Below are 46,884 nucleotides of genomic sequence, written 5' to 3'. Positions count from 1 at the left end.
CTTCGTGCTGTTCTTCGCCTGCTACGGGCAGTTCGAGTCGGGGCTGAGTGCCTACGGGGTGGAGGCCGCCGGGATTTCGACGTCCGCGCTGGGGACGGCGCTGGCCGCCAACACCGCGATGATCGTCGTGGCCCAGTTCGCCGTACTGCGCTTCGTGGAGCGGCGTCGGCGTTCCCGGGTGATCGCGGCGGTCGGGCTGATCTGGGCCGTGGCGTGGCTCGCGGCCGGGTACGCGGGGCTGGGGCACGGCAGCCAGGAGATGGCCACGGCCGCGTTCGTCTCGACATACGCGCTGTTCGGGCTGGGTGAGGCGATGCTGTCGCCGACCGTGGCCCCGCTGGTCGCCGATCTGGCGCCGGAGGGCCTGGCCGGTCAGTACAACTCGGCGTTCGCCCTGGTGAAGCAGCTGGCGCTGGCCGTGGGGCCGGCGGTGGGCGGGCCCATGGGCGCCTCGCTGCACGCGCCGTACATCGTGACCTTCCTGCTGTTCTCGCTGGGCATCAGCGTGCTGGCGATACGGCTGGGGCGGCGGCTCACCGAGATCCAGGACCAGCCGTGGGTGGCGCGCAACCGGGTGGTCGCGCGCGGCGGCTCGGCGGCGGAGCCGGTGGCCGCGGAGGCCTGAGCCGGCGCGGCCGCCTCAGCTCTTCGGCAGTGCGAACTCGCACCAGACCGCCTTGCCGCCGCCCGGTGTCCGGCGGCAGCCCCAGTTCGAGGCGATGGTCGCGACGATGGCGATGCCCCGCCCGGATTCGTCGCCGGGTTCCGCGCGGCGGCGTCGGGGGAGGTGGTCGTCGCCGTCGGTGACCTCGATGATCAGGCGGCGGTCGGTGCGGCGCAGGCGTAGCCGCATGGGCGGGGTGCCGTGCTGGAGGGAGTTCGCGACGAGTTCGCTCGCGGCCAGGACGCCCAGGTCGTGCAGGTCCGCCGGGAAGCGCCAGCTCGTCAGGACGCCGGAGGCGAAGGCGCGGGCGCGGGGGGCCGCTTCCACGCCGCCGAGGAGTTCCAGGGCGGCGTTGCGGAAGAGGTCGGCGTCGGGGCCGGTGCGGGCCGGGTGCTGGAGGACGAGGACGGCGACGTCGTCGTCGTGGTCGGCGGTGACGCCGGCGGAGCGGACCAGGCGGTCGCAGACGACCTGCGGGGTGCCGGTGGCGCCGGCGAGGGCGCGTTCCAGGGCGGCGATGCCCTCGTCGAGGTCCTCGTCGCGGCGTTCGACGAGGCCGTCCGTGTAGAGGACGGCGGTGGAGCCGGGGCCGAGCGGGACGGAGCCGGAGGCGTGCATCCAGCCGCCGGTGCCGAGGGGCGGGCCGGTGGGCTCGTCGGCGCGCTGGACGGTGCCGTTCTCGTCGCGGACCAGGATCGGCAGATGGCCGGCGGAGGCGTACACCAGCCGACCCTCGTTGGGGTCGTGGATGGCGTAGACGCAGGTGGCGATCTGGTTGGCGTCGATCTCGGTGGCGAGGCCGTCGAGGAGCTGGAGGACCTCGTGCGGGGGCAGGTCGAGGCGGGCGTAGGCGCGGACCGCGGTGCGGAGCTGGCCCATGACGGCCGCCGCGCGGACGCCGCGGCCCATGACGTCGCCGATGACGAGGGCGGTGCGGCCGCCGCCGAGGGTGATCACGTCGTACCAGTCGCCGCCGACGGCCGCTTCCGTGCCGCCGGGCTGGTAGGTGGCGGCGATCCGCAGGTCGTCCGGCTGTTCGAGTTCCTGGGGGAGCAGGGAGCGCTGGAGGGTGACGGCGGTCTCGCGCTGGCGGCGTTCGCTGGCGCGCAGGCGTTCGGCGGCCTCGGCGTGGTCGGTGACGTCGGTGGCGAAGACGAGGACTCCGCGGCCGCCGCTTCCGCCGCCTTCGCGGACCGGCGTGCAGGAGAACGTGTAGGAGCGGCCGTCGAGGGCCTTGCGGGACTTCAGGGTGCGCGGCTTGCCGCTGCGCTGGACCTGGTCGAGGAGCGGGAGCAGGCCCAACTCCTGGAGCTCGGGCAGGGCGTCGCGGGCCGGCTCGCCGGGCGGGCGGGCGCCGAAGGCGGCGGCGTAGGCCTCGTTGACGTACGCCAGTCGGTGGTCGGGGCCGTGGACGAGGGCGACCAGCGCGGGGACGCGGTCCAGGACCTCGCGCACCGGCAGTTCGTCGACGGCGGGGAGGGCGGGGAGCTGGTCGGTGAGGTGTTCGGCGCGGGCCGCGGGGACGGAGCCCTCGCCCCGGCCCTCCGCCCGGCGGTCGGAGTTGACCGTGGGTTCGGTCCGCGCTGCGGCGCGGCGCTGCGTTCCGGGGAGCCGGGCGCTCCAGCGCGTGAAGTTCACGAATCCTTGCCTCGTGTAGTTGTCGTCGGCCGGCTCCGGACCCGGCCCGGTCCCCCGGGGGCGGCACGGTGGTGACCGTGGGGTGGCACCGCCCCTGGGATGTGCAGCACTTGGGAAAGCCTCGTGGGTTCGGCGGGCAGGGCGGGCGGCGGCCCGCCCGTTTCGGCGTGGACCAGTCTGGCAGTGTGGCCGACCGGGCCGACATCCGTCAGACGCCCGGGTGGCTCCGGGAGTTCCTTGCTTCGGTCAGGACGACCCCTTCGGGTCGTCGGCAGGTTTTCCCCCGGCCGCGAGTTCGAACTCCGCACGGGGGTGTTCGAGTGAACCGAGGGAGACGATCTCCCGTTTGAAGAGGCCGGCGAGGGCCCATTCGGCGAGGATGCGGGCCTTGCGGTTGAAGGTGGGCACGCGGCTGAGGTGGTAGGCGCGGTGCATGAACCACGCGGGGTAGCCCTTCAGCTTGCGTCCGTACACATGGGCGACGCCCTTGTGCAGGCCGAGGGAGGCGACGGAGCCGACGTACTTGTGGGTGTACGTCAGAAGTGCCTCGTCGCGCAGGGAGCGCACGATGTTGTCGGCGAGGACGCCGGCCTGGCGCACGGCGTGCTGGGCGTTGGGGGCGCATTCGGTGCCGGGGTCGGCGGCGGTGACGTCGGGGACGGCGGCGGCGTCGCCCGCGGACCACGCGTGGGGGTGCCCCTCGACGGCCAGCTCGGCGGTGCACCGCAGACGGCCCCGCGCGGTGCGGGGCAGGTCGGTGGCCGCGAGGACCGGGTGCGGTTTGACGCCGGCCGTCCAGACGACCGTACGGGTGGGGAATCGTTGTCCGTCGCTGAGGACGGCGACCCGGTCCACGCAGGACTCCAGGCGGGTGCCGAGGAGGACCTCGATGTTGCGGCGGCGCAGCTCGGTGACCGTGTAGCGGCCCATCTCCTCGCCGACCTCGGGCAGGATGCGGTCCGAGGCCTCGACGAGGACCCACTTCATGTCCTCGGGCTTGATGTTGTGGTAGTACCGCGCGGTGTAGCGGGCCATGTCCTCCAGCTCGCCGAGGGCCTCCACGCCCGCGAAGCCGCCGCCGACGAAGACGAAGGTGAGGGCCGCGTCGCGGATCGCGGGGTCGCGGGTGGAGGAGGCGATGTCCATCTGCTCGATGACGTGGTTGCGCAGGCCGATGGCCTCCTCGACGGTCTTGAAGCCGATGCCGTGGTCGGCGAGACCGGGGACGGGCAGGGTGCGCGAGACCGAACCGGGGGCGAGGACGAGCTCGTCGTACGCCAGCTCCTCGGGCGGCGCGCCCCGCTCCCGGGTGGCCAGCGTGGCGAGGGTCGCGGTGCGGTCGGCGTGCCGGACGGCCTCCGCCTCCCCGATCACGACGCGGCAGTGGGGCAGGACGCGGCGCAGCGGTACGACCACGTGGCGCGGGGAGATGGCACCGGCGGCCGCCTCCGGGAGGAACGGCTGGTACGTCATGTACGGGTCCGGGGTGACGACCGTGATCTCCGCCTCGCCCGTCTTCAGTTCGTGTTTCAGCTTCTGCTGGAGGCGCAGGGCCGTGTACATCCCGACGTAGCCGCCGCCGACAACGAGAATGCGCGCACGTTCCTTCACCATCCCATGACGCACCCAGTGCTTGCGTTTGTCCACAGCCCCGGCAATTTGTGTGACCGCACGGCGCGCGTGCCCGGTGTTGGCCGAATCACCCATGTGCGGGAAAGCTGCGCAGGTCAGGGGGTGTGAGACAGGTGACATAGGGGGGTGCAATCGGGGCGTATACGGCCCGTACTCCGATCGGGGGGCGCTCCGTGCGGAACCTGCCCCTTCTGAATTGACTGTCTCTCAACTATGTTCGTCTCACGACGGGGTGTAGGGGGTGCCTCTCGGGTCCGCGACGGGTGGGCTCGACCGGCGGGCTCGGGGTTTGAGCCGGTTCCGTGCGCTCCGGCATCCAATGACGGGGAGAGTCTCCGGGGGGAGACGTCATTACCGGGGGATTTCTTATGCACATTCAGGACTCTCGTTGGTCTTCCGCGTCGGCCATCGCAACCGGCGGCGCGGTCGGCGCGGCGGTGAGCACCGGACGCGGGGACACCTCGCGGACGACGCCGCTGCGTGTGGACGCACAGCGCAACCTCGAGCACGTACTGCGCGCGGCGCGCGAGGTCTTCGGCGAGCTGGGTTACGGCGCGCCGATGGAGGACGTGGCGCGGCGCGCCCGGGTCGGCGTCGGCACGGTGTACCGGCGTTTCCCGAGCAAGGACGTTCTGGTCCGGCGGATAGCCGAGGAGGAGATCTCCCGGCTGACCGATCAGGCGCGGGCCGCGCTCGGGCAGGAGGACGAGCCGTGGTCGGCGCTGTCCCGCTTTCTGCGGACCTCGGTGGCGTCGGGCGCGGGCCGGCTGCTGCCGCCGCAGGTGCTGCGGGTCGGCGTCGCCGAGGAGGGCGACGCCGAGCCGGAGGAGACGCGGGTGCCGCAGCAGCGGACCCAGCCGGGCGGCGGGGAGCTGCGGCTGGTGCCGGAGCAGCCGGCGGCCGAGGACGACGCGGGGGCGGCGGCGCTGCTCGACGTGGTGGGCCAGCTCGTGGAGCGGGCCCGCGCGGCGGGCGAGCTGCGTGCCGACGTGTCGGTGTCGGACGTCCTGCTGGTGATCGCGACGGCGGCGCCCTCGCTGCCGGACCCGGCGCAGCAGGCGGCGGCCTCGGCACGGCTGCTGGACATCCTGCTGGAGGGGCTGCGGTCGCGTCCGGCGTGAGGTGTCGGCCGATCGGCGTAACCCGATGAGGTGACAGGGGCGTGGGTGCCGAGGTGCCCGCGTCCCTCGCCTCCTCGCCGCCGGCGACCCCGGGCACATCCGGGAACGGCGCTCAACTGCACATCCACGCAGGTCCGTTGCTGCTTCCCCGAACGGGTGACGATCAGTACCGTGCGGCGACAAGTCCCCTCGGAGGAGTGGACGGCCGTTCACTGCCGGGGTCCGGCCGAAAGGCCTTGTGGCACTCTGACCCGGTGGTCGGGACTGGTTGGGCAGGCGGCGAGGGCTTTCCGCGATGAGCGTTGACGGGCGGGACGAGTCACTGGACGACGGCGACCCGGAGGCCGGTGGCCTCGTTCCACCACATGTGCCGAGCCAGGGCAAACGCGCCGGCCTCCCGGCGGGCTTCTCACCCGAGCGGGCCGTACCGGCGCAGCGTGACCGCCGCGACGACCACGGCATCCTGCCGCCGCCGCGCGAGGTGCCGCCCTCCGACGCCGAGCTGATCGGCCGGATGCGGTCCGGGGACGACACGGCGTACGAGGAGCTGTACCGGCGCCACGCGGACGCCGTCCGCCGGTACGCGCGCACCTGCTGCCGTGACGCCCACACCGCCGACGACCTCACCGCGGAGGTCTTCGCCCGCATGCTCCAGGCGGTGCGCGGCGGCTCCGGCCCCGAGCACGCCGTGCGCGCCTATCTGCTGACCAGCGTCCGCCGGGTCGCCGCGAACTGGACGAGCTCGGCGAAGCGGGAGCATCTGGTCGACGACTTCGCGGTGTTCGCCGCTCAGGCCGCGCGGGCCTCCGACGTCCCCGACGCCGGCACGCTCGATCTCGGGGCCGACGCGCGGGCGATGCACGAGGCCGAGCAGTCGATGGCCATGCGGGCCTTCCGCTCGCTGCCCGAGCGCTGGCAGGCGGTGCTGTGGCACACCGAGGTCGAGGACGAGTCGCCGAGCGAGGTCGCGGTGCTCTTCGGGCTCGACGCCAACGGCACGCGTGTGCTCGCCAGCCGGGCCCGCGAGGGCCTCAAGCAGGCGTACCTCCAGGCGCATGTCAGCACCAGCCTCGCCACCGACCAGGAGTGCGCGCGCTACGCCGACCAGCTCGGGACCTATGCCCGCCGCAAACTCCGCACCCGCGCGGAGCGGGGTCTGCGCAAGCACCTGGAGGAGTGCGCGAAGTGCCGGCTGGCGGCCGGCCAGATCGAGGAGGTCGCCGCCGGCATCCCGGCCGTCGTGCCGGTGGCCGTCATCGGCTGGTTCGGCGCCGCCGGGTACGCCAAGGCGGCCGGGCTCCTCGCGGGCGGGGCCGGAGCCGGTGCGGCGGGCGCCGCGGGCGCGGCCGCCGCGGCGGGCGGTTCGTCCGGCGGGGCGGGCACGGGCGCCGGAGCGGCCGCGGGCGCCGGGGCAGGCACGTCCGGCAGCGGGGTGGCCGCGGGAAGCGGGGCGGGCGCCGGAAGCGGGGCGGGCGCCGGAAGCACGGCAGGTGCCGGAAGTGGGGCGAGCGCCGGTGGTGTGGCCGCCGAAGGGGTGGGCGCGCCGGTGAAGGCCGGAGTCGCGGCCGGGGTGGTCGCGGTGGCCGCCGCTGCCGTCGCGCTGGCGCTGGTCGGCGACGACAGCCCGCCCGGGAAGCCGGTGGCCAAGCCGCCCGTGTCGGCACCGGCCGTCCAGCCGGAACCGCCGTCGCCGACCCCGTCGCCGACCCCGTCGACGACCCCATCGGTGGTCCCGTCGCCGAAGAAGCCCGCGCCCGCACCCCCGCCGGCGCCCCGGGTGATCGCTCGGAAACCGACACCCACGCCTACCCCCACGCCCACCCCGAAGCCTCCCCGGACACCGACTCCCGCACCGACCCCGACCGCCGCCCCGAAGCCGACCCCCACGGCCCCCCCGACACCGGCGCCCGCTCCCCCGCCCGCGCCGGTCGTCTACCAGTGGAGCGACCTGGCGTACGACATCAGCGGCGACGGCAGCGAGCCCGAGATGCGGATCGGCGAGAGCGGCTGGGTGTGGCAGCGGCAGGGCCTGTCGATCGGCGGGACGTCCTACGCGCGCGGGGTCACCGTGCACGCCGAGTCCTCCGTGACCATCGACCTCAACCGCGAGTGCAGCTCCTACCAGGCGCTGGTCGGCGTCGACGACATGACGCTGAAGCTCGGCAGGGTCTACTTCTCGGTCTATGCCGACGGTGTCCGGCTGTGGAAGTCCCGCATGGTCAAGGGCGGCGACGCGGCCGTCCCCGTGCAGGTGGACCTGGCCGGGCGGGAGACCGTGCGGCTGGTGGTGGAGCCGCACAACCACGTCGACGACGTGGCCGTCGCGGACTGGGCGGACGCCAGGTTCACCTGCTCATAGGGTTCACGGCGGCACCCGCGCCCAGCGCGCCGCGCTGCGGGACGATGCCCGCCGGGACGGCCCGCGCGCGTCCAGGGGTGCCGGTCCAGCAGGTGCCGCGGCGGGCGAGCAGGCGGCGCAGCCACAGTTCCAGGGAGACGAGGTCGGCGAGCCCGTCCAGGGGCAGCGGCTCGCCCTCGGCGGCGCGGCGCAGCGCCTTGCGGACCACGCGGGCCTCGACCAGACCGGCCTGCGCCAGCAGGGGGGTGTCGAAGAGGGCCATCAGGGAGTGCGCGGCGACGCGCAGGCCGGTGCGGGCGGCGGCGGCCTGCGGGGCCTGGGAGGTGGCGCCCCAGCCGGGCGGCAGGTCGGTGACACCGGCGCCGGTGAGCACGCTGCGCAGGATCTCGGCGCGCGCCCCGGGCTGCACGCGCAGCGCCTCGGGCAGTTCGCGGCAGGCGCGGACGACCTGGTTGTCCAGGAACGGCGTGTGCAGGCGCTGGAAGCGGATCTCGGCGGCCTGTTCCAGGACGCGGACGTCGGCGGCGGTGCGCGCGAGGGCCGCGCGGGCGCGGAAGTCGCCGGGGCGGCGGTCGGGGCCGACGGCGGACCGTTGGAGGGCCGTCTGGAGACGAACCGATACTTCAGCGAGCGCCTCGCCGGTCAGCCAGCGTGCCGCCGGGCCGGGTCTGGCCCAGGTGAGCCCGGCGAGAGACGCCCCCGTGGCACCGCCGGGTTCGTCGAAGCCCCGCTCCAGGAGCTGGGCGGCGAGGCTTTCCACGCCGGCCCGGTACGGGGTGCGGGCGAGGCGGCGGGCGGCGGCGTAGACGCGCGCGGGGACCAGCACCGAGCCGTCCGCCTTCGCGAGGGCGGCCACCGGGCGCACCAAATGCCGGCGCCGGCGGTCCATGAGGAGGTCGGCGAGGCGCGCGGGGTGGGCGTCGAGGACCTGGCGGGCGCCGTAGCCGGTGAGGTGGTCCGCGCTGCCGGCGGCGAGCCGGGCGCGGTGCCGGACGGCCGACACCAGCATGGGGCTCGGCTCGTCGGTTAGCGGTCCGTCCAGGTCGGCGTACGGCAGGGTCTCCTCGTCGCCGGTCACCACCACGTGGTGCAGCCGGGGCCCGGCGGCGAGCGCCCCGGCGCGTTCCAGCTCGGCCTCCCGGCCGCCGACGGCGAGGTCGTTGAAGGTGACGGCGAGCAGCCGCTCACCGGCGCCGGTGCCGTGTCCGAGGACGGTGCCGGGCATGCCGGGCAGTCCGGCGGCGAGCAGGGCGAGGGTCGCCGAGGCGGGGCCGCCGGACAGGTCGGCGCCGATGCCCGGGACCGGCATCCCGCGCGCGGCACGCCGTTCGGCGGGACCCATGCCGGGCACGGGTCCGGGGTCGATGTCGGCGCCGGGGACGTGGCGGGGGGCGGACAGCCGGGTCCGCACGGCCTCCACGAGGGCGTCGCGTACGGCGTCGACCGCGCGGTCGGGGTCGGCGGGGGGCGCGGCCACGGCGAGGGAGGCGACGGGCTCGTACCCGGCGATCTCCCGCGCCCCGGCGCGCAGGATCAGCGCGTGCCCCGGCGGAATGCGCCGTACGCCGTCGTACGGGGTGGACTCCTGGACGGCGGCCGGGACGTCGGGGGCGGCCAGCAGGGCGGCGAGGTGGCCGAAGTCGAGGTTGGCCTCGACGAGGTCGGCGAGCGGCAGCGCGGCGGTGGCGTAGGCGGTGCCGCCGGCCCATGGGGTGTGGAAGACGGGGCGGGCGCCCGCGAGGTCGCCGCAGACGGTGATCCGGCGGCCGACCTGGACGACCGCCGTGTAGCTGCCGGGCCAGGCGGTCAGATGCCGCAGTGCGCCGCCGCGCGCGGCGAACAGCCCGACCCGCAGCTGTTCGTCGGTGGCGCCGCAGGTGCCGAGGACGGCGATGCGGGTCTGCGCGTCGGCGGACACCACCCGGACCTCGTCGGGGCGCCAGTCGCCGACCGCCCACAGCGGGTCGGGATCGCCCCACAGGAGCTGGGAGCCCACCGGCTGCAGGGTCTCGCCGTCGTACCCGGTGGCGCCGGCGGTGCCGATCCGGGCGGTGCCCGCGGCGGTGCTGCTCCAACCCACCAACCACCGCATCGACGCCTCCACAGACTGTGGACAACCAGTGCACCGCGAGAACCGGTTCACCATGCTGCCACGAAGGAGGCGCCGCGGAGGGTCGGCGGAGCCGCTTGCGATCCCTTGAATGCGCCCCGCGCGCCCTGGCATGCGCCCTTGGCATGCGCCTGGCATGCGCCTGGCATGCGCTTTGGAGGCAGGCCACCGCCCGGCCCAACTGCCGTTCAGCGCAGGGAAGTGCGGAGTGGACCGCGGGGAGGACCCCGGGGAGAAGCGCAGGCGGACCGCCCGCGCCGACGACGTGAATGCGCCCCCGGTACGCCCCCTGAAAACCCCCAACGCGCCCTCAAACCGTGTGGTGGACGCAGGTATTGGCCAACACCCTACGGGGTCGAATTTCGGCCATTCCAAGACCACCAAGGCCGTGCGCCACCGCCGCCGTGCACGCTCCGTACATGCTCTGCGCATCACCGAACGGGCGCACGGCCCGGGAAACGGAGCACGCCCCCCGGGCCGGACCGCCGCCCGCGGGGATGTGAGGCGGCGGTGTCCCCCAGCCCACTGGTCAGTACAGCGGGCCGACCCACGCAGAAGCCATGGAATCGCTCCCGAGTTGGCCGGAGAAGAGCGCACGGACGGGCGCACGGCCACACACCGGGAGCACGCCGCAACGGTGCGTACAGGGCCCGTACTGCCGTACGGACCACAATCCCGCCAACCGGAACAATGCCCCTTAACGCTTGGGATGCGGCGAACTACGCTGGGTTTACGAATGCCGCACGGTTATGCCAGCGCGGCAGCCGTCTGTGTCGAGGGGTGGCGCATGTCCAGGGAGCAACGCGGGCCGAACGAAAAGCTCGGCGCCGTTCTCGCCCTCGCGGGAATCAGCAACGCGGGACTCGCACGACGCGTCAACGACCTCGGTGCCCAACGCGGGTTGACGCTTCGCTACGACAAGACCTCGGTGGCCCGCTGGGTGTCGAAGGGCATGGTCCCGCAGGGTGCCGCGCCCCATCTCATCGCGGCCGCGATCGGCCAGAAGCTCGGCCGTCCGGTGCCGCTGCACGAGATCGGCCTGGCGGACGCCGACCCCGCGCCCGAGGTGGGTCTCGCCTTCCCCCGGGACGTCGGCCAGGCGGTGAAGTCGGCGACCGAGCTGTACCGCCTCGACCTCGCCGGGCGGCGCGCCGGCTCCGGCGGCATCTGGCAGTCGCTGGCCGGTTCGTTCGCCGTGAGCGCCTATGCGACCCCCGCGTCACGGTGGCTGATAACCCCGGCCGACAGCTCGGTGGCGCGCGAGGCGAACCCCGCCGAGGGCTCGGGCGCACCGATCAAAGTCGGCCACAGCGATGTGCAGAAACTGCGGGAGGCCGCCGAGGACGCGCGCCGCTGGGACTCCAAGTACGGCGGCGGGGACTGGCGTTCGTCCATGGTCCCCGAATGCCTGCGCGTGGAGGCCGCCCCGCTGCTCCTGGGCTCCTACTCCGACGAGGTCGGCCGCGCCCTGTTCGGCGCCAGCGCCGAACTCACCCGTCTCGCCGGCTGGATGGCCTTCGACACCGGCCAGCAGGAAGCCGCCCAGCGCTACTACATCCAGGCCCTGCGCCTGGCCCGCGCGGCGGCCGACGTGCCCCTGGGGGGCTACGTCCTGGCGTCGATGTCGCTGCAGGCCACCTACCGGGGCTTCGGCGACGAGGGCGTGGACCTCGCCCAGGCCGCCCTGGAACGCAACCGGGGCCTGGCCACCGCCCGCACCATGAGCTTCTTCCGTCTCGTCGAGGCACGCGCGCACGCCCGCGCGGGAGACGCCCAGGCGGCCGGCGCGGCTCTGAAGGCGGCCGAGAGCTGGCTGGAGCGGGCCCGCCCCGGCGACCACGACCCGAGCTGGCTCGCCTTCTACTCCTATGACCGCTTCGCCGCCGACGCGGCCGAGTGCTACCGCGACCTGAAGGCTCCCCGCCAGGTCCGCCGCTTCACCGAGCAGGCCCTCTCGCAGCCGACCGAGGAGTTCGTCCGCTCCCACGGACTGCGCCTGATCGTCGGGGCGGTCGCCGAACTGGAGTCCGGCAACCTGGACGCGGCCTGCGCGGCGGGGGTCCGCGCGGTGGAGGTCGCCGGGCGCATATCGTCCGCGCGGACCACGGAGTACGTCAGGGACCTGCTGCACCGCCTGGAGCCGTACGGCGACGAGCCGCGCGTCGTGGAGCTGCGCGAACGCGCCCGCCCCCTGCTGATGGCCCCGGCGTGACACCGGACACGTCCCGGGTTTGAGGGCATTGTCAGTGGCGCAGTGCACTATCGAAACCGGGAGGTGGTGCAGGTGCGGAAGATCGCCTACGACTGTGACGTGCTGGTGATCGGCGGCGGGATCGTCGGCCTGTCGACGGCGTACGCGATCACACGCCGGGCGCCCGGCACGCAGGTCATGGTGCTGGAGAAGGAACCGGGCCCGGCCCGGCACCAGACGGGGCGCAACAGCGGCGTCATCCACAGCGGCATCTACTACCGCCCCGGCTCCCTCAAGGCGCGGTACGCGGTCCGGGGCGCCGCCGAGCTGGTCAAGTTCTGCGCCGAGTACGACATCGCGCACGCCGTCACCGGCAAGCTGATCGTCGCCACCGACCGCGCGGAGCTGCCCCGCCTGCACGCCCTCGTGCAGCGCGGCCGGGAGAACGGCATTCCGGTGCGGGAGCTGGGCGCGGCCCAGATCGCGGAGTACGAGCCGGAGGTGCGCGGCCTCGCCGCCATACACGTCGGCACGACCGGCATCTGCGACTTCGTCGGCGTCGCCCACCGGCTCGCCGCCGCGTCCGGCGCGGAGCTGCGCTACGGCGCGGAGGTCGTCCGCGTGGACCGGCGGCCGGAACTGGGCGTGGCCGTGGAGACGGCCGACGGGGCGGTCGTGCGGGCACGGGTGCTGGTGAACTGTGCCGGACTGCGGTGCGACGAGGTCGCGCGGCTGACCGGGGACGACCCCGAGATGCGGATCATCCCCTTCCGGGGTGAGTACTACGACCTGCGGCGACCGGAGCTGGTGAACGGGCTGGTGTATCCCGTCCCCGACCCCGCGTTCCCGTTCCTGGGCGTCCACCTCACCCGGGGCATCGACGGCACCGTCCACATCGGCCCCAACGCGGTGCCCGCGCTGGCCCGCGAGGGGTACGGCTGGGGCGTCGTCCGGCCCCGGGAGCTGGGCGGCACGCTGGCGTGGCCCGGGGCGTGGCAGCTGGCGCGGCGGCACTGGCGGTACGGGGCGGGGGAGCTGCGGCGGTCGGTGTCCAAGGGGGCGTTCACCGAGGCGGTGCGAAGACTGCTGCCTTCGGTGACCGAGGCGGATCTCGCGCCGAGCGCCGCCGGGGTGCGGGCGCAGGCCGTGCTGCGGGACGGGACGCTGGTGGACGACTTCCTGATCCGAGAGGGGGCGCGCGCGGTGCACGTGCTGAACGCGCCGTCTCCCGCGGCGACCGCGTCCCTGCCGATCGGCAGGGAGGTGGCCCGGAGGGTGCTGCGGGTGCTGGGGGAGGCGCGCTGAACGGCGTCGCGGCCGAGGCGTCGCGGCGGCTCGCCGCGGCTGCCCGCGGCCGAGGCAATGCCCGTAAAATCGACCTCACTGTGTCTGACTCCCTGAGCTCCCCCGCGCCCCGCCACCCCAGCCGCCCCAAGGGCCAGCCCCGGTTTCCCGAGGGGCCGCAGGCCGATCCCGCCGGTTCGCACTTCGAGCGGCGGATCCGGAGTTTCCAGCCGCGGCGGAGCCGGGTGACCGCGGGGCAGGCGGACGCGTTGCAGCGGCTGTGGCCGAAGTGGGGGCTGGACATCGACGGCGGGCGGGTGATCGACCTCGCGGAGCTGTTCGGGAACACCGGCCCCGTCGTCCTGGAGATCGGCTTCGGCATGGGCGAGGCGACCGCCCAGATGGCCGCCGCCGACCCCGGCACCAACATCCTCGCGGTCGACGTGCACACCCCCGGCCAGGGCAACCTGCTGAACCTCGCCGACCGCAACGGCCTGACCAACGTCCGGGTCGCCAACGGCGACGCCATCATCCTGCTCCGCGAGATGCTGGCCCCGGACGCGCTGGACGGCCTCCGGGTCTACTTCCCGGACCCCTGGCCCAAGAAGCGCCACCACAAGCGGCGGCTCATCCAGCCCGAGTTCCTGAGCCTCGCCGCGACCCGGCTGAAGCCCGGCGCGATCCTGCACTGCGCCACCGACTGGGAGCCGTACGCGGAGCAGATGCTCGAGGTGCTCACCGCGCACCCCGACTTCGAGAACACCCGGGCCGACGGCGGCTTCGCGCCCCGCCCCGAGTTCCGTCCGCTGACCCGTTTCGAGGGACAGGGACTGGACAAGGGTCATGTCGTGAACGATCTGCTCTTCCGCCGCGTACCCCACGTACCGTCAGCTCAGCCTCCCGCCGACGTCTGATCCCCCGCGGGCGGCTCCGTCCCTCGTTAGGGTCAATGCCGTGGCCAGCAGTCCCCCGTACCCCCCGCCTCCCGGTTTTCCCCCTCCCGGGGCGCCCCGGCACGCGCACTGGTGGCAGCGCTCCTGGGTGCGCTACGGCGCGCTCGTCACGCTCCTCGCCCTGTCCGGTCTGGTGATCCTCGCGCTGGTGCGGGAGGAGACCGGCACCGAGGGCTTCCTCGTCGGGCTGGGCCTGGCGATCCTGCCCGTGCCGCTGCTGATAGCCGCGTTCCGCTGGCTGGACCGGGTCGAACCCGGCCCCTGGCGGAACCTGCTGTTCGCCTTCGCCTGGGGGGCCTGCGCGGCGGCACTGATAGCCATCGTGGCCAACAGCTTCGCGACCCGCTGGATAGCGACGGCCACCGCCGACCCGTCCAGCGCGGACACCCTGGGCGCGACCGTCATAGCGCCGGTCGTGGAGGAGACCGCGAAGGCCGCCGCGATCCTGCTGATCTTCCTCTTCCGCAGACGTGACTTCACGGGGATCGTCGACGGCGTGGTGATAGCCGGGGTGACCGCGACCGGCTTCGCGTTCACCGAGAACATCCTCTACCTCGGCACCGCCTTCGGCACCGACCAGCTGCACGGCGACCGCGGCATCGCCTCCGTCACCGCTGCGACGTTCTTCGTGCGCATCGTGATGTCCCCGTTCGCGCACCCCCTGTTCACCGTCCTCACCGGCATCGGCTTCGGCTTCGCCGCGCTGTCGGGGGAACGCCGGCTGCTGCGCCGGGTGCTGCTGCCCCTGGGCGGGCTGCTGCTCGCGATGGGCATGCACGCGTTCTGGAACGGCTCGGCGACCTTCGGCGAGTACGGGTTCTTCGCGGTGTACGGCGCATTCATGGTGCCCGCGTTCGGGCTGCTGACGTGGCTGGTGATCTGGACACGGCAGCGGGAGCTGCGAACCGTCCGCGAGGAGCTGCCCGCGTATGTGATGGCGGGCTGGCTGGGGCCGGCGGAGCCCTTCGTGCTCGGCTCGATGCGGGCGCGCCGGCTGGCCCGCGAGTTCGCCGGCCACCACCTGGGCAAACCGGCGTCCCGCGCGGTGGCCGAGTACGAGGCGTACGCGACGTCGCTGGCGTTCCTCAGACACCGGGGGCGGCGGGGCCGGGCCGGCGCGGACTTCGTCGTACGGGAGCGGCAGCTGCTGCACGAGCTGTGGCGCCGCCGCGAGGTGGCCCGCCCGGCGCTGGAGTACGCCGCGCGGGTCACGGCCCCGCCGGTGCCGGTCCTGATGCCGTGGTCGGCGTACGGCCCACCGGCGCACGGCCCGGCGGTGTACGGCGCGGCGGTGTACGGCGCGACGGCCCCGTATCCGGCGTACAACCCCTACCGGACCTAGCCGCAGGTTCCAGGACTTACGCGGAGGCCTCTCCCAGCCTCTTCAGCTCCTCCTCCGTGAGCCGCAGCTCCGCCACGCCCAGCAGGGCCGGGAGCTGCTCCACGGTCCGCGCGGAGGCGATCGGCGCGGCGACCGTCGGCTGGGCGGCGAGCCAGGCGAGGGCGACCGTGGCGACCGGCGCCTCGTGGGCGGCGGCGATGTCGTCGAGCGCGGTGAGGACCCGGCGCCCGCGCTCGCTGTGGAGGTGCTTGGTGGCGCCGGACGCCCGCGCGCTGTCGACGGTGGTGCCGGGCCGGTACTTTCCGGTGAGGAAGCCGGAGGCCAGCGCGTAGTAGGGGACGGCGGCGAGGCCGGCCCGCGCGGCGACGTCCTGGAGCTCGCCCTCGTAGGTCTCCCGGGACACCAGGTTGTAGTGCGGCTGGAGCGCGACGTACCGGGCCAGGCCCTCCCGGTCGGAGAACTCCAGGGACTCCCGCAGCCGCTCCGCCGAGATGTTCGACGCGGCGATGTGCCGGACCTTGCCCGACTTCACCAGTTCGTCGAGCGCTCCGATGATCTCCTCGACCGGCACCTCGGGCCGGTCGAAGTGGGTGTAGTAGAGGTCGATGTGGTCGGTGCCGAGGCGGCGCAGGGACGCGTCGGCGGCGGCCTTGATGTTCGCGGCGGACAGACCCTGGTACTCGGGGTGCTGGCTGACCTTGGTCGCGACGACCACGTCGGCGCGGTTGCCGCGGGCCTTCAGCCACTCGCCGATGATCGTCTCGGACTCGCCGCCGGAGTTGCCCTCGATCCAGGCCGAGTAGACGTCGGCGGTGTCGACGAAGTTGCCGCCCGCGGCGGCGTAGGCGTCGAGGACGGCGAATGACTGATCACGGTCGGCGGTCCAGCCGAAGACGTTGCCGCCGAGGGAGAGCGGGAAGACCTCGAGGTCGGAGGAGCCGAGCTTGCGCAGAGAAGTCATGCTCGAAGTCAACGACCCCGGGGGAAGCGGCTATTCCGTGAACCGGCAGCCCTGACGTCGGGGGGTTGCCGTCAGGACCGCCGGGGTTCGAAGCCGGCCGGGATCAGGGGGTGAGGCCCTTGCCCCGAAGCCAGGCCAGCGGGTCGAGGGCGCCGCCGTCGGAGGTGTGCACCTCCATGTGCAGGTGCGGCCCGGTCACGTTGCCGGTCGCGCCGACCCGTCCGATGACGTCCCCGGTGCTGACCTTCTGCCCGACGCTCACGCTGATCGACGACTGGTGGGCGTAGAGGATCTCGGTGCCGTCCTCCAGGGTGAGGACGGTCTTGTAGCCGTAGGCGCCGTCCCAGCCGGCCTGGGTGATCGTGCCGGTGTGCACGGCCTTGAGGAGGGTACCCGTGGGTGCGGCGAAGTCGAGGCCGGTGTGGTAGCCGGAGGACCACATGGCGCCGGCCTGACCGTAGGTGGAGGTGAGCGTGTACGAGGAGGTCGGCAGCGTGAACTGCTTGGCCAGCTCGGCCAGGCGCTCGGCTTCGGCCTTCTTGCGGGCCTCCTCCTCCGCCTTCTTCTTCGCGGCGGCGGCCTCGGCCTCGGCTTCCTTCTCCGCCTGCGCGGCGGCCTCCGCGGCCTTCTTCTCGGCGGCTTCGAGCGCCTCGGCGGCGGCCTTGGACTCGACCTGGTCCTGCTGCTGCTCGGCCTGCGCCATGATGCGGGCACGCAGCGCCTCACCGGCGTCGGCGGTGCCCTGCGCGGTGTCGACGGCGGTGACGCCGACGCTGCTGAGCGGGGTGGCGGTGGTCTCGGCCTCGGGCTCGGGCTCGGCGTCGTCGGAGATGAGCGAGCCGACGTTCGGCAGGTCCGGCATCGAGATGGACACCGGCGGCTTGCCGGTCTGCGCGGTGGCCATGCCGCCCGCGCCGACGGCGGCTATGACACCGACGCCCAGGACGGTGGAGCTGCGGGCGAGTCCGCCGCCGCGCTGCTTGGAGACGCGGTGCCGGCCGCGTACGGGGCGAATGGACTCCGCGGTGGGATTCCACTCCTCGAACGGCCCCTCATCGGTGCGCTGACCGCCGTAGAGCAAGGTGTCGGCGGGATCGCCGGTGCGCTGGCCGGGCACGAAGGGGGCCCCGGGGGCAGGCCGGTTGGACGCCACGTGGGCGTACTCCTTTCCTTCCTTCTCGCCTACCGGGTTAGCTGACGGGTTCGGAGCAGGAAGGTCTCCTACGCGCGTAAATCAGCCGTGTGGACACGACCGCTTACGCCCGATTCACCCCAAGGTGGTGGTTCCCCGGTTCCCTTACGGGATTCGGCGCGTGCGCACGGAGCCGCCTCTTGTGACGGCTGGGACGACCGCGCTGCGTTATCGGACGTTAATAGAACCGGGGGGTGATTTCCAAGCCGTTCCACTTGATCATTAAGGATGGCTGCCGGGACGTACGCCCCAGCATCGGCGAAAACCGGGCGAGTTGACCCGCCTTCGCGACAACTTCAGCAGCATTCCCTTTTTTGATGGTGTCTCAGATGTTATGCGGAGGGGGTTCGATCACTCACTCCCGGTGACAGCTCACGACCACCGCGTGTTTCACGGCCACCCGTATGTTTTCGGCCGCACGCCCGGCGCACGGCGGGTGAAGGAAACGCGAAAACACTCAGGGCCGGAACCCATTTCCATGGATTCCGGCCCTGAGCCTTCAGTAGCGGGGACAGGATTTGAACCTGCGACCTCTGGGTTATGAGCCCAGCGAGCTACCGAGCTGCTCCACCCCGCGTCGTTGAAACCAGTGTACGCCATGCGGGGAGCCGTCCGCGCCAGGGTTTTCCCACGGCCTCCCGCACCGCCGGCGCACCGCACCTGACCTGCGGTGATTACCCCACATTCAGTCCGGTCAGGTCGGCCAGCGGCAGGGTGTGCCGGGTCTGGAGGACCTTGGCACGCAGGTAGTGGACGTTGTGGGCGGTGGTGAAGACGCCGGTCGGGACGCGGTCGCGGACGTCGACGCCGAGGGCGCGCAGCTGCTCCGCCTTGTCCGGGTTGTTGGAGAGCAGGTCCAGCTCGGTGATGCCGAGGGCGGCGAGCATCTGGGCGGCGGCCGTGTAGTCGCGGGCGTCCTCGGGCAGGCCGAGGGCCAGGTTGGCCTCGTAGGTGTCGAGTCCCTGGTCCTGGAGGGCGTAGGCGTCGAGCTTGTTGTAGAGGCCGATGCCGCGGCCCTCCTGGCGGAGATAGAGCAGGACACCGCCGCGCTCGGCGATGCGTTCGACCGCCTCGCGCAGCTGCGGGCCGCAGTCGCAGCGGGCGGAGCCGAAGACGTCGCCGGTCAGGCACTCGGAGTGGAGCCGGACCAGCGGGGTGCTGCCGGGGGCGGGGTCGCCGAGGACGGCGGCGAGGTGCTCCCGGCCGTCGGCCAGGCCGTGGAAGGTGACGAGTTCGGCGTCGACGCGGTAGCCGTCGTGGAACTGCAGGGGCACCCGGACGCGGGCGCGCTGGGTGGCGGCGGGGGTGTCGGACATGCGGTTCTCCGGGTCGGCGGCTGGAACTCCTCATGCTTCAGTTTTGAAGCAGCCTGTCGATCAGGACCCTACCCATGCTTGAAACTTAAAGCAACAGCCGGTGAGGCAGCTCACGAACAGGACGGCGGCGCCGACCGCCGCAGCCAGGGGACCTCCCCGCCGCCCCGGCCGTCCTGGAGAGCCCCGGCGACCCTGGTGAAGATCTCCTCGACCTGCCCCACCTGCTCGGGCGTGAGGTGGTCGAAGAGCGCGGCCCGCACCGTCCCGACGTGCCCCGGAGCCGCCCGCTCGACGGCCGCCATCCCCTCGCCTGTCAGGACGGCGGTACTGCCCCGCCGGTCACTGGCGCAGCCCTCCCGCCGCACCAGCCCGTCCTTCTCCAGCCGCCCCACGGCGTACGTCAGCCGGCTGCGGGTGATCTTCAGCTGCCCGGCGAGGTCGGTCATGCGCAGCCGTCGCTCGGGCGCCTCGGACAGGACGGCCAGGACGGAGTAGTAAAGGTGTGGCATGCCGGCCTCCCGCTGGAGCTGCCGGTCGAGCGCGTCCTCCAGGAGATGGGCGGCGGCGATGTACGCGCGCCAGGCGCGCTGCTCCTCGGGCGTGAGCCAGCGGGTCGTCATGCCGCCCAGTGTAGGTTTGCTTAAAACTTGAACCAAGATCCGCCGTCTCCCAGATGGGTGCGCCGATGCCTTACCCGTACGTCCTGCTCTCCGCCGCCGTCTCGCTCGACGGCTACCTGGACGACACCGGTCCCGAACGCCTCCTGCTGTCAGGGCCCGCCGACTTCGACCGGGTCGACGACGTACGGGCATCCGTCGACGCGATCCTCGTCGGCGCCGGCACCATCCGCGCCGACAACCCCCGCCTCCTCGTCAACTCCCCCGAGCGCCGGGCGGCCCGGACGGCGGCCGGACGGCCGGAGTACCCCCTGAAGGTGACGGTCAGCGCGACCGGCGACCTGAACCCCGGCGCGCAGTTCTGGCACACGGGCGGACAGAAGGTCGTCTACACGACGCCGGAGGGCGCGGACCGCCTGCGGGCGGCGGGCATCGCGGCGGACGCGGACGTGGTGGCGCTGGGCGCCTCTCTCGACTGGCGGGCCGTCCTGGAGGACCTGCACGACGTACGCGGCGTACGGCGGCTGATGGTGGAGGGCGGCGGCACCGTCCACACCCAGCTCCTCCAGCAGGGCCTGGCCGACGAGGTCCAGCTGGCCCTCGCCCCGCTGTTCGTCGGCGATCCGGACGCCCCGCGCCTGTTCGGCCCCGGCGCCTACCAGTCGGGCCGCCTGCGCCTGGTGGAGACCCGCCAGGTCGGTGACGTCGTCCTGATGCGCTACGAGCCGACCGCCCCCGGCACCGGCGCCGTCGCGTCGGCCGCGGACCGGCACTGGCTCTCGCTGGCCTGCGACCTGGCACGGCAGTGCCCCCCGTCGTCGTCCGCCTTCAGCGTCGGCGCGGTGGTGGTCGCCGCCGACGGCGCCGAGCTGGCCCGCGGCCACTCCCGGGAGAGCGACGACCCGGTCGTCCACGCGGAGGAGGCGGCGCTGGCGAAGATCGACCCGGCGGACCCCAGGCTGCCCGGCGCGACCGTCTACAGCAGCCTGGAACCCTGCACCCACCGCGCCTCCCGGCCCCGCCCGTGCGCCCGGCTGATCCTGGACGCGGGCGTGCGCAGGGTGGTCACGGCGTGGCGGGAGCCGGACACGTTCGTGACGGGTGCGGACGGGGTCGGCGCGCTGTCCGCGAAGGGCGTGGACGTGGTGGTCCTGCCGGAGTACGAGGAGGCGGCGACGGCCCCGAACCGCCACCTGCTGACCTGACCGGGCGGGCCGGGGCCGGGCCGACCGACCGACGGGACGCGGCCGGTCAGCCGTGCGTGGCGAACATCTGGTGCAGCGGCACCACCCGCAGCGCCTCCGGCGGCACCTGCGCGACGAGCCAGGTGTTGCCGCCCGCGTGCCGGCACTCCAGCCCGTCGGGCTCGGGCACGCACAGGAGCACGCTGGGGCCGTGCCGCCGCCCGGCGCTCAGCGCGGTCGCCGGGTCGGTCGTCAGGTGCACCCACTGCCGGGTCATGGGCCGCAGCCCCTCACCCCGCTCGAAGATGCTGCCCAGCGCGGCGGTCGGCGTGCAGTGGTAGAGCGGGCCGTCCGGTTTGCGGACCTCGTACTCGACGGCCGCCGGACGCGAGTGCCCATAGCGGGCCCGGATGAGGCCGTCGCGCACCTGGAAGCGCGTCTCGGTCACCGCGCGCGCCACGCTGATCAGTTCGTCGGCGGAGACCTTGAGCCTCGGCCCGAGCGCCGCGACCAGCGTGTCGACCGGCACCCACCCCTGACCGTCCCGGTTGATCCCGTGGTCATGGCGCAGGTGATAGGCGAGGGTGCGGCTGATCCGGCGCCTGCGGCCCTCGCTGAGTTCGCGCAGCGGGGCGTCACCGGGGGTGCCGCGCCGCTCCGCCCAGGCGTCCCGCAGCCTGATCGCCAGGTCGTGCGGGGAAACCCGGCCGGGGCCGTGCGGGTCGCCGTCGGCCGGGGCGTCCAGGCACAGCTCGTCCAGCATCGCCTCGCCGTGCTCGCGGACGCCCGGTCCACCCGTGCGGTCGGTCAGGCTGCGCACCGAGCGGACCAGCAGGGAGGCCCGGTAGGCGGCCCACAGCTTCTCCATGTCGACGGCCGGGGCGTCCGTGCAGCGCGCCAGCGCGTCCACGTAGGCCGTGACCACCTCCCGGCGCAGGTCCCAGCGGTCCACCGGGAGCGCCGGCACGTCGTCCGTGAGCTGGGCGAGCTCGTACCCCATGGGGCGCCAGTGCGACGCCTCCAGGTCGACCGCGATGATCCGGTCGGTGTCCGTCACCAGCCAGTTGAAGGCGTGGGCGTCGCGGCGCGGCTGCGGCGGCAGGTCGCTCTCGCCGAGCAGCGCCCACCACTCCTCGAACAGCGCGCTGTCCTCGCCGGGCGGCTCCTCGGGCAGGATCGCCCGCAGCCACATCTTCACCTCCTTGCGCACCTCCTTGCGCACGCCGGGGACCCGGGCCGGGGGCGGCTCGCCGGACCCGTGCACGTACGCGAGGAACCTGGCCGCGCGCTTGAGCAGTTCGCAGGACGAGTCCGGCGCGGCGGGCGACAGCCGTTCGGCGAGCACGGTGCCGTGCTCGAAGCGGCGCACCGAGATGATCTCGGTGCCGAGCGCGAACTGCGCGTCGCCGTGCGGCAGGTCGGCGACCGGGATGGTGGTGATCAGGTCGATGATGCCGAACTCGCCCTCGGCACCCATCCGGTTCAGCGTCGCCTGCACCGCGGCCGACTTCTCGGTGTCGCGCTGGAAGCAGAGCCGCGTGGTCGGCTTGAACACCAGGGTGGAGTTGGTGAAGCCGAGGTAGTCGTCGACGGTCACCACGTTGCTGCGGCCGCCGAGGTTGCGGCGCACCAGGTCGGGGCTGCTGATGGCGCGGTCGGCGGCGTGCTCGTAGAAGAATCCCGGGTCGCCGTCCGCGACCGCCTGGATCCACCGGTCGGCCTGCGAGAGGCCGCTCAGCCGGCCCCGCATGAGCCCGCGTTCGGCCTGGTTGACGGTCACGCCGCCGCGTTCCAGCTCGCGGCCGAGCCGGACGAGCGGCACGCAGGAGGTGGTGTTCGTCTCCGTCTCCCGGATCAGCCGGGTGACGCCCTCGATCCAGAACGACCGGTTGTCGCGCAGCGCGGCCACGGCCAGCATGTCGTCGGCGTAGCGGATGCGGCTCAGCTCGTCGGTCAGCGGCCCGGTCTTGACGAGCGACCCGTCCTGCAGCCCGAGCGCGTTGTGCAGCAGCAGGTAGCGGTCCATCTCGCCGACGTCCTCCAGCTGGACGTACGCCCGGAGGCAGTCCGACAGCAGGCGGCGGTGCAGCGGTTCGGTGGAGCTCATGAAGCGGGTCTGCAGGGCGTGCACGAGAGCGGCCGGCAGCTCCACCGCCGGATGGCCGGCCTCCGCGAACCGGCGCAGGTGTTCACCGAGGCCGAAGGGGTTGTTGAGCCGCCGCAGACCGAGCCGTATCTGCGGGAGCAGCGCCGGGGCCCGGCGGGCGGCGGCGGTCACGCACGACAGCAGCACCTGCTGCACGGCCTCGCCGCCGCTCGGCTCCCCCGCGAGCCTGAGCGCCTCCTCGGCCCGGCGCAGGTAGACGGCGAAGTTGTCGTCCTTGGGCATCCCGTCGGCCAGCCGGAGCCAGATCTCGGCCATGAGCAGGTGCCAGGTGGTGCCGCGGGCCACGTCGGGATGGGCCCGGTCCGTGCGGACCGCCCGGCCCAGGTACTCGCGGTTGCCCGTGTGGTCGTGCAGCCGCAGATAGCACTCCAGGAGGTAGGGCACCGCGTCCTGGGCGGGGTTCCCCTCGACGATCGAGACCTGGAACTGCTCCGCCGACGCCTCCAGGTCCGCGACACCGACCTGCTCGAACCGCGCCAGCAGCACCGCCGCCTGCCCCAGCCGCCCGGAGAACTGGAGTTTGCTCCCGGCGTCGGTCAGTTCGCTGTCCCCCACCACGTGGACCAGGTAGGTCCGTGCCAGCCGCAGGGCCCGGCAGAACACCACGGGCCGGCGCCAGTTGATGGACAGCGCGTGGTCCCACAGGGAGAGCGCGGTGCGCTGCCGGACCACGTGGAGCGTCTTGTCGTAGTGCATCCGGCCCGGCATGCTCGTCGCCGCCCGGGCCGCGTACCGGCACAGGTTGCTCTCGAAGACGAACGACTCGAGGACCAGGATGGACCTGGAGCGCGCGTCGAGGACGTCCTTCCACGCGGTGGCGATCCGCCCAGGGTCGCTGCCCGCGTCGAGCACCCCGCCGACCCAGGCCGCGCCGCGGTGCTGGACCCACTCCCCCATCAGGTCGTCGAAGGACTCGCAGCCGATCCAGCGCAGTAAGTGGACGACTTCCGGGTAGCGCTGCTCCAGCAGCGCGGTGAGCTCCGGCACGGACGGCCCCGGCTCGGGAGCCGGCGCGGCGCTCGCGACGGTCTTCTGCCGCGGCCACGCCGCCCGCCGGGCCAGATCCAGTGGGGTGACTCTGTCACTCACGAACGCCCCCGTCGTCCGAGTACCGGGACGTGCGAGTCTAGCGTTCAGCCCTCACGTACGACCCGGAAACAGCGGCTACCGGCACTTCGCCAATCGGGACGCCCTGCTCGACGCCGTCGCCGACCTCGCCATCGCCGAGGTGCGGGACCCGGGCCCCGGCCTGCCATGGGACGAGCGCGTCACGGCCACCGCCGACGCCCTCCGCGAGGCGGCGCTGAGCCATCCGGGGGCCACGGCGCACCTGGTCGCGCGTCCGCCCATGGGAGAGCACGGCCGGCGGATCGGCGGGAGCGTGCTGGCGGCGCTCCAGGAAGGCGGGCTGCCGCCGGCCACGGCGGTGCGGTGCTTCCGGACGCTCGTCGCCTGCCTGGCGTCGTCGCTGGCCATGGCGGTCCGGGCGGGAGAGCGGGACCGGCGCTGGGAGCGGGTGCGGGACATGGTGAACGAGCCGCCCGCGGCCGCCGCCGTCGGCGAGGAGCTGTTCGCCGTCGGGTCGGCCGAGCAATTCCGTTTCGGGCTGAGGCTGTTGATGGCCGGCATCCGGGAAGAGGCCGTAGCTCACCCGCACGGCCGCCCGAGCGGAACGACCGGGACGTGAGGACCGCGTCACTCGCGCGGCTCGGGTTCGCCCGAATCTTCCTCCTCCTCCATGAACCGGATGCCCTCGTGGGTCAGTGCGGCGGTGGCGGGAGTGTTGTGCGACGTCCAGTCGACGGCTATCAGGCCCTCGTCGGCCAGATAGACGCAGGCGGCGGACAGGTCGTCGTCGGGCATCCCGAGCTGCTCGCGGAGCGCCGCCCCGCTGATCTCGGGACGGTTGCGCTCCACTGCCCCGTACAGACACCGGAGAATGGCCTTGCGGTAGATCCTTCGTTCGCGGAGTGTCGTCATGGCTGGCGCCCTCGGACTCGCGGCCGACCCAGCGGCCTCGCTCATCTGGTCCGGGTGCCCCGCTGCGCGGCCCCCATGCGGTTTTTCACGGCCGTGTACAGGTGTCAGCGCGATCCCCTCGCCGCCGGTCGGACCGGATGCGCGATCAGCCCCGCCACTCCACCAGGAGCAGCGTGGCGTCGTCCGTGGTGTGTCCTCCCCGTGCCCTCTTGAGGGTGTGCGACAAGGAGCGCGCCACGGCCCGGACACCGCGGCAGGTGCGCTCCAGCCCGTCGACCCAGTCGATCAGCTGCTCCTCCCCGAACTGCTCCTCGCCCACCGCGTGTTCCTCGACCAGCCCGTCCGTGAAGCAGAGGACGCGGTCCCCGCGCTCCAGACCCAGCTCGCCGACCTCCGGCTCCGCACCGCCCAGGCCGACCGGGAGGGTCGTGGGGGCGTCAAGCCGGCGCGTGACACGGTGATCGCGAATGAGCATGGGCGACGGGTGTCCCGCGTTGACCCACCGCATCCCCCCGGTGGTCGTGTCCAGCCGCATCATCTGCGCGGTGACGAAATGGTCGGGACCGAACTGGTGTGCCACGGCCTCGTCCATGGCGGCGTAGATCTCCGGCAGGTCGGTGCCGAGGCGGCGGGCGTGGCGGTAGGCGCCGATGGCCACGGTCGCCATGACGGCCGCACCGAGGCCGTGTCCCATCGCGTCGATCATGGCCACGTGCAGGACGTCGCCGTTGAGCGCGTAGTCGAAGCTGTCACCCGCCACGTCGTACGCGGGCTCCAGGGTCCCTGCCACGGCTACCCGCGGCATGATCATGGCCAGTGGCGGCAGCAGGGACCACTGGATCTCGGCTGCGACGCTCATCGGTTCACCGCGGCGGGTGGAGAAGAACAGGTCGGAGTAGCCGTGCTTGGTCACCAGCAGGTCGGCCACCAGCGCGGCGAGCCTGTCCAGCAGCCGTCGGTCGTCGTCGTCGATCCGGTCCAGCGTCACGGCCATGACACCCACCTGGTCCCCGCCGTCCAGCAGCGGCAGGTGGATCCGTACGCCGTCGTCCTCGGGCAGCTCGACGGGCTGCGCGTCGAGGAAGCAGCGGCCCGCGGCGGTGTCGTCGATGTCCTGCGGGTCCCCGCCCGCGAGGCCCTCACCGGGCAGGGGTGCGAGCAGCACCTGGCCGTAGTCCTGGAGGAGCAGCTGCGGTCGGCGGCCCCCCAGTCGCTCCACCACCTCGGCGACCAGCGGGCCGATGAGGTGGGGCGAAAGTTCGTGCGCGCGATCGAGCACCGTCCCCAGAAGCGCTTCACCGAAGCTCTCGGAACGGTCCGAGCGCGGTCGGGCCGTCATCCGCTCGCCCACGAACGAACTGCCTGTCCCATCACTCCATCATCGGCGGTGCCGCTCCTCCGCGCCCTTCCGGCCGGCGTCGGCCTCGGCGCCTGCCAGAATGCGCCGGGCGGACAGCGGGTTCCACGGGTCGGCGGCGGCGGTCAGCAGGCGCTCGGCGTCTCCGGCCGGCTCTTCGGGCGGGATGACCATCAGCTCCCAGCGCCCCACGGTGCCGCAGTCCACGGTGATGACGTGCTCCTCGTCCGCGGCGTCGCTCAGCACGACCTCGATCAGGTGGTCCGGCGCCGACACCGTCCGCGGGGCGTCGGCCCACGTCGCGGCACCCACCGTGACCCGGGTGACCGTGCCGTGGCCGGGGTCCAACGAGCCCACGAGCGCGGGCAGTTCCAGCTCCAGGGCGTCGCAGCGCGGCCACCACGCCCCGTCCAGCGGACCGTGGCTGCACTCCGGGGTGACGCTCAGTCGCGACAGCGGCATCGTGTACGTGTGCGCGTCATCCGCGGAGGTGCCTCCGGCGGGCGGCCTGGGAGAGTCCATCGTGCGTTCCGTCCCGGGCGGCCTCGGGCCGCCCTCGTTCGTCACTCTCCGGGAACGACGCATTCATGATCGTGCGCCCGACATGCTCTCGGTGTCTCCCAGGCTACGCCCGGCCTGCCCCGTCGGCCCGGGGCACAGCCGGCGAACGTCCGCAGACGGGAACGCCCCCGGCTCGAACTGCTCGGGAGCCGGGGGCGTTTCGGTAGGCCCTGTGGGACTCGAACCCACAACCAATGGATTAAAAGTCCACTGCTCTGCCAATTGAGCTAAGGGCCCAGGCGATGTTCGCCACCCCGAGCATAGCCGGATCGGGCCGTGTCTCCGATCGGGTATCGGGGACACGGCGTGGACAGACCGCCGGGGGCCGTGAACGAATCGCCTCGCAGGCTACGAATCGGCGGTTTCCGGTACGGCCGCCCGCTCCCCCGCGGGCTTCAGGAACCAGTGACGCGCCGACGCCAGCCACCAGGCCGCGGCGAACCCGAGCACCACCAGGACGGCCACCGGCGCGTAGTTGAACGTCTCGCCGGTGACCGGGTACACCTGCGGCAGCATGAACAGGACGGTGATCACACCGACCCAGCCGACCGCCACCACGCCGACGGCCCGCGACCAGCGCCCCAGGTGCCAGGGCCCGCGCTCGAACGCGTCGCCCTTGCGCAGCCGCAGCAGGGTCGGGATGACGTAGGCGATGTAGAGCCCGATCACGGCGATCGAGGTGACCGCCGCGTACGCGGTCACATTGATCAGGTACGGCAGCCCGAGCGCCAGTGCCCCGCCCGCCGCCAGCCACACCGCCGCCACCGGCGTCCGGGTGCGCGGGCTCACCGTGTGCCACACGCGGGAGAACGGCAGCGCGCCGTCGCGGGAGAAGGCGTAGATCATGCGGCTGTTGGCGGTCACGGAGGCCATCCCGCAGAACAGCTGCGCCCCGATCACGACGAGGAGCAGCAGCTTCCCGGCCGTGACGCCCAGCGCGTCGAGCAGGATCTGCGCGGGCGGTACGCCGGTCGGGGAGCCGAGTGCCCCCTCGTACGACTGGATGGCGAAGGTGAAGCCGAGCAGCAGTACGAATCCGGCGATCCACGACGTCCAGATGGACCGCACGATGCCCTTCGGCCCGGCGGTCGACGCGTCGTGGGTCTCCTCGGTCATATGGGCGGAGGCGTCGTAGCCGGTGAAGGTGTACTGGGCCATCAGCAGCCCCAGCAGCACCACGTACGGCCCGCTCCCCCACCCGGTGTTGTTGACGAACTCCCCGAACACGAACGACGCGGACTGATGACGGTCCGGTACGAGGGCCAGCGCGCCGACGATCACCGCCACGCCCAGCACGTGCCACCACACGCTGACGCTGTTCAGCACGGCGACGATCCGCACGCCGAAGGTGTTCAGCAGACCGTGCAGCAGCAGGATCGCCGCGAACAGCAGGATCGTGCGGCCCGGGGTGACCTCCCAGCCGAACTCCAGGTTCAGATACGCGCCGAGGAACGACGCCGCCCCGAAGTCGATACCGGCGGTCACCGCGACCTGCCCCAGCACGTTGAACCAGCCCGTGAACCAGGCCCAGGCCGCCGCGCTCCGCCGCGGTGCCAGCCGGTGAGCCCAGAAGTACAGGCCCGCCGAGGTCGGATAGGCGGAGCAGATCTCCGCCATGGCCAGCCCGACGAACATCGTCATCAGCCCCACGGCCACCCAGCCCCAGGTCATCACCGCGGGCCCGCCGGTGTTCATGCCGAACAGGTACAGCGTCAGGCAGCCCGACAGCACCGAGATGATCGTGAAGGAGACCGCGTAGTTGGAGAACGCCGACATGCGGCGGGCGAGAACCTGCGTGTAGCCGAGCTGGGCCAGCCGCTCTTCGTCCGACAGCCCACTCACCTTGGCGTCATCTGTCATGCACCCAGCAATGCCCAGAGCTGTGGCGTGACATGCGTCACAGGGAAAAGCGGAGGGCCCGCACGACCGGAGTCGTACGGGCCCTCGTGCTTCAGTTGTCAGCCGTTGCGCTTCCAGCGCGGCTTGTCCTCGCGGCGGCCGAAGGAACCGCCACCGCGGTGGTCGTCACGGCGGCCGTAGGGACGCTCGTGGCCGCCGGTGCGGAAGCCCGGACGGTCGCCCTGGCGGTCGCGGTTGAACGGGCGGTCGCTGCCGCGGTGGCCGGTGCGGTCGTCGCGGCGGAAGCCGCCACGGTCCTCACGGCGGTCGTCGCGGCGGAACCCACCGCGGTCACCGTCACGGCGGTCGAACGAACGGCCGCCGCGGTCCCGGTCACGGTCCCGGTCGAACGGGCGACGCTCGTCACGGCGCTCGTCACGACGGTCGTCCCGGCGGAAGCCACCACGGTCGTCACGGCGCTCGAACGAACGGCCACCACGGTCCCGGTCGAACGGGCGACGCTCGTCACGACGGTCGTCCCGGCGGAAGCCACCACGGTCGTCACGGCGCTCGAACGAACGGCCACCACGGTCGTCACGGCGCTCGAAGGAACGGCCGCCACGGTCACGGTCGCGGTCGAACGGGCGACGCTCGTCCCGACGGTCGTCCCGGCGGAAACCGCCACGGTCCTCACGGCGCTCGGCGCGGTCCACGTCCTGCGCGGCCGGCTGCTCCGGCACCGCGACGGCGTCGGCCTGGGTCTCGGCGGCCGGGGTCTCGGCGACGACGGCGGCCTCGGCCACGGCCACGGCCGTCTCCGGGTCCTCGCCCCGCTCCCGGGCGAGCCGGGCGACCAGGCGGTCGGCCTCGTCACGCAGCTCGGCGGCCCGGCGCTGGGCGCGCTCCAGCTGCTTGGTGAGCTGGGCGACCTCGCGCTCGGCCTGCTGCGCGGCGTGGCCCGCGGACTCGGCCTGCACCTCGGTCATGGACCGGGCGCCGGTGATCTCGGCGACCTCGGGGTCGAAGGCGCCGCCGCCCTGGATGATGTGGCGCGAGGCGTCGACGCCCGCGTCCTCCATCAGGCGGAAGATCTGGCGCCGCTGGTGCGGCAGGGCCAGGGAGACGACGGTGCCGGTGCGGCCGGCGCGGGCGGTGCGGCCGGCCCGGTGCAGGTAGTCCTTGTGGTCGCCGGCGGGGTCGACGTTCAGCACCAGGTCGATGCCGTCCACGTGGATGCCGCGCGCGGCGACGTCCGTCGCGACCAGCACGTTGACGTAGCCGTCCTTGAAGTCCGCCAGCGTCCGGGTGCGCGCGCCCTGGGTCATGCCGCCGTGCAGTGCCTCGGCCTTGGCCCCGGCGTCACGCAGCTGCTCGGCGACGCGGTCGGCGCCCAGCTGGGTGCGGACGAAGATGATGGTGCGGCCCTTGCGGGAGGCGATCGCGGCGGTGACCGGCGCCTTGTCCTTGGGCTTCACGATCAGGATGTGGTGCGACATGGTCGTCACCGCGCCCTGCGCCGCGTCGACCTCGTGCGAGACCGGGTCGTTCAGGTACCGGTCGACGAGGGTCTGGATCTCGTTCTCCATCGTCGCGGAGAACAGCATCCGCTGGCCGCCCGCCGGGACCTGGTCGAGCAGCTCGGTGACCTCGGGCAGGAAGCCCAGGTCGGACATCTGGTCGGCCTCGTCGAGGACGGCGATCTGAACGTCCTCGAGCGAGCAGGCGCCGCGGTTGATGATGTCGCGGAGCCGGCCCGGGGTGGCGACCAGGATGTCGACGCCCTTCTCCAGGGCATAGATCTGGTTGCCCATCGACGTACCACCGCAGACGACCTTCATCTTCAGGCCGACGACGTCGCCGTAGGGCTGGAGCGCGTCGGCGACCTGCATGGCCAGCTCACGCGTCGGGGTGAGGATGACGGCCCGCGGCCGCTTCTTCTCGGTGCGGCCGCCGGCCAGCTGGGCCAGCGTCGGCAGACCGAAGGAGAGGGTCTTGCCGGAGCCGGTGCGGCCCCGGCCGAGGATGTCCTTGCCGGCCAGGGCGTCCGGGATGGTCGCGGCCTGGATCGGGAAGGGGGTGGTCACGCCGTTCTGCGCGAGCTTGCGCACGACGCCCTCGGGGAGGCCGAGGTCCGCGAAGGTGATCTCGGGGGCGGCTTCCGCCGCGGCCTCGGTCACGACCTCGATGTCTGCCTCGTTCTCGGGCATGACGGAATGATCAGTACTGGCGATGGACATACGTCTGCGAAACCTTCCGGAGTCTCAGTCGGCACGCGCCCGTCAACTCCGTGATTCGCAATACGACCGCCTCGATGCGGTCAGCCACGGCAAAGGAGAGTACGCGCCACACGGCGCGCTTCTGATTGGCGCCGGGCAAATGGGATCAAACGATCTACCACCATACGCACCCACCACCCCTGAAGGCAAACCGCCAGCCCAGCGCCACCACGTGACCCTCGTTACGCCGGCGATCCCGCCTCCGGCGCGGGTTCCCGCTCCACCAGCTGCGGTCCCGGCTCCGGATGCGCGGACGACGACGGCTCGGCGGCCGTCGGCTCCGGCGAGGCCGTCGGCTCCGGCGACGGCGGCTCGGGCTCCGGCGCGGGCGTGGTGGGCGCTGGCGTCGGCTGCGCGGGCGGGTGGCCGGGGCCGCCGGGCCCCTCGGTGCGGCCCGGCCCGGCCGGTTCCGGGGCGGACGCGCCGCCGCCCGGCACGGCGGAGCCGGACGGCGCCGCCGACTTCCCCGGCTTGCCGCCGTCGCCCTTCTTCCCCTTGCCCTTGCCGTCCGCGCGCCCGGCCTCCCCGGCCGCCACGCCCTGGTACCCGGCGCCGCCGCCGGACACCGCCGGACCCCCGTCGGGCGCCGCGCCGCCCTCGCGTCCCGCCGAGTGGGACGGCTTGGCCCGGCCGGCGTCGTCGTCGCCCACGCTCACACAGCCGGCGGCTGCGGCGACGGCCACGACGGCGGCGGCCAGGCGGACGGGTACGTACAAGGGGCGCACGAGCAGCCACCTCCGTGGGCCGGTGAAGAGTCAACGTGCCCAACTCCCGCCGCCCGCAAGAGGACACGCGCCAGGCTCATCCGTAACCGAGCGCGTGCAGCCGGGCGTCGTCGATCCCGAAGTGGTGGGCGATCTCGTGGACCACGGTGATCTCGGTCTCCGCGACGACGTCCTCCCGGTTCTCGCAGATGCGCAGCGTCGGCCCCCGGTAGATGGTGATCCGGTCCGGCAGCACTCCCGCGTACCACTCGCCTCGCTCGGTCAGCGGGGTCCCCTCGTAGAGCCCGAGCAGCTCCGGGTCGTCGGTCGGCGGTTCGTCCTCGACGAACACCGCGACGTTGTCCATCAGCCGCGTCAGCTCCGGCGGGATCCGGTCCAGCGCCTCGGCGACCAGTTCCTCGAACTCCTCGCGCGTCATCTCCAGCACAGGCCCATTGTCGGGTACGACACGGCCGTACGAGAGCCCGCGCGACCCGCCCGTACGACGACCCGGACGTCCCCGCATAGCCACCCCCGCGCCCGGGCATACGGCCCCAATGGCCCGCGTCCCCGCCGCAGTCCTGAACGTCCTGACCCGCAACCGCAAGCCGTCCCGTCCCCGCCCGCCCGCGCTCGAACTGGCCGCCGGGCCCAGCCCGTGGGCCCGCGCCCTCGGCCTGGTCGCGGTCGTGCTGCTCGGCGGGTGGCTGGGCCTGCTGGTCGTCGGCCAGGTGAGGGTCCCGGTCGGGCCGATGGACACGACGATGACCCTGCGCCCGTCCTTCACCGGCGGCACGAAGATCAACGTCTCCCCGCTGGGCGCGCTGCACCTGGACAGCCACATCGCCCCGGTCCGCCTGGACGTCAACGTCGACCAGCTCGACCCGGTCCGCTCCCAGGCCCTGGTCGACCACCCCGAACGCCTCTCCGGACTCCAGGACGAGGTCACCCGCGACGTCGGCCACGGCACCCTCGACCTGGCCGTCCGCTCCGGCGTCGCCGTGGTCGCCGGCGCCACCGCCCTCGGCCTCGCCGTCTACCGCCGCCCGCGCCGCGCGCTGGCCGCCGGCGGCCTCGCCCTCGCCCTGCTCGCCGCCTCCGGCGCGACGGCGTACGCGACCTGGAACCCGAAGTCGGTCCTGGAGCCGCGCTTCTCCGGCCTGCTCTCCTCCGCGCCCAGCCTGGTCGGCGACGCGCGCAGCATCGTCACCGAATTCGACGTCTACCAGAAGGAGTTGGCGCGCCTGGTGACGAACGTGACGAAGCTCTACGACGCCACGTCCACGCTCCCCGCGTACGCCCCCGACCCGACCACCATCCGCGTCCTGCACGTCTCCGACATCCACCTCAACCCGGCGAGCTGGACGATCATCGCCTCGCTGGTGAAGCAGTACGAGGTGAACGTGATCGTCGACTCCGGCGACACCATGGACCACGGCACGGCGGCGGAGAACGGTTTCCTGGACCCGGTCGAGGACCTCGGCGCCCCGTACGTCTGGGTCCGGGGCAACCACGACTCCCGGGTCACCCAGCGCTATCTGGAACGCCTGGAGAACGTGCACGTCCTGGACGACGGCCGGGCGGAGACCGTCGCGGGGCTGCGCTTCGCGGGCATCGGCGATCCCCAGTTCACCCCCGACCGCACGGCCGCCCGGACCGGCGCCGAGCGGTCCCAGGAGCTGGCGGGCGCCCGGCTGGCCTCCGCCCTGCGCGACGAACGGGCCGCCGGTACGCCGGTGGACGTCGCCGTCGCCCATGAACCGGCGGCCGCCCGGAGGACCGACGGCGAGGTGCCGCTGGTCCTGGCGGGGCATGTCCACCACCAGGAGACGGAGGTCATGAAGTACGGCACCCGGCTGCGTATCGAGGGCTCCACGGGCGGCAGCGGACTGCGCGCGGTGGAGGACCAGGACCCCGACCCGATCGAGGCGTCGATCCTCTACTTCGACCGTGACTCCCGCCGTCTCCAGGCCTGGGACGCGATCAGGCTGGGCGGCCTCGGCCTGACGACGGCGGAGGTCAGCCGCCATCTGGTGGAGGAGAACCAACCGGGCGCGTCCCCGTCGCCGGCCGGCTCCGGCAGCCCCTCTCCGTAAACCGTTTTGGCGATCCCTCCCGCCATCCCATATGCTTCTCACGTCCCCGACGCGCTGAGAAGCGCCCAGGCGGGCCGATAGCCCTCATCGTCTAGCGGCCTAGGACGCCGCCCTTTCAAGGCGGTAGCACGGGTTCGAATCCCGTTGGGGGCACGCAGTACCGTGTGCGACACTTAGCTACGCTGGTTCGCACACACCACGCTTGGTCCTGTGGAGCAGTTTGGAGTGCTCGCCACCCTGTCAAGGTGGAGGCCGCGGGTTCAAATCCCGTCAGGACCGCTGAGGTTTCACGTGAAACCTCGTGGCTGGGTAGCTCAGTTGGTACGAGCGTCCGCCTGAAAAGCGGAAGGTCGCCGGTTCGACCCCGGCCCCAGCCACAAAGAGAAGGGCCCGATCGTCTGATCGGGCCCTTCTTCCGTTGCCGTCCCGTGTCGGCGGAGCAAAAGCGTTAGCCAGGAATTTCAGGGGGATGCGATCCTGGACTGCGTATGTCTACGCATCCCGCCCCCGCCCTCGGCGCTCTCGCCCCCCGTCTGACCGAGCTCTCGCTGCGCGACGCGCACCGGCTCGGGCGCAGGCTCGAAGGCGCGCGCAAGATCCGCAAGCCGGAGGCCCGGGCCGCCGTTCTCGCCGAGATCGAGGCGGAGGTCGCCAAGGCCGAGGGGCGGATGGCCGAGCGGCGCACCCGTGTGCCCGGGATCAGCTATCCCGAGCAGCTGCCCGTCAGCCAGAAGAAGGACGAGATCGCGGCCGCCATCCGTGATCACCAGGTGGTGATCGTCGCGGGTGAGACCGGCTCCGGCAAGACCACCCAGATCCCGAAGATCTGCCTCGAGCTGGGCCGGGGCGTACGCGGCATGATCGGGCACACCCAGCCCCGACGGATCGCCGCCCGCACGGTCGCCGAGCGGGTCGCCGACGAGCTGGACACGCCGCTCGGCGAGGCCGTCGGCTGGAAGGTGCGGTTCACGGACCAGGTGAACCCGGACGCCACGTTCATCAAGCTGATGACGGACGGCATCCTGCTCGCCGAGATCCAGACCGACCGCGAGCTGCGCGCCTACGACACGATCATCATCGACGAGGCGCACGAGCGGTCCCTCAACATCGACTTCCTGCTCGGGTATCTGGCCCAGCTGCTGCCGAAGCGGCCCGACCTCAAGGTCGTCATCACCTCGGCGACCATCGACCCCGAGCGCTTCTCCCGGCACTTCGGCGACGCGCCGATCATCGAGGTCAGCGGCCGGACGTACCCGGTGGAGGTGCGGTACCGCCCGCTCCTCGAAGAGGACTCCGAGGACACCGACCGGGACCAGATCACCGCGATCACGGACGCGGTGGAGGAACTGATGGCCGAGGGGAAGGGCGACATCCTCGTCTTCCTCTCCGGCGAGCGCGAGATCCGGGACACCGCGGACGCGCTCAACAAGAAGCAGTACAGGTTCACCGAGGTGCTGCCCCTCTACGCCCGGCTGACCCACGCCGAGCAGCACCGGGTGTTCCAGCCGCACACCGGGCGCCGGATCGTGCTCGCCACGAACGTGGCCGAGACCTCCCTGACCGTCCCGGGCATCAAGTACGTCATCGACCCCGGCTTCGCCCGGATCTCCCGCTACAGCCACCGCACCAAGGTCCAGCGGCTGCCCATCGAGGCGATCTCGCAGGCCAGCGCCAACCAGCGCAAGGGCCGCTGCGGCCGTACGTCCGACGGCATCTGCATCCGGCTGTACAGCGAGGACGACTTCCTCGCCCGGCCCGAGTTCACGGACGCGGAGATCCTGCGGACCAACCTCGCCTCCGTCATCCTCCAGATGACCGCGGCCGGCCTCGGCGACATCGAGAAGTTCCCCTTCATCGACCCGCCGGACCACCGCAACATCCGCGACGGCGTGCAGCTGCTCCAGGAACTGGGCGCGCTCGACCCGCAGCAGAAGGACCCCCGCAAGCGGCTCACCGACACCGGCCGCAAGCTGGCCCAGCTGCCGGTCGACCCCCGGCTGGCCCGCATGGTCCTGGAAGCCGACCGCAACGGCTGTGGCCGCGAGGTCATGGTCATAGCCGCCGCGCTCTCCATCCAGGACCCGCGCGAGCGCCCGGCCGACAAGCAGACCCAGGCCGACCAGCAGCACGCCCGCTTCAAGGACGAGACCAGCGACTTCCTCGCCTACCTCAACCTGTGGCGGTACGTCCGCGAGCAGCAGAAGGAGCGCGGCTCGTCGTCCTTCCGCCGGATGTGCAAGCAGGAGTACCTGAACTTCCTGCGCATCCGCGAATGGCAGGACATCTACACCCAGCTGCGCACGGTCGCCAAGCAGATGGGCATCCACCTCAACGAGGACGACGCCCCCGGCGACCGCGTCCACGTCTCCCTCCTCGCCGGCCTCCTGTCGCACATCGGCATGAAGGACGTGAAGGACGGCAACAAGAACGAGTACCTGGGCGCCCGGAACGCCAAGTTCGCCATCTTCCCGGGCTCCGCGCTGTTCAAGAAGCAGCCGCGCTTCGTGATGTCCGCCGAGCTGGTGGAGACCAGCCGCCTGTGGGCCCGCGTCAACGCGAAGATCGAGCCGGAGTGGGTCGAACCCCTCGCCGAGCACCTGATCAAGCGGACGTACAGCGAACCGCACTGGGAGAAGGACCAGGCGGCCGTGATGGCGTACGAGAAGGTCACGCTGTACGGCGTCCCGATCGTCGCCCAGCGCAAGGTGAACTACGGCCGGATCGACCCGGAGGTCAGCCGCGAGCTGTTCATCCGGAACGCGCTGGTCGAGGGCGACTGGCGCACCCACCACAAGTTCTTCGCCGACAACCGCAGACTCCTCAGCGAGGTCGAGGAGCTCGAGCACCGCGCCCGGCGCCGGGACATCGTCGTCGACGACGAGACGCTGTTCGACTTCTACGAACAGCGGGTCCCCGACCACGTCGTCTCCGGTGCCCACTTCGACTCCTGGTGGAAGCGCAAGCGGCACGAGCAGCCGGACTTCCTGGACTTCGAGCGCGAGATGCTGATCCGGGAGTCGGCGGAGGCGGTCACCAAGGCCGACTACCCCGACACCTGGCGGCAGGGCCCGCTGAAGTTCCGCGTGACGTACCAGTTCGAGCCGGGCGCGGACGCCGACGGTGTCACCGTCCACATCCCGCTCCAGGTGCTCAACCAGGTCACCGGCGAGGGCTTCGACTGGCAGATCCCGGGCCTGCGGGAGGAGTTGGTGACGGAGCTGATCCGTTCGCTCCCGAAACCGATCCGCCGCAACTACGTGCCCGCGCCGAACTACGCGAAGGCGTTCCTGGAGAAGGCGGTACCCCTCCAGGAGCCGCTGACCGTCACCATGGCCCGCGAGCTGAAGCGGATGGTCGGCGTTCCGTTCGAGGCGGACGACTTCGACTGGGCGAAGGTGCCGGACCATCTGCGGATCACCTTCCGCATCGTCGACGAGCGGCGCCGCAAGCTGGCCGAGGACAAGGACCTCGAAGCGCTGAAGCTCAAGCTGAAGCCGAAGGCGCGCCAGGCCCTGTCCCAGGCCGCCGCGGCGACCGCCGTGCGCCAGGGCGGGGAGTCCCTGGAACGCAAGGGCCTCAACGACTGGACGATCGGCGCGCTCACCCGCGTGTTCGAGACCCGCCGGGCCGGGCAGCCCGTCAAGGCGTACCCGGCGCTCGTCGACGACGGCGACACGGTCTCCGTGCGCCTCTTCGACACCGAGGCCGAACAGGCGGAGGCGATGTGGAAGGGCACGCGCCGGCTGATCCTGCGGAACATCCCGGTCAACCCGGCGAAGTTCGCGTCCGAAAAGCTGACGAACGCCCAGAAGCTCGCCCTGTCGGCGAACCCGCACGGCTCCATCCAGGCACTGTTCGACGACTGCGCGATGGCGGCGGCGGACAAGCTGATCGCGGACTTCGGGGGTCCCGCGTGGGACGAGGAGTCGTACCGGAAGCTGTACGACAAGGTCCGCGCGGAGATCGTCGACACGACGGTGCGCACGGTCGCCCAGGTGCAGCAGGTGCTGGCCGCCTGGCAGGCCTGTGAGCGTCGCCTGAAGGGCGTACGCAGCCCGGCGCTGCTGCCGAACCTCCAGGACGTGCGCAAGCAGCTGGACGCGCTGGTGAAGCCGGGCTTCGTGACGGAGACGGGGCTGCGGCGGCTGCCGGACCTGATGCGCTATCTGGTGGCGGCGGACCGCCGCCTGCAGCAGATGCCGACGAACGTCCAGCGGGACACCACCCGCATGGAGAAGGTCCACGAGATGCAGGACGAGTACGCCTGGCTGCTGGAGCAGATGCCGCAGGGCCGCCCGGTGCCGTCCGCGGCCCTCGACATCCGCTGGATGATCGAGGAGCTGCGGGTCAGCTACTTCGCCCACGCGCTGGGCACGGCGTACCCCGTCTCCGACAAGCGGATCGTGAAGGCGATCGACGCGGTGGCACCGTGACCGAGCCGACACACAGGGTGAGTTCGACCAGGCGGCCCGGCTCCTGTACAGTCTCTTCTCGCAGCGCAACGCAGGAATAGCGCAGCGAAACCTGGTCCTGTGGAGCAGTTTGGAGTGCTCGCCACCCTGTCAAGGTGGAGGCCGCGGGTTCAAATCCCGTCAGGACCGCATCAACGAAGAAGGCCCGCCCCCGCGAGGGAGCGGGCCTTCTTCATGCACCACTTCTTCATGCACCACGACCGACACACCTCGCCGCCCTGTCAAGGTGGAGGCCGCGCCCGCGGCGCAGCCGCAATCGGGTACCGCAAATCCCGTCAGGACCGCATCGAAACGAAAGAGGCCCGCCCCCGCGAGGGAGCGGGCCTTCCGCGTTCCCTTTGGCAGCCCTCTGGCAGGCCTCCGGCGTGCACTCCACACTGGCGCGGGCCCTGACGGCCCCTCACGGCGCTTCAAGGGCGTCCGGCATCCCAAATCCGCCTCCGGCTCGTATACGGCCCTCCTGGCGCCGCTGGCGCCCTTGACGGCGTCACATTCGGTCGGTACCCCAGGAGTCAGGGCACTGTTTCCGGCACGGCCCCCGGAGGTGGCGTATGACGGCATCGGCGAGGCACGAGACGCGGGCACTGCTCCGCGCGCACCTGTCGGCCGCGTCGTCGTACCGCCACCTGACCCGGCACTGTCCGATCTGCCACCAGCTCCTGCGGCTGGCGATGCAGGGAGCCGGCCAGGAGGACCGGGGCGAGCGGACCGAGCGGACCGAGCGGGGAGAGCGCGGCGAGCGGATCGAGGACGAGAGCCCCTCGCCCGCGTGACCCTCGGCGGCCCCAACACCCGTACGAACGTGGGGCGCTGGAACGCGTGGCTCCACTAGCGCACATACGCCAAGGGCAACAAGTAGCCTGGCATGTGACGGGAGTCACCGCATGAGTTTTTGAAACTGCGGAACTTACCCCGCCCCTACAACCGATCAATTTAATATGTGCAATTGCACTGTCTCCGAAGGGTGTCTCACAGCCGTTCCGACACCCCTCCCCAGACTCCGACAAGCCCGCTCACAGGCCGGCCCGGCACGCCGGGGCGCGCGCACAAAAAAGATCGCGCTGGACCCGGCGGAGTCCAGCGCGATCGACGACGCACCCTGTGACATCTGAAGAGCTTGGGCGAGGAGCCTGTTGGGGCAGGATCCGCGTCGCTTGGAGCTAGGGTTTCGGGCCGCCCGGCAGGTTGGGGGACCTGCCGTTTTGCCCGGCTATGCAGTTGTTCAGGCCTCGCTGCGCTGCTGCGGGATGCCCGCGAGCAGGGCGCGGACCTCGGCCTCGCGGTAGCGGCGGTGCCCGCCGAGCGTGCGGATGGAAGTGAGCTTGCCGGCCTTCGCCCACCGCGTGACCGTCTTGGGGTCGACACGGAACATGGTGGCGACCTCAGCCGGGGTCAGCAGCGGCTCGGCATCAGGGGTGCGAGCGGTCATGAGCGGCCTCCTCGGGAGAACCGAACCTTCTCGGTTCTTTCCTCTAAATTCTGCACCTTGACCCGCGTTGCCCGAAATGGCGGACGCGAGTCGAGTCGGTTATAGGACGAACGGCTTGTCCTCGGCACTACAACTACACCATCTGTCCAGCCGCGTCGGCCAAACCGATGGAATTGCCCTCCCAGGTGTTCATCAGCGACGGAAGCCGATGGACCATGCCATAGCGGACAGTCACGCCACTGTGACGATCAGTCACAGGGCGATCAGGAGGCACCAGACCCCCCAAAGCGTGCAATGCTGAGATTCCACCCACAGTGGAGCACAGCGGGGCGGACAGAGTCCTCCCCGGACTCCTTGTCCTATTTTGGCACGAGGAGGGGCAAGCGGCGCAAGGGTGGTGTACGTGCGGTCCGTCACCCTTGACACCCGTCGCCACATACGCCCGGATCAGGACCTACGTCCCTTCTTGACGATCCGTGAGGTGTCCCGCGTCACCCACGGTGGCCCGGGGTCCAGCTCGGGGCCCGGTCCGTGATCCGGCCCGGGATTCAGTTCGCCGAACGCAGGTCCCGCACCGAACGCCAGCGCGCCACGAGCCGACCGTACGCCTCGCCCGCGGCGACCCCGTCGCCCTCGCGCAGCGCCTCGATGCCGGCGGCGACGTCCGCCGCCGAGTGGTCGTCCTCCAGGTCGCCCGCCGGCAGGGCGTGCACCAGCCCGCCGTAGTCCAGTTCGACCAGCGAGCGCGGGTGGAACTCCTCCAGCCAGCGCCCCACGTCGAGCAGGCCGTCGATGAGCGGCCCCTCGTCCATGGCCTCCTTCAGGGTGCGCAGGCCGCGTGCCACCCGGCGGCGGGCCTGCACCATGGGCGTGCGGTAGCGCAGCACCGGCGCGGTCTCCTCCGACGCGCCCCCGGCGCCCTTGGCGTACTCCCGCTCCTCGTCGGTGACCAGCACGAACCAGTGCAGCGGCACCTGCCAGGTCGCGGTGCGGATCCAGGGGCGCGCGTCGGGGTTGCGGGCCAGCCAGCGCTCGTAGTCCTGGGTCGCCTGGTGGCGCACGACCGGCGGCAGCACCGCGTCCAGGACCGTCGCGGGCAGCTCCTCGGCGAGATCGCCGAGGGCCTGCCAGCCGCGCAGCCGGGTCCGCCACGGGCAGACCACCACCACTCCGTCGGCCTCCAGCACGAACGCGTCGCCGCTCTCGTGCACCGGCACCGGGACGGGCGGGGTGGGCACCAAGTCGGCCAGGGAGCGCCGGAGTTCGTCCTGGTACGAGGGGCGGTGGGGGCGGCGGGCGTAGCGCTCCCAGTGCCCGCGCTCCGGCTCCGGGAAGGCGGCCAGCGGTTCGTACACGCGCAGGTATGCCGCGTACGGGACGATCACCGAGGACACCTTGGGCACGCCTGCTCCCTCCCCCGCGGGGCGCCGGGGAAAACTGCGGAACCCGCCGACAAAGCCGCGGGAAATCTATGCAAATCGTCGCACGGTGGTACTCCGGGAGGAGGTGATCCTGAACACTGTCCGTTCGGCGGGGCTGCCAGGCTCTACTCTCGTGCTCACAGCCCCCGCCACCCGCACGGGAGCTGATCCCCACCCGCCGTTCTCCACCTCAGGAGTCACCACAGTGACCGACGTAACCGACGGCGTCCTGCACACCCTGTTCCAGTCGGACCAGGGGGGTCATGAGCAAGTCGTGCTGTGCCAGGACCGCGCCAGTGGCCTGAAGGCCGTGATCGCCATCCACTCCACCGCCCTGGGCCCCGCCCTCGGCGGTACCCGCTTCTACCCGTACGCCACCGAGGAAGAGGCCGTCGCCGACGCGCTGAACCTCGCGCGCGGGATGTCGTACAAGAACGCCATGGCCGGGCTGGACCACGGCGGCGGCAAGGCCGTGATCATCGGGGACCCCGAGAAGATCAAGACCGAGGAGCTGCTGCTCGCCTACGGCCGTTTCGTCGCCTCCCTCGGCGGCCGGTACGTCACCGCCTGTGACGTCGGCACGTATGTCGCCGACATGGACGTCGTGGCGCGCGAGTGCCGCTGGACGACCGGGCGGTCCCCCGAGAACGGCGGCGCGGGCGACTCCTCCGTGCTCACCGCCTTCGGTGTCTACCAGGGCATGCGGGCCAGCGCCCAGCACCTGTGGGGCGACCCGTCCCTGCGGGGCAGGCGGGTCGGCATCGCCGGCGTCGGCAAGGTCGGCCACCACCTGGTCGAGCACCTGATCGCGGAGGGTGCCGAGGTCTTCGTGACGGACGTGCGCGAGGACGCCGTGCGCCGGATCACCGAGCGGCACGCCGGCGTGGTCGCGGTCGCGGACACCGACGCGCTGATCCGGACCGAAGGCCTGGACATCTACGCGCCGTGCGCGCTCGGCGGGGCGCTGAACGACGACTCCGTGCCGGTGCTGACCGCGAAGGTGGTGTGCGGAGCGGCCAACAACCAGCTCGCCCACCCGGGTGTCGAGAAGGACCTCGCCGACCGCGGGATCCTGTACGCGCCGGACTACGTGGTGAACGCCGGCGGTGTCATCCAGGTGGCCGACGAGTTGCACGGCTTCGACTTCGACCGGTGCAAGGCGAAGGCGGCGAAGATCTTCGACACCACGCTGGCCATATTCGCACGTGCGAAGGCGGATGGGATTCCACCGGCCGCCGCGGCCGACCGGATCGCCGAGCAGCGGATGCACGACGCCGTCGCGGCACGCGGACGGTGAGGTTCCGGGCGCGGTTCCACGGGGTCGACGCGCGGGTTTGAGCGGTACCTGCCGGTGGGCACTTAGAGAGAACTCTCACTTCCACCGGCGGGTCGTCCGCCGATAAGTGGTTAAAATCGCCACTGACCAGCGAGGACGGGGCGCCTCGAAGGTCCTGGGCGCGGGCACGTCATGCGGGCGACGTACCGTATGGGCGCGGGCTCAGGTACCGTGGAAGCCCTACGGACGGGCTCTCTGAGGAGAGACCGTTCTAGATCATGAACGCGTGTCAACCTGGGGCCGTCGAGCCCCGTCGTTGAGGGGGTCGAGCCATGGGGCGCGGCCGGGCCAAGGCCAAGCAGACGAAGGTCGCCCGCCAGCTGAAGTACAACAGCGGTGGGACGGACCTCGCACGCCTGGCCGAGGAGCTGGGCGCATCGACGTCGAACCAGTCGCCGAACGGTGACCGATTCGAGGACGATGAGCATGACGACGACGACCTGTACTCCCGGTACGCCGACCTCTACGACGAGGACGACGACGAGGAGGACGAGGACGACAACTCCTCGCAGCAGCGTCGCGGCGCTTGACCTTGCACTGAGTATCAACCCGGTCGGTGACCTCGGTCACCGACCGGGTTCTGTGCTACCCGCAGGGCCTCAGCCCGCGTAGTCGCCCACCAGAGCAGCGCCCGTCTCGTGGTCGCCGCGGTCGGTGATCTCGCCCGCGATCCAGGCGTCGACACCGCGGTCGGCCAGCGTCGCCAGGGCCACCTCGGTGGACTCCTCGGGAACGATGGCCATCATGCCCACGCCCATGTTGAGGGTCTTCTCCAGCTCCAGCCGCTCGACCCGACCGGTCTTCCCGACCAGGTCGAAGACCGGGGCCGGGGTCCAGGTGGACCGGTCGACGACCGCGTGCAGCCCGTCCGGGATGACCCGGGCCAGGTTGGCGGCGAGGCCGCCGCCGGTGATGTGGCTGAAGGCGTGCACCTCGGTGGTGCGGATCAGGGCCAGGCAGTCCAGCGAGTAGATCTTCGTCGGCTCGAGCAGCTCCTCACCGAGGGTGCGGCCCAGCTCGTCGATCCGCGCGTCCAGGGACAGGCCGGCCTGGTTCAGCAGCACGTGCCGGACCAGGGAGTACCCGTTCGAGTGAAGACCGGAGGCCGCCATGGCGATCACCGCGTCACCCTTACGGATACGATCCGCGCCCAGCAGCCGGTCGGCCTCCACGACGCCCGTACCGGCGCCGGCGACGTCGAAGTCGTCCTCACCCAGCAGGCCCGGGTGTTCGGCCGTCTCACCGCCCACCAGGGCGCAGCCGGCCAGCACACAGCCTTCCGCGATGCCCTTCACGATGGCCGCCACCCGCTCGGGGTGGACCTTGCCGACGCAGATGTAGTCGGTCATGAACAGCGGCTCGGCACCGCAGACGACGATGTCGTCCATGACCATCGCGACCAGGTCGTGGCCGATCGTGTCGTACACGCCCAGCTGCCGGGCGATGTCGACCTTCGTGCCCACGCCGTCGGTGGCGGAGGCGAGCAGCGGGCGCTCGTAGCGCTTGAGGGCGGAGGCGTCGAAGAGGCCGGCGAAACCGCCGAGGCCGCCGAGGACCTCGGGGCGCTGGGTCTTCTTCACCCACTCCTTCATCAGCTCGACCGCACGGTCGCCCGCTTCGATGTCGACGCCCGCGGCTGCGTAGCTGGCACCAGTTGTCTCAGACATGACTTTGAGAACCTTCGTGTCGTACGTCAGGTAACGCGGACGGCTACGGGCGACGGATGGCGTCGGCGGCGGCCGTGGCGGCGGGACCGGCGGCGAGCTCGGTCTCCAGAAGCTGCTTGCCCAGCAGCTCGGGGTCGGGCAGCTCCATCGGGTACTCGCCGTCGAAGCAGGCGCGGCACAGGTTCGGCTTGGCGATGGTGGTCGCCTCGATCATGCCGTCGATGGAGATGTACGCCAGCGAGTCGGCGCCCAGCGAGGTGCCGATCTCGTCGATCGTCATGCCGTTGGCGATCAGCTCGGCGCGGGTGGCGAAGTCGATGCCGAAGAAGCAGGGCCACTTCACCGGCGGCGAGGAGATCCGGATGTGGACCTCGGCGGCGCCGGCCTCGCGGAGCATGCGGACCAGGGCGCGCTGGGTGTTGCCGCGCACGATCGAGTCGTCGACGACGACCAGGCGCTTGCCCTTGATGACTTCCTTCAGCGGGTTCAGCTTCAGGCGGATGCCGAGCTGGCGGATCGTCTGCGAGGGCTGGATGAAGGTCCGGCCGACGTACGCGTTCTTGACGAGACCCGCGCCGAACGGGATGCCGCTGGCCTCCGCGTAGCCGATGGCCGCGGGAGTGCCGGATTCCGGGGTCGCTATGACCAGGTCGGCCTCGACGGGGGCCTCCTTGGCGAGGCGGCGGCCCATCTCGACCCGGGAGAGGTACACGTTCCGGCCGGCGATGTCGGTGTCCGGGCGGGCCAGGTACACGTACTCGAAGACGCAGCCCTTGGGCTTCGCTTCCGCGAATCGGGAGGTGCGCAGGCCGTTCTCGTCGATGGCGACGAACTCGCCCGGCTCGATCTCCCGGACGAAGCTCGCGCCGCAGATGTCGAGGGCGGCGGTCTCGGAGGCGACCACCCAGCCGCGCTCCAGGCGGCCGAGGACCAGCGGGCGGATGCCCTGCGGGTCACGGCCGGCGTACAGGGTGTGCTCGTCCATGAAGACGAGGGAGAAAGCGCCACGGACCTTCGGCAGGACCGTGTGGGCGGCTTCCTCGATGGTCAGCGGCTTGCCGTCCTCGTCGACCTGGGCCGCGAGCAGCGCGGTGAGCAGGTCGGTGTCGTTGGTGGCCGCGACGCGGGTGGTGCGCCCGTTGTTGTCCTTGGGCAGCGCGGCGACCAGCTCGGCCAGCTCGGCCGTGTTCACCAGGTTGCCGTTGTGACCGAGCGCGATGGAACCGTGCGCGGTGGCGCGGAACGTCGGCTGGGCGTTCTCCCACACGGAGGCGCCGGTGGTCGAGTAGCGGGCGTGTCCGACCGCGATGTGACCCTGGAGCGAACCGAGTGAGGTCTCGTCGAAGACCTGGGAGACCAGGCCCATGTCCTTGAAGACGAGGATCTGGGAGCCGTTGCTGACCGCGATTCCCGCGGATTCCTGACCCCGATGCTGGAGGGCGTAGAGCCCGAAGTACGTGAGCTTGGCGACCTCTTCGCCCGGAGCCCAGACACCGAAGACGCCACACGCGTCCTGGGGGCCTTTCTCACCGGGGAGCAGGTCGTGGTTGAGTCGTCCGTCACCACGTGGCACGCCACCGAGTGTAGGCGAGGTCGACCACTGGTCCGAATTGGGGAATGCCTGATCAGCGCCGCCGCAGTGGATCACTCGGCTGCGACGGCTGTCACGCTCTCGCCGTTTCCGCTGGTCAGAGTGAGGGTGCGGTGGTCGAGGCGGTACTCGACGGTGCCGTCGAAGAGCCGCAGGAGCCGCTTTTCCGTTTTCATGAGTGAGGCGTCGCACATCATTCGGGTCGTGGACGGCGTGCCCAACGTGATATTTCCGTCGCGTACCGTCGCGGTGGCGTTCACCTTGTTGCAGCCGAGCCGTCCGGTGACCTTGCCGTCCTCGTCGAAGGTGAGGTGGGCCTCGGCGTCCTCCGGGAGGGACTGGGCGACGCCCTCGTCGCCGAGTGCCGTGACGTTCCAGCGGGTGCCGAGCAGGGGCGCGTCGGGCACCTTGCTGAGCCGCACGGTGTCGCCTCCGTCCGTGGTGAGGGTCAGCCGGTCCTTGGTCGTGCGCGCCTTCAGCGCGCCGTCGGCGAGCGTGCGGGCCAGGGTCTCCTCGAACTTCATCGGCTTCTCCTCGCAGCCCATCTCGGTCACCGAGGTGTCCTCCAGCCGGATCCGGTCGCCGTCGAAGGAGGCCTTGGCGTTGAAATGGTTGCAGCCGAAGTTGCCCTGCGCCTTGCCGCCGTCGTCGATCGTGACGAACGCGCCGGTGGGGGCGTCGTGCGTGGTTCCGTCGACGGTCACGCCGTCCACGGACCAGTGGACGCCGGTGACCCCGCCGACGGTGTTCCCGGGGCTGCCTGCGCCGTCTGTGGCCTTCTCGGTGCCGCAGGCCGCCGCGAGGGGCAGCAGGGCGAGGACGGCGGCGCTGAGGGTGATGCGGTGCGTCTGCCTGTACATGCCGCTTCGACGGGGCGGGTGGGGTGATCGGTTCCACCCGCGCGTTCACCCGTGGCTACGACAGGGCTACGACAGGCCTACGACAGGATCGGCAGCAGCCCGCCGAGGTCCGCCCGCTCCCCGCTCGCGCTGACCTTCGCCTCCTCCAGCGCCTCGGCCCAGGCCAGGCGCCCGGTCGCCAGCCGGATCCAGGTCAGCGGGTCGGTCTCGACCACGTTGGGCGGGGTGCCGCGGGTGTGCCGGGGGCCTTCCACGCACTGCACGACGGCATAGGGCGGAATCCGCACCTCCGTCGACCCTCCGGGCGCCTTGGCCGCCAGCGCGTCCGCCAGCAGCCGCGTACAGGCGGCGAGGGCCTGGCGGTCGTACGGGATCTCCAGGCCCGGCACGGCGGCGTTCAGGTCGTCGGTGTGGACGACGAGCTCGACCGTGCGGGTGACGAGGTAGTCGTCGAGCGGCATGGCGCCCGTGCGGGCCGCGAGCAGCCGGGTGCCGGGGGCGCCGGCCAGGGCCTCGGTGAGGCGCTGCCCGGTGCGGGCGTAGAGGGCGTCCAGGTCGGGGTTG

The 46,884-nt window shown here is 72.1% G+C and carries 35 protein-coding genes, 6 tRNA genes and 1 riboswitch (2 of these 42 only partly in view); of the genes, 18 read left to right on the top strand and 23 right to left on the bottom strand.

What is annotated here, in order from left to right; all coding sequences use genetic code 11:
* Positions 1–625, top strand: partial view of an MFS transporter gene (locus ACSU6L_RS19705; protein ID WP_437064971.1) — the 3' end only. It extends 638 nt beyond the left edge of the window; 625 of the gene's 1,263 nt are visible here — the last part of the coding sequence; its start codon lies beyond the left edge, outside the window; its stop codon occupies positions 623–625.
* Positions 626–640: 15 nt separating this feature from the next.
* On the opposite strand, the gene ACSU6L_RS19700 is transcribed toward ACSU6L_RS19705, so the two are convergent.
* Positions 641–2,302 (bottom strand): ATP-binding SpoIIE family protein phosphatase, encoded by a 1,662-nt coding sequence (locus ACSU6L_RS19700; RefSeq protein WP_437058542.1) that lies wholly within the window; start codon positions 2,300–2,302, stop codon positions 641–643.
* A gap of 246 nt (positions 2,303–2,548) precedes the next feature.
* On the bottom strand, positions 2,549–3,916 hold the full coding sequence (locus tag ACSU6L_RS19695) for an NAD(P)/FAD-dependent oxidoreductase (protein ID WP_437058540.1): 1,368 nt from the start codon (positions 3,914–3,916) through the stop codon (positions 2,549–2,551).
* Between the two features lie 386 nt (positions 3,917–4,302).
* Here ACSU6L_RS19695 and ACSU6L_RS19690 point away from each other — a divergent pair, with 386 nt between their 5' ends.
* On the top strand, positions 4,303–5,055 hold the full coding sequence (locus tag ACSU6L_RS19690; protein WP_437058538.1) for a TetR/AcrR family transcriptional regulator: 753 nt from the start codon (positions 4,303–4,305) through the stop codon (positions 5,053–5,055).
* A gap of 295 nt (positions 5,056–5,350) precedes the next feature.
* Positions 5,351–7,414 (top strand): sigma-70 family RNA polymerase sigma factor, encoded by a 2,064-nt coding sequence (locus tag ACSU6L_RS19685; protein WP_437058536.1) that lies wholly within the window; start codon positions 5,351–5,353, stop codon positions 7,412–7,414.
* Here the strand turns inward: ACSU6L_RS19685 and ACSU6L_RS19680 are convergent.
* On the bottom strand, positions 7,401–9,506 hold the full coding sequence (locus ACSU6L_RS19680) for an asparagine synthase-related protein (RefSeq protein WP_437058534.1): 2,106 nt from the start codon (positions 9,504–9,506) through the stop codon (positions 7,401–7,403). The two genes, ACSU6L_RS19685 and ACSU6L_RS19680, sit on opposite strands and share 14 nt — an antisense overlap.
* An 805-nt stretch (positions 9,507–10,311) precedes the next feature.
* Between ACSU6L_RS19680 and ACSU6L_RS19675 the strand changes: the two genes are divergently transcribed.
* The 4 genes from ACSU6L_RS19675 (at position 10,312) to ACSU6L_RS19660 (ending at position 15,294) form a co-directional block, all read left to right on the top strand.
* Positions 10,312–11,736 carry an MFS transporter gene (locus ACSU6L_RS19675; RefSeq protein WP_437058532.1) on the top strand — a complete coding sequence of 475 codons (1,425 nt, stop codon included), beginning with the start codon at positions 10,312–10,314 and terminating at the stop codon, positions 11,734–11,736.
* Positions 11,737–11,799: 63 nt separating this feature from the next.
* Positions 11,800–13,020 (top strand): L-2-hydroxyglutarate oxidase, encoded by a 1,221-nt coding sequence (lhgO, locus tag ACSU6L_RS19670; RefSeq protein ID WP_437064970.1) that lies wholly within the window; start codon positions 11,800–11,802, stop codon positions 13,018–13,020.
* Positions 13,021–13,100: 80 nt separating this feature from the next.
* Positions 13,101–13,913 carry a tRNA (guanosine(46)-N7)-methyltransferase TrmB gene (gene trmB, locus ACSU6L_RS19665; protein WP_437058530.1) on the top strand — a complete coding sequence of 271 codons (813 nt, stop codon included), beginning with the start codon at positions 13,101–13,103 and terminating at the stop codon, positions 13,911–13,913.
* Positions 13,914–13,953: 40 nt separating this feature from the next.
* A complete protein-coding gene (locus tag ACSU6L_RS19660) occupies positions 13,954–15,294 on the top strand; it encodes a PrsW family intramembrane metalloprotease (protein ID WP_437058528.1) in 1,341 nt (446 codons plus the stop codon).
* 16 nt (positions 15,295–15,310) lie between these two features.
* Here the strand turns inward: ACSU6L_RS19660 and ACSU6L_RS19655 are convergent, their stop codons facing one another.
* From ACSU6L_RS19655 to ACSU6L_RS19635, 5 genes are all read right to left on the bottom strand, one after another.
* Positions 15,311–16,255: an aldo/keto reductase gene (locus ACSU6L_RS19655; protein ID WP_437058526.1), complete on the bottom strand. Its 945-nt coding sequence runs from the start codon at positions 16,253–16,255 to the stop codon at positions 15,311–15,313.
* Between the two features lie 103 nt (positions 16,256–16,358).
* A complete protein-coding gene (locus ACSU6L_RS19650; RefSeq protein WP_437058524.1) occupies positions 16,359–17,408 on the bottom strand; it encodes a M23 family metallopeptidase in 1,050 nt (349 codons plus the stop codon).
* Between the two features lie 11 nt (positions 17,409–17,419).
* Positions 17,420–17,577: riboswitch (cyclic di-AMP (ydaO/yuaA leader) on the bottom strand.
* A gap of 373 nt (positions 17,578–17,950) precedes the next feature.
* Positions 17,951–18,024 (bottom strand) — tRNA-Met (locus tag ACSU6L_RS19645).
* Between the two features lie 97 nt (positions 18,025–18,121).
* A complete protein-coding gene (locus ACSU6L_RS19640; protein ID WP_437058523.1) occupies positions 18,122–18,763 on the bottom strand; it encodes a GTP cyclohydrolase II in 642 nt (213 codons plus the stop codon).
* 110 nt (positions 18,764–18,873) lie between these two features.
* On the bottom strand, positions 18,874–19,383 hold the full coding sequence (locus ACSU6L_RS19635; protein WP_437058521.1) for a MarR family winged helix-turn-helix transcriptional regulator: 510 nt from the start codon (positions 19,381–19,383) through the stop codon (positions 18,874–18,876).
* Between the two features lie 65 nt (positions 19,384–19,448).
* Between ACSU6L_RS19635 and ACSU6L_RS19630 the strand changes: the two genes are divergently transcribed.
* Complete coding sequence (locus ACSU6L_RS19630) at positions 19,449–20,585, top strand: dihydrofolate reductase family protein (protein ID WP_437058519.1); 1,137 nt, start codon at positions 19,449–19,451, stop codon at positions 20,583–20,585.
* 46 nt (positions 20,586–20,631) lie between these two features.
* On the opposite strand, the gene ACSU6L_RS19625 is transcribed toward ACSU6L_RS19630, so the two are convergent.
* A complete protein-coding gene (locus ACSU6L_RS19625; RefSeq protein WP_437058517.1) occupies positions 20,632–23,820 on the bottom strand; it encodes an RNA 2'-phosphotransferase in 3,189 nt (1,062 codons plus the stop codon).
* On the opposite strand from ACSU6L_RS19625, the gene ACSU6L_RS19620 reads away from it, so the two are divergent.
* Positions 23,804–24,418, top strand: a complete 615-nt coding sequence (locus ACSU6L_RS19620) for a TetR/AcrR family transcriptional regulator C-terminal domain-containing protein (protein WP_437058515.1) — start codon at positions 23,804–23,806, stop codon at positions 24,416–24,418. The two genes, ACSU6L_RS19625 and ACSU6L_RS19620, sit on opposite strands and share 17 nt — an antisense overlap.
* A gap of 8 nt (positions 24,419–24,426) precedes the next feature.
* Here the strand turns inward: ACSU6L_RS19620 and ACSU6L_RS19615 are convergent, their stop codons facing one another.
* From ACSU6L_RS19615 to ACSU6L_RS19580, 8 genes are all read right to left on the bottom strand, one after another.
* Positions 24,427–24,711: a hypothetical protein gene (locus ACSU6L_RS19615; protein WP_437058513.1), complete on the bottom strand. Its 285-nt coding sequence runs from the start codon at positions 24,709–24,711 to the stop codon at positions 24,427–24,429.
* Positions 24,712–24,856: 145 nt separating this feature from the next.
* A complete protein-coding gene (locus tag ACSU6L_RS19610; RefSeq protein ID WP_437058511.1) occupies positions 24,857–26,050 on the bottom strand; it encodes a PP2C family protein-serine/threonine phosphatase in 1,194 nt (397 codons plus the stop codon).
* Between the two features lie 39 nt (positions 26,051–26,089).
* Positions 26,090–26,590 carry a DUF5994 family protein gene (locus ACSU6L_RS19605; RefSeq protein ID WP_437058509.1) on the bottom strand — a complete coding sequence of 167 codons (501 nt, stop codon included), beginning with the start codon at positions 26,588–26,590 and terminating at the stop codon, positions 26,090–26,092.
* 203 nt (positions 26,591–26,793) lie between these two features.
* Positions 26,794–26,866, bottom strand: a tRNA-Lys gene (locus ACSU6L_RS19600).
* Positions 26,867–26,977: 111 nt separating this feature from the next.
* Positions 26,978–28,489, bottom strand: a complete 1,512-nt coding sequence (locus ACSU6L_RS19595) for an amino acid permease (RefSeq protein WP_437058507.1) — start codon at positions 28,487–28,489, stop codon at positions 26,978–26,980.
* A gap of 98 nt (positions 28,490–28,587) precedes the next feature.
* A complete protein-coding gene (locus ACSU6L_RS19590; RefSeq protein WP_437058505.1) occupies positions 28,588–30,705 on the bottom strand; it encodes a DEAD/DEAH box helicase in 2,118 nt (705 codons plus the stop codon).
* A gap of 221 nt (positions 30,706–30,926) precedes the next feature.
* Positions 30,927–31,469, bottom strand: a complete 543-nt coding sequence (locus ACSU6L_RS19585; protein WP_437058503.1) for a hypothetical protein — start codon at positions 31,467–31,469, stop codon at positions 30,927–30,929.
* Positions 31,470–31,545: 76 nt separating this feature from the next.
* Positions 31,546–31,896: a metallopeptidase family protein gene (locus tag ACSU6L_RS19580; RefSeq protein ID WP_198948660.1), complete on the bottom strand. Its 351-nt coding sequence runs from the start codon at positions 31,894–31,896 to the stop codon at positions 31,546–31,548.
* 109 nt (positions 31,897–32,005) lie between these two features.
* On the opposite strand from ACSU6L_RS19580, the gene ACSU6L_RS19575 reads away from it, so the two are divergent.
* The 7 genes from ACSU6L_RS19575 to ACSU6L_RS19545 all read left to right on the top strand — a co-directional run bounded on the left by ACSU6L_RS19575 (position 32,006) and on the right by ACSU6L_RS19545 (position 38,789).
* The gene (locus ACSU6L_RS19575; protein WP_437058501.1) at positions 32,006–33,544 is read left to right on the top strand and encodes a metallophosphoesterase family protein; all 1,539 of its coding nucleotides are present in this window, start codon (positions 32,006–32,008) and stop codon (positions 33,542–33,544) included.
* A gap of 80 nt (positions 33,545–33,624) precedes the next feature.
* A tRNA-Glu gene (locus tag ACSU6L_RS19570) sits at positions 33,625–33,697 on the top strand.
* 51 nt (positions 33,698–33,748) lie between these two features.
* Positions 33,749–33,823 (top strand) — tRNA-Asp (locus ACSU6L_RS19565).
* A 24-nt stretch (positions 33,824–33,847) separates the two neighbouring features.
* A tRNA-Phe gene (locus ACSU6L_RS19560) sits at positions 33,848–33,921 on the top strand.
* Positions 33,922–34,032: 111 nt separating this feature from the next.
* Positions 34,033–37,977: an ATP-dependent RNA helicase HrpA gene (hrpA, locus tag ACSU6L_RS19555; protein WP_437058499.1), complete on the top strand. Its 3,945-nt coding sequence runs from the start codon at positions 34,033–34,035 to the stop codon at positions 37,975–37,977.
* A gap of 93 nt (positions 37,978–38,070) precedes the next feature.
* A tRNA-Asp gene (locus ACSU6L_RS19550) sits at positions 38,071–38,145 on the top strand.
* Positions 38,146–38,567: 422 nt separating this feature from the next.
* Complete coding sequence (locus tag ACSU6L_RS19545) at positions 38,568–38,789, top strand: DUF6274 family protein (protein WP_437058497.1); 222 nt, start codon at positions 38,568–38,570, stop codon at positions 38,787–38,789.
* Between the two features lie 449 nt (positions 38,790–39,238).
* Here the strand turns inward: ACSU6L_RS19545 and bldC are convergent, their stop codons facing one another.
* Positions 39,239–39,445, bottom strand: coding sequence for a developmental transcriptional regulator BldC (gene bldC, locus ACSU6L_RS19540; protein WP_003949541.1), 207 nt, complete (start codon positions 39,443–39,445; stop codon positions 39,239–39,241).
* A 548-nt stretch (positions 39,446–39,993) separates the two neighbouring features.
* Entirely contained in the window at positions 39,994–40,848 is an 855-nt protein-coding gene (locus ACSU6L_RS19535) for a hypothetical protein (RefSeq protein ID WP_437058495.1), read from the bottom strand.
* Positions 40,849–41,071: 223 nt separating this feature from the next.
* Here ACSU6L_RS19535 and ACSU6L_RS19530 point away from each other — a divergent pair, with 223 nt between their 5' ends.
* Both ACSU6L_RS19530 and ACSU6L_RS19525 read left to right on the top strand, forming a co-directional pair.
* Entirely contained in the window at positions 41,072–42,163 is a 1,092-nt protein-coding gene (locus tag ACSU6L_RS19530) for a Leu/Phe/Val dehydrogenase (RefSeq protein ID WP_437058493.1), read from the top strand.
* A 311-nt stretch (positions 42,164–42,474) separates the two neighbouring features.
* A complete protein-coding gene (locus ACSU6L_RS19525; RefSeq protein WP_073945154.1) occupies positions 42,475–42,732 on the top strand; it encodes a DUF3073 domain-containing protein in 258 nt (85 codons plus the stop codon).
* A 69-nt stretch (positions 42,733–42,801) separates the two neighbouring features.
* Here the strand turns inward: ACSU6L_RS19525 and purM are convergent, their stop codons facing one another.
* The 4 genes from purM to ACSU6L_RS19505 all read right to left on the bottom strand — a co-directional run.
* Complete coding sequence (gene purM, locus ACSU6L_RS19520) at positions 42,802–43,869, bottom strand: phosphoribosylformylglycinamidine cyclo-ligase (RefSeq protein WP_437058491.1); 1,068 nt, start codon at positions 43,867–43,869, stop codon at positions 42,802–42,804.
* A 43-nt stretch (positions 43,870–43,912) separates the two neighbouring features.
* Positions 43,913–45,442, bottom strand: a complete 1,530-nt coding sequence (gene purF, locus ACSU6L_RS19515; RefSeq protein WP_437058489.1) for an amidophosphoribosyltransferase — start codon at positions 45,440–45,442, stop codon at positions 43,913–43,915.
* A gap of 71 nt (positions 45,443–45,513) precedes the next feature.
* Positions 45,514–46,320 (bottom strand): META domain-containing protein, encoded by an 807-nt coding sequence (locus ACSU6L_RS19510; RefSeq protein WP_437058487.1) that lies wholly within the window; start codon positions 46,318–46,320, stop codon positions 45,514–45,516.
* A 77-nt stretch (positions 46,321–46,397) separates the two neighbouring features.
* Positions 46,398–46,884, bottom strand: partial view of a sterol carrier family protein gene (locus ACSU6L_RS19505; protein ID WP_437058485.1) — the 3' portion only. 308 nt of this gene lie beyond the right edge of the window; 487 of the gene's 795 nt are visible here — the last part of the coding sequence; the start codon falls outside the window, past its right edge — the gene reads right to left on this strand; it ends in the stop codon at positions 46,398–46,400.

This window comes from Streptomyces sp. enrichment culture, assembly GCF_964272855.1.
In the GTDB taxonomy this organism is placed as follows: domain Bacteria; phylum Actinomycetota; class Actinomycetes; order Streptomycetales; family Streptomycetaceae; genus Streptomyces.
Note: the sequence above shows the minus strand (reverse complement) of the source record. Positions and strands in the feature narration are given on the sequence as shown.

Excerpts from the sequence above, each read along its gene's own strand:
- ACSU6L_RS19655 (WP_437058526.1), bottom strand. The coding sequence starts at position 16,255 with ATGACTTCTCTGCGCAAGCTCGGCTCCTCCGACCTCGAGGTCTTCCCG.
- ACSU6L_RS19525 (WP_073945154.1), top strand. The coding sequence starts at position 42,475 with ATGGGGCGCGGCCGGGCCAAGGCCAAGCAGACGAAGGTCGCCCGCCAG.
- ACSU6L_RS19595 (WP_437058507.1), bottom strand. The coding sequence starts at position 28,489 with ATGACAGATGACGCCAAGGTGAGTGGGCTGTCGGACGAAGAGCGGCTG.
- ACSU6L_RS19630 (WP_437058519.1), top strand. The coding sequence starts at position 19,449 with ATGCCTTACCCGTACGTCCTGCTCTCCGCCGCCGTCTCGCTCGACGGC.
- ACSU6L_RS19690 (WP_437058538.1), top strand. The coding sequence starts at position 4,303 with ATGCACATTCAGGACTCTCGTTGGTCTTCCGCGTCGGCCATCGCAACC.
- ACSU6L_RS19640 (WP_437058523.1), bottom strand. The coding sequence starts at position 18,763 with ATGTCCGACACCCCCGCCGCCACCCAGCGCGCCCGCGTCCGGGTGCCC.
- purM (WP_437058491.1), bottom strand. The coding sequence starts at position 43,869 with ATGTCTGAGACAACTGGTGCCAGCTACGCAGCCGCGGGCGTCGACATC.
- ACSU6L_RS19575 (WP_437058501.1), top strand. The coding sequence starts at position 32,006 with ATGGCCCGCGTCCCCGCCGCAGTCCTGAACGTCCTGACCCGCAACCGC.
- bldC (WP_003949541.1), bottom strand. The coding sequence starts at position 39,445 with ATGACCGCTCGCACCCCTGATGCCGAGCCGCTGCTGACCCCGGCTGAG.
- hrpA (WP_437058499.1), top strand. The coding sequence starts at position 34,033 with ATGTCTACGCATCCCGCCCCCGCCCTCGGCGCTCTCGCCCCCCGTCTG.
- ACSU6L_RS19695 (WP_437058540.1), bottom strand. The coding sequence starts at position 3,916 with ATGGTGAAGGAACGTGCGCGCATTCTCGTTGTCGGCGGCGGCTACGTC.
- ACSU6L_RS19590 (WP_437058505.1), bottom strand. The coding sequence starts at position 30,705 with ATGTCCATCGCCAGTACTGATCATTCCGTCATGCCCGAGAACGAGGCA.
- ACSU6L_RS19610 (WP_437058511.1), bottom strand. The coding sequence starts at position 26,050 with ATGACGGCCCGACCGCGCTCGGACCGTTCCGAGAGCTTCGGTGAAGCG.
- ACSU6L_RS19510 (WP_437058487.1), bottom strand. The coding sequence starts at position 46,320 with ATGTACAGGCAGACGCACCGCATCACCCTCAGCGCCGCCGTCCTCGCC.
- ACSU6L_RS19605 (WP_437058509.1), bottom strand. The coding sequence starts at position 26,590 with ATGGACTCTCCCAGGCCGCCCGCCGGAGGCACCTCCGCGGATGACGCG.
- ACSU6L_RS19675 (WP_437058532.1), top strand. The coding sequence starts at position 10,312 with ATGTCCAGGGAGCAACGCGGGCCGAACGAAAAGCTCGGCGCCGTTCTC.
- ACSU6L_RS19685 (WP_437058536.1), top strand. The coding sequence starts at position 5,351 with ATGAGCGTTGACGGGCGGGACGAGTCACTGGACGACGGCGACCCGGAG.
- ACSU6L_RS19545 (WP_437058497.1), top strand. The coding sequence starts at position 38,568 with ATGACGGCATCGGCGAGGCACGAGACGCGGGCACTGCTCCGCGCGCAC.
- ACSU6L_RS19615 (WP_437058513.1), bottom strand. The coding sequence starts at position 24,711 with ATGACGACACTCCGCGAACGAAGGATCTACCGCAAGGCCATTCTCCGG.
- ACSU6L_RS19680 (WP_437058534.1), bottom strand. The coding sequence starts at position 9,506 with ATGCGGTGGTTGGTGGGTTGGAGCAGCACCGCCGCGGGCACCGCCCGG.
- ACSU6L_RS19635 (WP_437058521.1), bottom strand. The coding sequence starts at position 19,383 with ATGACGACCCGCTGGCTCACGCCCGAGGAGCAGCGCGCCTGGCGCGCG.